The sequence below is a fragment of the Stenotrophomonas sp. TWI809 genome, assembly GCF_039673205.1.
Lineage (GTDB): Bacteria > Pseudomonadota > Gammaproteobacteria > Xanthomonadales > Xanthomonadaceae > Stenotrophomonas.
On sequence record NZ_JBDJLE010000019.1, the window covers coordinates 1 to 56951 of the forward strand.

Annotated in this window: 50 protein-coding genes and 1 pseudogene (1 of these 51 running past the window's edge); 22 read left to right on the forward strand and 29 right to left on the reverse strand. The window is 63.9% G+C overall.

Features of this window, described 5'->3' with window-relative positions:
- Positions 1-168: 168 nt before the first annotated feature.
- The 5 genes from ABE472_RS13875 to ABE472_RS13895 form a co-directional block, all read right to left on the reverse strand.
- Positions 169-723 carry a queuosine precursor transporter gene (locus tag ABE472_RS13875; protein WP_259261656.1) on the reverse strand — a complete coding sequence of 185 codons (555 nt, stop codon included), beginning with the start codon at positions 721-723 and terminating at the stop codon, positions 169-171.
- Positions 724-798: 75 nt separating this feature from the next.
- On the reverse strand, positions 799-1326 hold the full coding sequence (locus ABE472_RS13880; RefSeq protein WP_346466473.1) for a hypothetical protein: 528 nt from the start codon (positions 1324-1326) through the stop codon (positions 799-801).
- Positions 1327-1360: 34 nt separating this feature from the next.
- On the reverse strand, positions 1361-1882 hold the full coding sequence (locus ABE472_RS13885) for a hypothetical protein (RefSeq protein ID WP_313220103.1): 522 nt from the start codon (positions 1880-1882) through the stop codon (positions 1361-1363).
- A gap of 67 nt (positions 1883-1949) precedes the next feature.
- Complete coding sequence (locus ABE472_RS13890) at positions 1950-2813, reverse strand: DUF2145 domain-containing protein (RefSeq protein ID WP_313211648.1); 864 nt, start codon at positions 2811-2813, stop codon at positions 1950-1952.
- A 57-nt stretch (positions 2814-2870) separates the two neighbouring features.
- Positions 2871-3842: a mitochondrial fission ELM1 family protein gene (locus ABE472_RS13895; protein ID WP_313211647.1), complete on the reverse strand. Its 972-nt coding sequence runs from the start codon at positions 3840-3842 to the stop codon at positions 2871-2873.
- A gap of 129 nt (positions 3843-3971) precedes the next feature.
- Here ABE472_RS13895 and ABE472_RS13900 point away from each other — a divergent pair, with 129 nt between their 5' ends.
- Together ABE472_RS13900 and ABE472_RS13905 are read left to right on the forward strand one after the other, a co-directional pair.
- A complete protein-coding gene (locus tag ABE472_RS13900) occupies positions 3972-4562 on the forward strand; it encodes a malonic semialdehyde reductase (protein WP_088434587.1) in 591 nt (196 codons plus the stop codon).
- Positions 4563-4647: 85 nt separating this feature from the next.
- Positions 4648-5349, forward strand: coding sequence for a YceI family protein (locus ABE472_RS13905; RefSeq protein ID WP_121042323.1), 702 nt, complete (start codon positions 4648-4650; stop codon positions 5347-5349).
- A gap of 199 nt (positions 5350-5548) precedes the next feature.
- Here ABE472_RS13905 and ABE472_RS13910 read toward each other — a convergent pair whose 3' ends face one another.
- The 3 genes from ABE472_RS13910 to ABE472_RS13920 form a co-directional block, all read right to left on the reverse strand.
- Positions 5549-5986 (reverse strand): hypothetical protein, encoded by a 438-nt coding sequence (locus tag ABE472_RS13910; protein WP_346466474.1) that lies wholly within the window; start codon positions 5984-5986, stop codon positions 5549-5551.
- 57 nt (positions 5987-6043) lie between these two features.
- Entirely contained in the window at positions 6044-6841 is a 798-nt protein-coding gene (locus tag ABE472_RS13915) for a siderophore-interacting protein (protein WP_313211645.1), read from the reverse strand.
- Between the two features lie 90 nt (positions 6842-6931).
- Complete coding sequence (locus ABE472_RS13920; RefSeq protein WP_176990507.1) at positions 6932-7435, reverse strand: PadR family transcriptional regulator; 504 nt, start codon at positions 7433-7435, stop codon at positions 6932-6934.
- A 469-nt stretch (positions 7436-7904) separates the two neighbouring features.
- Here ABE472_RS13920 and aceE point away from each other — a divergent pair, with 469 nt between their 5' ends.
- The 3 genes from aceE (at position 7905) to ABE472_RS13935 (ending at position 12432) form a co-directional block, all read left to right on the forward strand.
- A complete protein-coding gene (gene aceE, locus ABE472_RS13925) occupies positions 7905-10592 on the forward strand; it encodes a pyruvate dehydrogenase (acetyl-transferring), homodimeric type (RefSeq protein ID WP_346466475.1) in 2688 nt (895 codons plus the stop codon).
- A gap of 74 nt (positions 10593-10666) precedes the next feature.
- Positions 10667-11824, forward strand: coding sequence for an ATP-binding protein (locus ABE472_RS13930; protein WP_346466476.1), 1158 nt, complete (start codon positions 10667-10669; stop codon positions 11822-11824).
- Entirely contained in the window at positions 11821-12432 is a 612-nt protein-coding gene (locus ABE472_RS13935) for an HNH endonuclease (protein WP_346466477.1), read from the forward strand. Before ABE472_RS13930 ends, ABE472_RS13935 begins: the two co-directional genes overlap by 4 nt.
- A 181-nt stretch (positions 12433-12613) precedes the next feature.
- Here ABE472_RS13935 and ABE472_RS13940 read toward each other — a convergent pair whose 3' ends face one another.
- The 8 genes from ABE472_RS13940 to dcm all read right to left on the reverse strand — a co-directional run bounded on the left by ABE472_RS13940 (position 12614) and on the right by dcm (position 25307).
- Entirely contained in the window at positions 12614-13120 is a 507-nt protein-coding gene (locus ABE472_RS13940) for a HEPN domain-containing protein (RefSeq protein WP_346466478.1), read from the reverse strand.
- Positions 13120-14196, reverse strand: a complete 1077-nt coding sequence (locus ABE472_RS13945) for a DUF262 domain-containing protein (protein ID WP_346466479.1) — start codon at positions 14194-14196, stop codon at positions 13120-13122. Before ABE472_RS13945 ends, ABE472_RS13940 begins: the two co-directional genes overlap by 1 nt.
- A gap of 83 nt (positions 14197-14279) precedes the next feature.
- On the reverse strand, positions 14280-16088 hold the full coding sequence (locus ABE472_RS13950) for an AIPR family protein (RefSeq protein ID WP_319624232.1): 1809 nt from the start codon (positions 16086-16088) through the stop codon (positions 14280-14282).
- On the reverse strand, positions 16079-17107 hold the full coding sequence (locus tag ABE472_RS13955) for a PD-(D/E)XK motif protein (RefSeq protein ID WP_346466480.1): 1029 nt from the start codon (positions 17105-17107) through the stop codon (positions 16079-16081). Before ABE472_RS13955 ends, ABE472_RS13950 begins: the two co-directional genes overlap by 10 nt.
- Positions 17088-20057 carry a Z1 domain-containing protein gene (locus tag ABE472_RS13960; protein ID WP_346466481.1) on the reverse strand — a complete coding sequence of 990 codons (2970 nt, stop codon included), beginning with the start codon at positions 20055-20057 and terminating at the stop codon, positions 17088-17090. Before ABE472_RS13960 ends, ABE472_RS13955 begins: the two co-directional genes overlap by 20 nt.
- 10 nt (positions 20058-20067) lie before the next feature.
- Positions 20068-21525, reverse strand: coding sequence for an ATP-binding protein (locus tag ABE472_RS13965; protein WP_346466482.1), 1458 nt, complete (start codon positions 21523-21525; stop codon positions 20068-20070).
- A 43-nt stretch (positions 21526-21568) separates the two neighbouring features.
- Positions 21569-23689 carry a sigma-70 family RNA polymerase sigma factor gene (locus ABE472_RS13970; RefSeq protein WP_346466483.1) on the reverse strand — a complete coding sequence of 707 codons (2121 nt, stop codon included), beginning with the start codon at positions 23687-23689 and terminating at the stop codon, positions 21569-21571.
- A gap of 40 nt (positions 23690-23729) precedes the next feature.
- Entirely contained in the window at positions 23730-25307 is a 1578-nt protein-coding gene (gene dcm, locus ABE472_RS13975) for a DNA (cytosine-5-)-methyltransferase (protein WP_102788942.1), read from the reverse strand.
- Between the two features lie 29 nt (positions 25308-25336).
- Between dcm and ABE472_RS13980 the strand changes: the two genes are divergently transcribed.
- Entirely contained in the window at positions 25337-25810 is a 474-nt protein-coding gene (locus tag ABE472_RS13980) for a very short patch repair endonuclease (protein WP_302476391.1), read from the forward strand.
- Between the two features lie 266 nt (positions 25811-26076).
- On the opposite strand, the pseudogene ABE472_RS13985 reads toward ABE472_RS13980, so the two are convergent.
- Positions 26077-26228: pseudogene (locus ABE472_RS13985) on the reverse strand (transposase); the annotation flags it as partial.
- 399 nt (positions 26229-26627) lie between these two features.
- On the opposite strand from ABE472_RS13985, the gene ABE472_RS13990 reads away from it, so the two are divergent.
- A complete protein-coding gene (locus ABE472_RS13990) occupies positions 26628-27767 on the forward strand; it encodes a YncE family protein (RefSeq protein ID WP_346466484.1) in 1140 nt (379 codons plus the stop codon).
- A gap of 130 nt (positions 27768-27897) precedes the next feature.
- Here the strand turns inward: ABE472_RS13990 and ABE472_RS13995 are convergent, their stop codons facing one another.
- The 3 genes from ABE472_RS13995 to ABE472_RS14005 all read right to left on the reverse strand — a co-directional run bounded on the left by ABE472_RS13995 (position 27898) and on the right by ABE472_RS14005 (position 31580).
- Positions 27898-29475 (reverse strand): serine hydrolase domain-containing protein, encoded by a 1578-nt coding sequence (locus tag ABE472_RS13995; protein WP_346466485.1) that lies wholly within the window; start codon positions 29473-29475, stop codon positions 27898-27900.
- Positions 29476-29631: 156 nt separating this feature from the next.
- Positions 29632-31188: an ankyrin repeat domain-containing protein gene (locus tag ABE472_RS14000; RefSeq protein ID WP_346466486.1), complete on the reverse strand. Its 1557-nt coding sequence runs from the start codon at positions 31186-31188 to the stop codon at positions 29632-29634.
- Positions 31185-31580, reverse strand: a complete 396-nt coding sequence (locus tag ABE472_RS14005) for a BlaI/MecI/CopY family transcriptional regulator (RefSeq protein WP_259261678.1) — start codon at positions 31578-31580, stop codon at positions 31185-31187. Before ABE472_RS14005 ends, ABE472_RS14000 begins: the two co-directional genes overlap by 4 nt.
- A 571-nt stretch (positions 31581-32151) precedes the next feature.
- Here ABE472_RS14005 and ABE472_RS14010 point away from each other — a divergent pair.
- Together ABE472_RS14010 and ABE472_RS14015 are read left to right on the forward strand one after the other, a co-directional pair.
- Positions 32152-32964, forward strand: coding sequence for an alpha/beta hydrolase (locus ABE472_RS14010; RefSeq protein WP_346466487.1), 813 nt, complete (start codon positions 32152-32154; stop codon positions 32962-32964).
- Between the two features lie 111 nt (positions 32965-33075).
- Positions 33076-33252: a hypothetical protein gene (locus tag ABE472_RS14015; RefSeq protein WP_259261680.1), complete on the forward strand. Its 177-nt coding sequence runs from the start codon at positions 33076-33078 to the stop codon at positions 33250-33252.
- A 149-nt stretch (positions 33253-33401) separates the two neighbouring features.
- Here ABE472_RS14015 and ABE472_RS14020 read toward each other — a convergent pair whose 3' ends face one another.
- Positions 33402-34124 (reverse strand): hypothetical protein, encoded by a 723-nt coding sequence (locus tag ABE472_RS14020; protein WP_346466488.1) that lies wholly within the window; start codon positions 34122-34124, stop codon positions 33402-33404.
- A 200-nt stretch (positions 34125-34324) separates the two neighbouring features.
- Complete coding sequence (locus ABE472_RS14025; protein WP_346466489.1) at positions 34325-35167, reverse strand: MnmC family methyltransferase; 843 nt, start codon at positions 35165-35167, stop codon at positions 34325-34327.
- Between the two features lie 193 nt (positions 35168-35360).
- On the opposite strand from ABE472_RS14025, the gene ABE472_RS14030 reads away from it, so the two are divergent.
- Entirely contained in the window at positions 35361-35846 is a 486-nt protein-coding gene (locus ABE472_RS14030) for a transposase (protein WP_346466490.1), read from the forward strand.
- 146 nt (positions 35847-35992) lie between these two features.
- Here ABE472_RS14030 and ABE472_RS14035 read toward each other — a convergent pair whose 3' ends face one another.
- Positions 35993-36412, reverse strand: a complete 420-nt coding sequence (locus tag ABE472_RS14035; protein ID WP_346466491.1) for a hypothetical protein — start codon at positions 36410-36412, stop codon at positions 35993-35995.
- 112 nt (positions 36413-36524) lie between these two features.
- Between ABE472_RS14035 and ABE472_RS14040 the strand changes: the two genes are divergently transcribed.
- Positions 36525-36857: a hypothetical protein gene (locus tag ABE472_RS14040; RefSeq protein ID WP_346464048.1), complete on the forward strand. Its 333-nt coding sequence runs from the start codon at positions 36525-36527 to the stop codon at positions 36855-36857.
- Between the two features lie 14 nt (positions 36858-36871).
- Here the strand turns inward: ABE472_RS14040 and ABE472_RS14045 are convergent, their stop codons facing one another.
- Positions 36872-37243: a MerC domain-containing protein gene (locus ABE472_RS14045; RefSeq protein WP_121042376.1), complete on the reverse strand. Its 372-nt coding sequence runs from the start codon at positions 37241-37243 to the stop codon at positions 36872-36874.
- Positions 37244-37313: 70 nt separating this feature from the next.
- On the opposite strand from ABE472_RS14045, the gene ABE472_RS14050 reads away from it, so the two are divergent.
- Positions 37314-38645: a GTP-binding protein gene (locus tag ABE472_RS14050; RefSeq protein WP_346466492.1), complete on the forward strand. Its 1332-nt coding sequence runs from the start codon at positions 37314-37316 to the stop codon at positions 38643-38645.
- A gap of 9 nt (positions 38646-38654) precedes the next feature.
- On the opposite strand, the gene ABE472_RS14055 is transcribed toward ABE472_RS14050, so the two are convergent.
- Together ABE472_RS14055 and ABE472_RS14060 are read right to left on the reverse strand one after the other, a co-directional pair.
- A complete protein-coding gene (locus ABE472_RS14055) occupies positions 38655-40265 on the reverse strand; it encodes an ABC-F family ATP-binding cassette domain-containing protein (protein ID WP_346466493.1) in 1611 nt (536 codons plus the stop codon).
- A gap of 175 nt (positions 40266-40440) precedes the next feature.
- Positions 40441-41343: a LysR family transcriptional regulator gene (locus ABE472_RS14060; protein WP_346466495.1), complete on the reverse strand. Its 903-nt coding sequence runs from the start codon at positions 41341-41343 to the stop codon at positions 40441-40443.
- Between the two features lie 304 nt (positions 41344-41647).
- Here ABE472_RS14060 and ABE472_RS14065 point away from each other — a divergent pair, with 304 nt between their 5' ends.
- Positions 41648-42850, forward strand: a complete 1203-nt coding sequence (locus ABE472_RS14065) for an MFS transporter (RefSeq protein WP_346466496.1) — start codon at positions 41648-41650, stop codon at positions 42848-42850.
- Between the two features lie 106 nt (positions 42851-42956).
- Positions 42957-43904, forward strand: coding sequence for a polysaccharide deacetylase family protein (locus tag ABE472_RS14070; protein WP_346466507.1), 948 nt, complete (start codon positions 42957-42959; stop codon positions 43902-43904).
- A gap of 9 nt (positions 43905-43913) precedes the next feature.
- Here ABE472_RS14070 and ABE472_RS14075 read toward each other — a convergent pair whose 3' ends face one another.
- Positions 43914-45518, reverse strand: a complete 1605-nt coding sequence (locus ABE472_RS14075) for an EAL domain-containing protein (protein WP_313220078.1) — start codon at positions 45516-45518, stop codon at positions 43914-43916.
- Positions 45519-45799: 281 nt separating this feature from the next.
- On the opposite strand from ABE472_RS14075, the gene ABE472_RS14080 reads away from it, so the two are divergent.
- On the forward strand, positions 45800-46573 hold the full coding sequence (locus ABE472_RS14080; protein ID WP_070426523.1) for a lytic transglycosylase domain-containing protein: 774 nt from the start codon (positions 45800-45802) through the stop codon (positions 46571-46573).
- 9 nt (positions 46574-46582) lie between these two features.
- On the opposite strand, the gene ABE472_RS14085 is transcribed toward ABE472_RS14080, so the two are convergent.
- On the reverse strand, positions 46583-48109 hold the full coding sequence (locus ABE472_RS14085; protein ID WP_346466497.1) for a hypothetical protein: 1527 nt from the start codon (positions 48107-48109) through the stop codon (positions 46583-46585).
- Positions 48110-48248: 139 nt separating this feature from the next.
- Between ABE472_RS14085 and ABE472_RS14090 the strand changes: the two genes are divergently transcribed.
- A complete protein-coding gene (locus tag ABE472_RS14090) occupies positions 48249-50333 on the forward strand; it encodes a gluconolaconase (protein ID WP_346466498.1) in 2085 nt (694 codons plus the stop codon).
- A 6-nt stretch (positions 50334-50339) separates the two neighbouring features.
- Here the strand turns inward: ABE472_RS14090 and ABE472_RS14095 are convergent, their stop codons facing one another.
- Complete coding sequence (locus tag ABE472_RS14095; protein ID WP_313211742.1) at positions 50340-50714, reverse strand: YciI family protein; 375 nt, start codon at positions 50712-50714, stop codon at positions 50340-50342.
- Between the two features lie 189 nt (positions 50715-50903).
- Here ABE472_RS14095 and ABE472_RS14100 point away from each other — a divergent pair, with 189 nt between their 5' ends.
- The 6 genes from ABE472_RS14100 to ABE472_RS14125 form a co-directional block, all read left to right on the forward strand.
- A complete protein-coding gene (locus tag ABE472_RS14100; RefSeq protein ID WP_313211743.1) occupies positions 50904-51323 on the forward strand; it encodes a YciI family protein in 420 nt (139 codons plus the stop codon).
- Positions 51324-51349: 26 nt separating this feature from the next.
- Positions 51350-51772, forward strand: a complete 423-nt coding sequence (locus ABE472_RS14105) for a VOC family protein (RefSeq protein ID WP_346466499.1) — start codon at positions 51350-51352, stop codon at positions 51770-51772.
- A gap of 71 nt (positions 51773-51843) precedes the next feature.
- Positions 51844-53097 (forward strand): sigma-70 family RNA polymerase sigma factor, encoded by a 1254-nt coding sequence (locus ABE472_RS14110; protein ID WP_346466500.1) that lies wholly within the window; start codon positions 51844-51846, stop codon positions 53095-53097.
- A 69-nt stretch (positions 53098-53166) separates the two neighbouring features.
- Positions 53167-54816, forward strand: coding sequence for a M28 family metallopeptidase (locus ABE472_RS14115; protein ID WP_346466501.1), 1650 nt, complete (start codon positions 53167-53169; stop codon positions 54814-54816).
- 244 nt (positions 54817-55060) lie between these two features.
- Positions 55061-56320: a histidine kinase gene (locus ABE472_RS14120; RefSeq protein WP_313211748.1), complete on the forward strand. Its 1260-nt coding sequence runs from the start codon at positions 55061-55063 to the stop codon at positions 56318-56320.
- Positions 56310-56951, forward strand: the 5' portion of a protein-coding gene (locus tag ABE472_RS14125; RefSeq protein WP_313211749.1) for a LytTR family DNA-binding domain-containing protein. It continues 132 nt past the right edge of the window; 642 of the gene's 774 nt are visible here — the first part of the coding sequence; the start codon lies at positions 56310-56312; the stop codon falls past the right edge of the window. The genes ABE472_RS14120 and ABE472_RS14125 overlap by 11 nt, the downstream gene beginning before the upstream one ends.

Consider the following 56951-nt stretch of genomic DNA (forward strand, 5'->3'; position numbering starts at 1 on the left):
CCGGGTTCGCCGCGGCGCGAGGTCTCAACCCCTCTGCCCCCCCCCCCCCCCCCCCCCCCGGCCACTACCCATCGTGATGCCCGACCGATAGCGATGCCCGGCCGATAGCGATGCCCGACCCAGGGTGATGCCCGACCGCCAGCGCTACACCGGGCGATCGGCGCGATGTCACACCGCGCGCGGCGCCATCTTCCACAGCAACGCGCGGAACGGCGCCAGCAGGAACACGCCGATGGTCAGCTTCACCGCCAGATCGCCCAGCGCCCAGCTCACCCACGGCAGGCTGGAACCGGCGAACGCGATGCTCCAGAAAATCGTCGTATCCAGCGTCGCGCTGCAGGTGGTCGCCACCATCGGCGCGCGCCACCAATGCCCACGGCGCAGCCGGTCGAACACGGTGATGTCCAGCAGCTGCGCAGCGATGAAGGCCAGGCACGAGGCCACCGCGATCCGCGGCGTGGCGATCCAGATCGACAGCAGCACCGCCAATGCAAACCCGGCCCAGGCCACCCGCCGTGCCGCCTCCGGCCCAAAGCGGCGGTTGATCAGATTGCTGACCAGGAACGCCACCGGGTAGCTGAAAGCGCCCCAGGTGAGCCAGTCGTTGATCGGGTACTGCACCAGCACGTTCGAGCCCAGCACCACCGCGCCCATGGCCAGCACCGCCAGCAACAGCGAGCGCGGGGTCAATGGGGCAAAGGCAATGGCAGGACGCGCGGACATGGCGAGCCGGAAGAGTCAGGGGAACGGCGGATTATCCGGGCTTGGCCGACCGAGGGCCAGCCCGGGCCGGTTCAGTCAGAAGCGTTCGCTCATGCTGGTGGCCGCCGCGTCCTGGGTCGGCAGGAACGCCAGCGCAGCGCCTTCGGCATTGGCCACCATCCAGCCCGCACCGGCCGGCGTCGGGGTGAACGCCAGCACATCGCCCACCTTCACGCCTGCCGCCGGATTGTCGGCACGCGCCGGCCATGCCACCACGGCCGGTGCCTCGGGGGCCTGCGGGTTCTTCAGCACCACCTGGTAGCTGCCGTCCGGTTGCTGCGCCACGCGCTCCACGGTAAGTGGCGGCATCGGCGCGGCCTTCTGTCGCTTTGCGGCCCGGGCGGCGCGGTTGTGCGGCATGGCGGCGTCATGCAGTTCGCTCACGCCCAACGCGCTGAGCCAGACCGGGGCGGTGATCACCGCCAGGCTCACCACCGAGGTGGTGAGGACGCTGCTGGTGACCGGTGAGGCATTGCTGAGGTTCTGGGCGTTGACCGGCAGGCTGGTCGCGAGCAAGGTCAGCGCCAGCAGTGGCGCAACGGCAGGACGGAATATCCGGTTCATTCACCAGCTCCACGAGACAGCGGACAGCGAGGGGTCACCAACGTGCACTCGGCTGCGCCGCCGCCGCATCGATGGGCAGGAAGGCCAAGGCCGTGCCCTCGGCCGTGGTCACCGTCCAGCCGGCGCCGCCCTGGGTGGGTGTCAGCGCCAGTACGTCGCCCACCGCCACCGCGGCTGCCGGGTTGTCCTCGCGCGCAGGCCAGGCAATCACGGCCGGCTCATCCGGTGCCTGCGGGTTCTGCAGGGCCATTTCGAGGCCGCCGTCGGGCGTGCGTTCCACCTTCTCCACGGTAAGCGGCGGCAGCGGACCGGCTTTGCCACGGGCGTCCTTGGCCGCGCGGCTGCGTCGGGCCGAAGCATCGCTGGCCTTGCTCAGGCCGGCCGAGACCAGCCACACCGGTGCGGTCACCACGACCACGCTCACCACCGAGGTGACGATGACGCTGCTGGTCACCGGGTGATTGATGCCCACCACCTGCGCGGGCGCGGGCAGGCTGGCCGCGCCTACGGCAATGGCCAGCAGCGGTGCAACGACTGCGCGCGAAACACGTGTCATCGAAGATCCTTCTGATGTCTCAACATAGGTCCGCAGTATGCCCGCTGGCGTGCTGCCCGCCGCTGACTCACGGTTTGGGGGCGGTAATGCCCTTCACCGGCACATGCGGCACGGCCAGCTCCTGCTGCAGGCTGCTGCGCAGTTGCAGGAAATCAAAGATCGATTCCACCGTCACCACCGAGTAATTGCCGGAAATGCGCTCGCTGGCCGGGTGGTCGGTAACGGCGGCATTGGGCACGAAGAAGCGCGCGCCCAGCCGCTTGGCCACGCCGATGTGCAGCGTGCTGGGGGTATACATGTGCCGCTGCAGCCATTGCTGGGCCTGGGTACGGTTGACGATCAGGGTGCGTTCTTCCACCTGCGCCATCGCCGCGCCCAGCACTTCCAGCACCCATTGGTTGGAATTCTGGTACTCGGTGCGGAACGGATAGGCCACCACGCTGTAGCGCGCCTCGTGCAGCGCCTTGGCCTGGATCGCCGGCTGGGTGAGCATCGCCTTGAGTGCATCGCGCAGCGCAGGCGTCGGCACGCCGATGCGCAGGTCGGTATGGCTGGAGGTTTCGCCGATGAAGGTGGCGACCCCTTCGCGGAACAGGTGCGACTCGGCGGTCTTGCACGGATTGAGCAGGTGCACCGCGCGCCACTGGCCGTCGTCTTCGCGCAGCAGGAAGGCCAGATGGCTGTGGCGCAGGCCGTACTTGCTCAGGTCCTGGCCACCGCGGGCGATCAGCACCACATCCACGCCCTCGAGTGCATCCAGCGCGTCGGTGGTGGCCAAGGCCACATCGAACATGGAGGCCAACGCGGCCGGCGTGGGATAGCGTTCGGTGCACTGCGGTTCGGCGTGTGCGGTCAGCGTAGCGCCCAGCAATACAGCACACAGCAGGGCGGGATGCAGGCGCTTGATCAGCGCAGCGCAGGGTACGTCCATGTCACACGGTCTCCGGCGGCACCGGCCGCGGCCGCATCATAACGCTGCGCGATGCCGTCAGGCCTGAATCCCCAACCGCGCACGTACTTCATCGGCAACGCGCGTGGTCTCGCGCAGCGGCTCGATGCGGCCCTGCGTCTGCCAGTCCAGCCAGCGCGTCTGCAACCGGCCACGTTCGCGCAGCGCGTGCTGGAAGTGTGCGAGTCGCCCTTGCGCCTGGTCGGCCAGGGCCACGGCGACCGGCATGCGCGTGGCGCACGCTTCAGAAAGCAGGTTCACCGAATCCGGCGAGACCACCACGCGGTTGGCCCAGCCCAGCAGCCCGGCATACGGGTTCACGCCGTCGCCGCCATCGCCCCAGATCACATTCGGTACCTCGGCAAACGCACTGCGCAGCGCCCCGACCAGGGCCGGTGGGGTACGCCGCGAGGTCGTGGCCAGCAGGCTGCCGCCTTCCTCGCGCAGCTGGGACGCGAGCTGCTGGAACACCTGCACCATGTCCGGCTCGTGCCAGGGCGCATGCGGGGTCGGCCCACCGACCAGCAGCGCGGTGCGCGGGCCGGGCAGGGCGCTGAACGCGGCGAATGCCGCACGGCCGCAGGCCAGCCAGTCATCGTTGACCGGATTGAGGCTGCCCAGCAGGGTGAGCACGTTGCTGCCGCGCAGGCGGTCGTGTTCGGGCACGACCAGCAGGTCCCAATGGCGCGGGCTGAGGCGAGGGTCGAGGATCTGGACGACCCTGGTGCCACGGCGGCGCAGTTCGCGCAGCGCGCCGGCGGCCTGGCGGCCACACCCAATGGCCAGTTCGGGTACCTCGGTGGCAAGCGTGGCGAAGGCCTCGCCGTAGCCGTTGGCGGCACCCGGCAACCAGCGCGGGGCCAGCCAGCGCCAAGGCGCGCGCGGGGTGAGCACCAGCGGACGATGCGCCCCCAGCTTCAATGCCGTGGCCAGGGCCACCGCCTGCCGCACATTGCCGGCACGGCCGTCAGTGATCGTCCAGGGCGGACTCCATCGTTTCACGTATGGCATTAATTCGTTTCAGTCAGGCTGGGTGTTGCAACTGTCGCGACACTCTACACTGCCAGCCTTCGCCGATCGCGCGGTCGCCCTGCCACGGTAGCCGATGCGCGAACGTTTCCCCTTGTTTCCGGAGGCTTCATGTCCCACGTCCTTGACGATGCTGCGCTCGATCAGTTGTTCCGTACCGCCCGCACCCAGAACGCCTTCCTTGATAAGCCGGTCGACGACAGCCAGCTGAAGGCGCTGTACGAGCTGCTCAAGTGGGGCCCGACCGCCGCCAACGGCAGCCCGGCACGCTTCGTGTTCGTGAAATCCCCGGAAGCCAAGGCCAAGCTTGCCCCGGCCCTGTCCGAAGGCAACCACGACAAGACCCTGGCCGCCCCGGTCACGGTGATCGTCGCCTTCGACGAAGACTTCCACGAGAAGCTGCCGTTCCTGTTCCCGCACACCGATGCCAAGGCGTGGTTCGATGGCCCGCGTGAAGGCCGCACCGAAGGCGCGTTCCGCAATGGCAGCCTGCAGGGCGCCTACCTGATCCTGGCCGCGCGCGCGCTGGGTCTGGATGCCGGCCCGATGTCCGGCTTCGACAACGCCAAGGTCGACGAAGCCTTCTTCAAGGGCACCGCGATCAAGTCGAATTTCCTCGTCAACCTGGGGTACGGTGACGCCTCGGGCCTGTTCCCGCGGCTGCCTCGCCTGTCCTTCGACGAAGCGGCCCGCATCGCATAAGCGTTACCGCCGGATCGTGGCCCGTCCGTGCGGATGGGCTGCATGAATTTTTTTCTTTTCCCTTCGATTACGAGAGAGACCTGACATGACCGTGACCCGCAAACTGCTGCTGCCGCTCGCCCTGACCCTGGCCATCGCCGCCTGCTCCAAGCCGGCCGACGAAGCCGCTGCTCCGGCCGCTGACGCGCCGGCCGCCACCGAAACCGCCGCCCCGGCGGCAGACGCTGCGGCTGCCGCCCCGGCTGCCGAGGCCATCCAGATCGCCTCGGGCACCTACAAGCTCGACCCGACCCACACCGACGTGCTGGTCCAGTGGAGCCACTTCGGCTTCTCGCACCCGACCGCCCACTTCGGCAGCGCCGAAGGCACCCTGGTGTATGACGCCGCTGACGTGACCAAGTCCACCGTGGAAGTGAAGCTGCCGCTGACCGGCCTGAACAGCTTCACCGCCAAGTTCGACGAGCACCTGAAGAGCGCCGATTTCTTCGACGCCGCCAAGTTCCCGGCCGCCACCTTCAAGAGCACCAAGGTTGAGGCCAACGGCACCAACAAGCTGACCGTCACCGGCGACCTGACCATCAAGGACATCACCAAGCCGGTGACCCTGGATGTCACCATCAACGGCGGCGGCGAGCACCCGATGGCCAAGGTGCCGGCGGCAGGCTTCGATGCCACCACCACCATCAAGCGCAGCGATTTCGGCGTCGGCGCGTATGCCCCGAACGTCAGCGATGAAGTGAACATCCGCATCACCACCGAGGCCACTGGCGAAAAGCCGGCTGCCTGAGTTTCTCCTCACTCGTCGTGAGAAGGCAGAAAGCCCGCCAATTGGCGGGCTTTCTTTTTTGTGCGACCGCCGATCGACACACGGTAGTGCCGGCCGCTGGCCGGCAACCAGGAATCCGCCGCAGCGCAGCCACGCATGGCGTGGCTCTACCGTTGACGGGACCGGGGTAGATCCACGCTATGCGTGGATATCAGCGCGATCAAGCCGCCGCCACCTGCGCGCTCACCTTGCCCAGCCACAGCGTGGTGAAATCGGTCGGCGTGCGCCGTGCGGGCGCGGTCAAGCCGCTTTCACGCAGGAACGCATGGGTGGCCTGCGCAAACGCCTGGCGGGCCAGCAGCGCGGCCTGTTTCACCGAGGCCTGCTGCTTGCGCAGCTGCACGATCTGCAGGCTCGGCTTACCCGGCATCGCGTACTTCTGGTAGCGGCGCAGCTCATCGGCGACCAGGTCGATATCGATGTTCGCCTGCACCAGCGCCGCCTGCGCACGGGCCAATGGCACCAGGGCGGTGCGCAGCTGGGCGATGTGCTCGCCCACGGAAGGCGCCAGCGCCGCCAGGGCGGCATCCAGCGCGGGATCGGCCCGCTCGGCGCGGTCGATCAGATCGGTCAGTGCCGAAAGAGGAGAGGCTTGCATGAAAGGCACCGGCACAAAACGCGATTGTCGCATTCGCGGCCGGTGCCCGTCGCGGGCTCAGTCGTCGTGGTGCTCGCTGCCGTGCGCCTTCCAGTAGCCGGTCGAGCGGATCCAGTCCTTGGGCACGCCCAGGTGGCCCTCGATGTACTTGCGCATCATCCGGGCCCGGCGCGATTCGGCGGCGATCCAATAGAAGGTGTCGCCGTCCGGTTCCTCGAAATCGGTCAGCACGTCCTCCAGCAGGGTGCTGCTGGCGGCGTCGAAGCCGTTGCGCTCCAGCCACGAGATGCGGATGCGGTCGTCCTCCGGCAGCTCCTGGCGATCGCCGGATTCGGGGATCTCGATGTAGACATCGGCATTGGCGCCGTCCGGCAGCGTCTCCAGCCAGCGGCCGATCGCCGGCAGCGCGGTCTCATCGCCGATCAGCACGTAGGTGTCGAAGTCATCGGCGGTCATGTGCGAGCCACGCGGGCCGCCCACGGCGATCGCATCGCCCGGCTGCGCGTTGGCGGCCCAGGTCGAGGCCAGGCCGTCGCCGTGCATGACGAAGTCCAGCGCCAGCTCGTGGGTCTCCAGGTCCCACCAGCGCGGGGTGTAGTCGCGCGAGGGGGAGGGCGTCTGCCCGTCCGGGTAGCGCGGGCCTTCCGGGGTCATCGTCGGGACCACGAACTGGCCCTCGGCGTTGGGGAAGAACAGCTTGACGTGGTCATCCGGCGAGGGCGAATCGAAGCCTTCCAGCGCCTCGCCACCGACGATCACCCGGCGCATGCACGGGCTGATCTCTTCGGTGCGCAGTACCTGCAGCGGGCGGAACTTCACGGTATGACGGAGCAGTCGGTTTTCATGCAGAGCCATGGGAATACCTGGATCAGTGCCGCAGCGCGGCGTTGAGAAAGAAGGACCTGGCGGGCGGTGGCTGGCTGGGTCTGAAACGAAGAGGGAAGGTCAGCGGCCCTGCGCACGGATGTGCGCGGCGGCCTCGCGCAGCGCTTCGGCCACGGCGGCGGCGTTGTCGTCCTGCCAGCGGCCGTGGCACAGCCCCAGCGCGTGCTTGAGCTCGCGCAGTGCATCGCGCACGGACGGCGGCAGGTTGGCCTTGGTGATCGTGCGCGCGCTGTCGCGCACCCGGTGCACCGCGGCATCGACCTCATCGCGCTGTGCCTCCAGCTCGGCCTGGCCCAACGCGCTGAGCGCGTACCGCTTGCGCCCACCGTCCTCGACCGCGCCAACCCAGCCGGCGGCCTCGAACTGCGCCAGCACCGGGTAGATCGAGCCGGCGCTGGGCGTGTAGACCCGCACGAACATGTCACTGATCAGCTGGATCAGCTCATAGCCGTGGCGCGGCTGGTCGGCGAGCAGGGACAGCACCAGCAGGCGCAGGTCGCCGCGGCTGAGCGGCCGGGCGGTCAGCGGGCGGGCAGGGCGGTCGAGGTCGCGCGGAGAAGTCATTTCGATATATCGAATGCAGTGGCGGAACGATATATCGAAAACTCCGGTTCGGCCAGCCGTGGCGCACGCATGGCAGGGATGCGTTCAGGTGAATCCAGGGTGCGACGGTGCGTGCTTGTGATGGAACACTGCACTCGGTTGCCGCCTCCCAACGGTACCGATGATCCACGCCGATGCGCGCTCAAACGCCCCGTCGCCGCGCACGATCCACGCCAATCGCCTGCGCCGCAGCGCCTGCGCTGTCCATCGGTGTCCTGCTGACGCGCCGGTGTCATCGCCGCCGGGCAGGCTGAAATGCAGCGTGGAACCTTCCGGCGCGGCCCTCGCGCTGTCGCCCGCTGTCCTTCCGGACACGCCGGGATGGTTCCATACGCAACCGTAGCGAAGTAAGCAAACCCCTTGGTGCGCTACACTTTGCGGCTAGAAATCTAAAACAGTCGCGCGCGTGCGTGCGGTCATGGGAGCGCAAATGAACTGGTTGAACGAGGTGCTGAACAACGACCCGAATCCTGTGGAAACCCAGGAATGGATCGAGTCGCTGAAGGCCGTTATTGATGTCGAGGGCCCCGAGCGCGCGCATCAGCTGTTGGAAGGCATGGTGGAACTGACCCGTCGTTCGGGTGCTTACCTGCCGTTCTCTCCCACCACCGAGTACGTGAACACCATCGCGCCGACCCTGGAGGCCAAGAGCCCGGGCAACGCCGAACTGGAATGGCGCATTCGTTCCATCATCCGCTGGAACGCGATGGCGACCGTCGTGCGCGCCAATCGCAAGCCGGGCGACCTGGGCGGCCACATCGCCTCCTTCGCCTCCGGCGCCACGCTGTATGACGTGGGCTTCAACCACTTCTGGCGCGCCCCGAGCGAAGACCACCCGGGCGACCTGCTCTTCATCCAGGGCCACAGCGCCCCGGGCATCTATGCGCGTTCCTTCCTGGAAGGCCGCATCGACGAAGCCCAGCTGGACAAGTTCCGCATGGAAGTGGACGGCGGTGGCCTCTCCAGCTACCCGCACCCGTGGCTGATGCCCGATTACTGGCAGACCCCGACCGTGTCGATGGGCCTGGGCCCGCTCGCCGCCATCTACCAGGCGCAGTTCCTGCGTTACCTGGAAAACCGTGGCCTGATCGAGAAGTCCGACCGCAAGGTGTGGTGCTTCATCGGCGACGGCGAGAGCGATGAGCCGGAAACCCTCGGCGCGATCGCGCTGGCCGGCCGCGAAGGCCTGGACAACCTGATCTTCGTGGTCAACTGCAACCTGCAGCGCCTCGACGGCCCGGTGCGTGGCAACGGCAAGATCATCCAGGAACTGGAAGGCGTCTTCCGCGGCGGCGGCTGGAATGTCATCAAGCTGCTGTGGGGCGGTTACTGGGATGCCCTGCTGGCCAAGGACACCAACGGCGTCCTGCGCAAGCTGATGATGGAAACCGTCGACGGCGAATACCAGAACTGCAAGGCCTTCGGTGGCGCGTATACGCGCGAGCATTTCTTCGGCAAGTACCCGGAAACCGCTGCGATGGTCGCCGGCCTGTCCGACGACGATATCTGGCGCCTCAACCGTGGTGGCCACGATCCGCACAAGGTCTACGCCGCCTACCACCAGGCCGTGAACACCAAGGGCATGCCGACCGTGATCCTGGCCAAGACGGTCAAGGGCTACGGCATGGGCAGCGCGGGTGAAGCACTCAACCCGACCCACCAGACCAAGAAGCTGGACGACGACGCCGTCCGCCACTTCCGCGACCGCTTCAACATCCCGGTGACCGACGCCCAGCTGGCCGACGGCCAGGTGCCGTTCTACCACCCGGGCCCGGATTCGCCGGAAGTGAAGTACCTGCAGGAACGCCGCGCCGCCCTGGGGGGTTACCTGCCGCAGCGCCGCCGCAAGGCCGAAAAGAGCTTCAACGCACCGAAGCTGGAAAGCTACGAGCGCCTGCTGAAGTCCAGCGGCGAGCGCAGCTACTCCACCACCATGGCCTTCGTGCAGAGCCTGAACATCACCCTGCGCGACAAGGAACTGGGCCCGCACATCGTGCCGATCGTGGCCGACGAAGCCCGTACGTTCGGTATGGAAGGTCTATTCCGCCAGATCGGCATCTACGCGCCGTTCGGCCAGAAGTACAAGCCGGTCGATGCTGACCAGCTCATGTTCTACCGCGAAGACCAGAGCGGCCAGGTGCTGCAGCAGGGCATCAGCGAGCCGGGCGCCATCGCCTCGTGGATGGCCGCCGGTACCAGCTACTCGGTCAGCAACGTGCCGATGCTGCCGTTCTACATCTACTACAGCATGTTCGGCTTCCAGCGCGTGGGCGACCTTGCCTGGCAGGCTGCCGACATGCGTACCCGTGGCTTCCTGCTGGGCGGCACCGCCGGCCGCACCACGCTGAACGGTGAAGGCCTGCAGCACGAAGATGGCTTCAGCCATATCGTCGCCGGTGGCATCCCGAACGTGCGCAGCTATGACCCGACCTTCGGCTTCGAAGTGACGGTGATCCTGCAGCACGGCACCAAGGCCATGATGGAAGATCAGATTGATGAGTACTACTACATCACCCTGATGAACGAAAACTACACCCACCCGGAAATGCCGGAAGGCGCGGCCGACGGCATCGTCAAGGGCATGTACCTGCTCACCGACGCCGGCAAGCCGAAGAAGGGCGAGCTGCGCGTGCAGCTGCTGGGTTCGGGCACCATCCTGCGTGAAGCCATTGCCGCGGCCGAGCTGCTGGACAAGGACTTCGGCGTGACCGCCGACATCTGGAGCTGCCCGAGCTTCAACGAACTGCGCCGCGACGGCTTCGACGTGGAGCGCTACAACCGCTTCCACCCGGAAGGCGAGCAGCGCAAGGCGTTCGTGACCGAGCTGCTGGAAGGCCGCCAGGGCCCGGCGATTGCCGCCACCGACTACGTGCGTGCGTACGCGGACCAGATCCGCTCGTTCGTGCCGATGTCGTACACGGTGCTGGGTACGGATGGCTTTGGTCGTTCGGATACGCGTGCGAACCTGCGTCGCTTCTTCGAGGTTGACCGGTACTACATCGCGCATGCCGCGATTGCGGCGCTGGCGAAGGAAGGGAAGATGACGGGTAAGGATGTGGCCCGGGCGATCAAGCAGTACAAGATTGATCCGGAGAAGGCTAATCCTGTTGGGGTTTAACGGTTAGCTGTGTTGTTCTAAAGGGGTGGCCGTAAGGTCACCCTTTTTTTTGTGTAACAGCCCAAGAGCAAGCCATGGACGCAATTGCCACGAACTACTACGCACTCTGGAACGCAGGGTGGAAGCCCGTCGCGGACATCACAATCGTCGCCGGAGAGAATGGATCTGGGAAAAGCTCGCTCTTAAGAACAATCGCGCAAAACACGCTTAAGGCAAGGCGATCGGTATTGGCGTTGTCTGGAACCAGTCACGACAAGTTTCGGGGGCTGCGTCTTGGAAGCGCGCTTCTATCTCCAATGCAGAAGAGCTCGCAACCAGAACAGGTGATGAAGCGCACCATTTCGCACTTTGTTGAAAAAGATAGCGTTCAGCTCCGTGTTGTCTCGAGAGTGCTGCGCCACTGCGGATACGCCCCAACGGTCGGGATCGAAGTGTTGATGCCGAGCGAAAGGAAAGCTATACCGTCGAGCATACTTTCTGACTTTGAAGCAAAAATGGCGGGTGAGGGCGAAAACATCCTGGCCCTTATTCTCATGCTACAAAGTAAGCGATGGGACCAGATCCAGTGGATGGACTTCGACGACTACCGCTTCGATCATTCAGTGAACAGTAACTTGGTTGGGATCGTTCGCTGGGAGCACATCCTAAAAAAACTGGGGGTCATCACTGGGATACGCCTGCATCTTCAAGGAAAGCGGGGAATCCTTCGCTTAGACAAGGCAAGCTCGGGGGAGCTCACGCTGATAACAATGCTTTCCTTTGTTGCAGCCATGTCAAAAGAAAAAGACATTATTCTGATAGACGAACCAGAAAATAGCCTGCATCCGAGATGGCAACGGGAGTATCTGGAGCTCCTGATGGGATCTGTAGGGTACTCTGAGGCAAAGATCGTGATTGCCAGTCATTCGCCCATTCTGGTGATGGCTGCAAGTGAGCTAAATATCAACGTCCAGACGCTGGTACTCTCCGATGTTTTCAATAGCCAAATTGAACTGAATGCTGCAGGTCTAGAAGAGGTCATGGCAGAGGTCTTTCATACTTACACGCCTCGGAACCACTACCTGAGCAAAACCTTGGTTCGTTTGATGGACCGAGTTGAGAAAGGGGATCTCACCGCAGCTCAGGCTACAAGTCAGATTGCGGAAATAGAGAGATCCGGAGTCGATTCGCGGCAATCGGGAGCATTGGCTGCTGTCTCGGCGATAGTTGAGAAAATGGAAGAGATCAAGTGAGCTATCTCGATCTTCAGTTCTCAGTCGATGAGGCTCGACTAATAGAACTAGCTTGGAATAATGGCGTGCTTAACTGGAGCAGTCCTGATCTGCTGCCTGTTCGAATGAAAGTTCGAAATCATCATCGCCTGATTCAGCATGACAAGTGCTGTTACTGTAGAAAATCATTCCTACAGGGTCATCCGCTGGAAGTGGATGTAGAGCACATTCTTCCCCGGGTGAAGTATCAAGCACTAGCAGTTGCTCTCGTAAATCTAACTATCGCCTGCAAGAGATGTAACATGCAGGTAAAGAAAGAGCGGAATGACTTTATCGTTGGGTCGCTCGAGTTTTATGACGATTGTGACGTTTCAGACAGTTCAAGATACAAAATAATTCATCCAAATTTGGACGTTTATTCAGAGCATATAAATGCCATATTTGTAGATGTGGATAATATAGTTTTTCGCCGTTATATGATCCTTGGCGGTTCAAGTAAAGGTCAGGCTACAGTTGAGTACTTCCTCCTGCGCCACCTTGAGGAGGATACTTTGGACGAAATTCAGGGCCTGGGCGAATCCACGGGAGCTGAGCGCGCGGGTGGAATTCGTGCTCTGCTGGGACTGTGATGCTGCCAGTTTTTTGCTTGCTGAACTAGTTTGGCCTTTGATGCGGGGGTAATAGGGGGGGTAATAAGGCAAGGCGGCTAGACCTGGTCGCCGTCCTTAATTGCCGCTAGCTGTAGCGACCTCTTGAAAAGTCTATCGCTGCTTGGCCTGAGGTGTATTCTACATTAATGCAAACCACGAGTTACCGTCTCATGCTGTCAGCGAGGCACTCTATGACCTTCTTTCCATCATTATATGCGCGCGCCGCTTCAGCGAATGTTGACTTAGCGCGGATGCGGCCCTCATGTGCGAAATCATTGCGCCAAGTAATAAGGTTATCATATGAGGACGTGATCTCTCTTTGATTGGTTTGGAGGTAGAGTGTTCCTGTTCTTTTAAGGTTATTGTTGAACTTTTTAAGATACTTTTCTCCAAATTTTCTAACATAATCGTTTCTAATTGCTTCAATCTTTATTCTCCCATTTATTCTGTTGAAGTGAGATTCTGTAAAGGCGCCTAGCACTTTGTGTTTCGACTGGGCGAAAGAAATAAAGATGCTCTTTACTGCCAGCTCGTATGTTGTCACGGCGGCAACTGTAAGAAATCCAGTATATCTGGCCTCAAGTAATGGATTCTTCGCGCCGGTAACTAACGGCGTAAGATGTTCAATAATTTCATCTGCATGCTGAAAGTGCCGGGCGTAATCCATTATTTTTCCAGGAGGGTCTTCTGGACAAGAGATAGCCTGTCATGAACAGTCTTGACATCAGTAGTATTGATCTTTGTCAAGGTCATGAAGTCGTGATTTTTTACCAGCCTCTTGTACGCGGTGCTTAGGTCGATTCTATTTAGCTTTGAGGAATTATCGACAAGTGCGCACATTATTGATTCTAGCGCCGCGACATTGATGGGGCCTCTAAGGCGGAACGGTTTCTCGCCAAGCTCAGACGCCGCCTTCTTTGTTGCTGCAGGAAAGCTCTTCAAGAAGTTCTTTACCTTCTGGCTAGTCCCATTTCTATGTTCCTTCATGGAGACGTTCATGAACTCTCTGAGTGGCTTTTCGTAGTTCTCAACGCCTCCTTTCGAGAGCGAGAATATTCTAAGAATCAGCTCGACGTCCTTCTGGTGCCTGTCAACATGATTCTTTCCTAGCAGTTTTCTCCAATTCTCATCTCGATTCAGCTCTCGGAGCTTTTTGGAGAACTCGCCGATGAATACAGAATTTCGTATTTCCTGAGGCTTTAATGGAGTTCCTCCCGTATTGAGTCGCTCAAATATATGATAGGCGCTCGTGCTCTCGCCTTTTGGGTTGAGCTGTTTTATGTTTATCGCGCGTAGTATTGACTGCTTTAGCTTTCGTTGATCTGCCTCGGTTAGGTCGACAAATCTTTTGTTGAAGTATGGGCTGTTCTTGGCGAGTCCAGACAATCTGAACACTTGCCGGTTCCCCAGGTGATTCTCTTTGCCGAAGTATCCATCTATGTAGAAGACGATTGTCAATATTCTCTGCTGGCCATCTATGACGATGCTTCGGTTGTTCTCGTCGACATACAGGAAGACATTGGGGACCGGCAGTCCGCATAGGAAAGAGTCAATGAGGAGAGACGACTGCTTGATCGTCCACACAAATTCTCTTTGGTAGTCTGGAATTTTGATGTCGCCATCTTTCCATAGCTGTGAAATTCCAGACAACGTGAGGTCGGACGGGTAAGAAGCTATGTCATAAGACATAGAGACAGAGTCATCGTCGATTTCCTCATCGATCTCAATCTCATCTTCAATCATACTGGTTGCTCCTCGATCAGTTCCTATGGGGCACCGATGCATACTCTGCATAAGAGACTTGTAGGCTAGTTCTATTATCTAAATCAACTAACTTGAGATGCTCTAATCTCTGTAATCGAGCTCTGAATTGGGCTTAGTGCTAGCTTCCGCAGCGAAATCCAGCAATCCTCCTTCTTTGCCCACTCGCTGATCATCTTGCCCTTGGCTGAAGAGTGGAGGGCCAAGTTAACCTCTTTAGCCCATACCCGGATCTGATCCTTGAAGCCATCAGAGAGACCCTGTTGCTCCCACACTCGCATCAGATCGATGTTTGATCCGTGCTGATGGGACAACAATGCGACCAAGTAGATGGCAACATTGCCTTGGAATGCAGGAAATAGAGGACGTACGAGCGACTGAACTTGCTTAAATATGATGACTTTGGCAATCATCTGCTTGAACCCAGTTGCATCCGGGACCACAGATTCTCCACGTTCTTCCCGTTCCTTCACGTCGTCCATGAATCGGGCGAAGTTCTTCTGACCGCCGAGACTGGCTTGGTCTGGTCGCCCCTCCCAACAGTTCAGGAACTTGGCGAGGTCTGTCTTGACCAAGCGCCGGGCCGGAGGAATAACTGTGGTCTTGAGGGCTCGGTACTTGGCGGGCGTACTGCCTTCGCGTGCGAGCTTAGTGTTGTAACTGCCTGAGGCACGTTCATAGAACCAGCGGCCGACACCATCTGGGAGGTAGACGGTATCAGACAATTTCTCTAGTTCAACGTGGAACGGTGAGTTTGCAGACAGATCCGACTGCTTGACGGTGTTCTGACTGTTCGCGAACCGCGAGATGTCGCTGATAAGCGCTTCTTCCGCAGCAGAGTTTTCCGTCTTGAGGATTACTACCTTCGCCGGAACCTGTACCTTGGACAGGTCGGTGTCTGCAAACTTCTTCTTGGTGAAGTAGATGGATGCGGTCGTCTGGCCACCGTTGACGATTTGCATTCCCTTGAGCCATGCAATGCCTGGTCCACCATCGCTGGTCTTCCCAAGGCTGACCTCGTCGGCGACCACCACGATGCCATTGTTGTAGGCGACAAATTTCTCTGGCTCTGAGCGCAGCGTGGCCTGGATGCCTTTGTTGACCTTTCCGGTTGCACTCAGGAATGACCGCACATTTGCCTCAAGAAGTCGGGCGCCGTACTTGTCATACAGATGGCGAAGGACGTCGGCCGGGAATACGGTCATCGCGTAGTCATAGCTGTCCTCCTCGCCCCGGATGTAGACGCACGGGAGCGGGGTGCCTGCCACTTCCGTAAAATTGACTACCAGTTCGTCCCTCGGCTTTCCCTCTGACAGGTGGCGGTTGAGCCTCTCGATGTCCATCACCTCAAGTCGTACGGTCCGGCCTCCAACCTCCTGCGACTTGAAGTTCTTGGTCTTCACCTGGCCATCGGTCAGCACGTAGATCCGGATCTCCTCGAAGTCCCGATAGCCACGTTCAATATGCACCGCGAGTTCGTAAGCATCGTTCGATGGATCGAGCGTCTTCGTCATCTTTCCCTGGGCAGATTGCGAAAGAAATCGGAAGCAGTACTCCGCGGCTTGCTTTGCTTCAGAGTCCGGAACGGCCTGGACCTTGTCCGAATCCTTGTAGGACGTCACGAACAGGTCAAGGCGTTCCCCGTCCTCAGAGATGGAGTATCCGCTTAGCCTTATGTTTCCGACATGGACGCGCGTATCAACGTGGCAGACCTGTGGCTCATACGTCATGCCCACTTCTTCCATGTGGCGCATCGTAATCTCGGCGAAAACCAGCTCCGGATAGGGATACGCGGCCCCCGAAACGGACATGCGATCCTCTATTTCATCCTGTACTTCCGCGCGAATCTGCGAAAGGAAATCGGTCAATTCCATTGATTCTTCACTCCAAGACTAGTCGAAATATCAGCGTAAGTAGACGCCGCAATCGGAAATGCATCCAGATCGAGCGAGTAACGTGCCTCATGGATTGCTGCGGGCACGCTGGAACGAGTGAGGCGAGGCGATTCAGCGCATACGATTCGATATGTGAGCTCACTGGACCGGAAACGCCTTGTGTACTCGGCTCGAGTCATGTCCATGTAGCCAGCCGAAACGAGCCGACTGTTCAGCAAGGCAGATGCGCCAGGATCGTGGATTCTTCCAGCCACTTGGTCAATCAAGTCGGGAAGGGTTGATCCCACACTCAGGTGAGTTAGACGAACCGCCGCAACAAAGAGGGGCTGGTGCAGGCTGTCATCCAACTGATCAAGGTTGGAAATCCTTGCGATAAATCCTGCCGGTGCCAGCGTTGTCTTCACTTCGATTGCACCATCACCAAGCAGGAAGTCGTGTAGCCCGTCGTCAGGCCCGGCCCAGCTGTCGAGAGCGTCGAATTCTGAAACTCCATCGTCCAGAAGGTTTTGAAGAACCAAGAGTTCTCCAAAGAGCCCGATCTCTTCCTCCGTGGAAAGAACGCCATCACTGTCGCGCTTCATGAAGGCTTGCCAGGCACGGATCCTGGAAATCATTGCACTATGAATCCGTAGCCCGTCCTGAGCGGACGTGCTCTCCATCAGGTTCACCAGATCTACCGCCACTTTGGTAAAGAGCTCAAGCGATCCCGACTCCTGTCGAACCAGGGCAAACCACGAATGGCCTGCAGGGTGGCCCTGAAGCTCTGTGCTTATGAGGCTGAACCCCTGGCCGCGTGGCAGCTGAAATGGTTGGGATGGCACGTTTCCCTTGACGCCGACCAAGACGCTCTCTTCATTCCGCGCACCACGACGGCCTGCCATGACGCAGCAGTTGCCGATGCTGAAAAGCTCGATAACCTTCCAGCCATCCCCTGTGGCAAGGCCGCTCAAGGCGCGCCACGCGGCGACCAGCTCTGTGTCACTGCTGGAGCTGAGCATTCATATCCTCCCAGCCGATGTTGTCGATGACGTACTCGGGGATGTCGGAATACTCGCTCTCCCAACCGACGTTGTTCACCTTGTAGGGAACCTTGATATCCGAGCTGCTTCCAGGGAAGCTCACGGCAAATGCCAAGACGGGTGGGGCGCCTGCAAGGTTCTTCGGGCGCTCCCAATCTGCCCCTATCTTGGCGCCCGCACGAGCTGGATCAAGAACATACAGAATCAGCAGGCCCTTCTCTGGCTCCGCCGTCACGGTCGAAGTTCCCTTGCCTCTAACTCGGCGCAGCGCCACGCCACTGGGGGTGTCCGGAGCCGAAGCACTTTTCTTCTCCTCCTTCTTCTCCCAAGTGGACACGGTGAGCGCGAGCGCGGCGTCCCATTGATCCTGGCTCACGTCAATTGACTCGTCGGTCGGATCAAGGAGGACGCCAATCGAGTACCGGCTCCCCTCCATCGAATCCGCCTTTCTGCGCGCCATGCCAACACTTATCCCTGGAGCAAGCTCATAGGGCTCACCCGATTGAGTCCCCAGAACAGCCACGGTCCACTCCGTGAGCTCGTTTGTTTCCGCCATCTTGCGGATGAACTGAGCAAGCACGTTGCTGTTCACCCGGTGGGCGGCTGACAGTGTGCTGTAGCTGTCAAGGAAGTCGACTACGATTGTGAAGTCGACACCTCGCCAGAGATGCCCCTGCCATTCCTTGGAGCCCCCTTGGAATGCCGCCTTTATGGGGTTGCTCTCGTCAGGCTTTCCCATTTGCACGGCAAGCCGATTACCTGCATCCAGGTTTCGATTCAGAGTCGGTTGATCAGTCGGGAAGCTGACTGTCTGAACAAGCTCTCCACTGTACGAAAGGTGCAGTGTCTTCGCGCTCCGCATCTTGATCTGCGACGTAACCATCATCTCGGGATGCGACTGGACCTTCAGCCCAAACTCCCTCGGCGTGGCCCCAGAATTCGCCATGAGATCGAACTCTTCTCTCAGCTCTGCTGATGCATCAGAGATATGCTTGAACCAGCGGATGAGGTCCGGGGATGTATAGAGACGGCAGAGATCAAGGTAGCCCGGACGGTATCCGAACCACCGACCCATCTGCATCAGCGTGTCGTACATCTTTGATGCGCGCAGGAAGTAGCTGGTGCAGAGGCCTTCCAGCGTAAGGCCGCGTGCAAGCTTGTCGCCACCGATAGCGATGACTTTGAGGCCTCGATCCTTGTTCTGCTCGTAATCCAAGGCATCCTTGGCAGTTCCGTTGATCATTCGCACTTCGATGTCATCGAGTACTCCCGGCAGCGCAGACGCGACGTCCTGCCAGGTAGCATCTGCACTGGGAAGGTCACCCAACCCAAGCTCACGAACCGCGGCAGAAGCAGGAAGGAAGTCACGATTCCACAGCTCCTGCAGACTGGATAGAACGTCGGCGTGGTCGATCCCGCGCCCAATCGCCTGTCGGGCATGCTTGACGTAATCGTCAATGTCAGCCTTTACAACCTTCTGGACGTTGTTGAATCGTGTGACGTGAACGAGCATCGAGCTATGCTTCTTTCCTTGGCCACGGAGCTTCCTGACAGTGCATGCCAGGATAAAGGAGTCGACTGCCTCTCTTAGACTTGGTGGCAGCGCGTGCTCATTGCTCCACACCGGAACATGATCGATCTTGTGGCCCGTCGGCATCCATCCCGTTGTCTTGTCGTCTGACTGGTAGTCACCCACCGGTTGGGTCAGAGGAAGCTGTCCCTTGCGACCCTCCGGGGACGCGCGCCCAAACATCGTCGTAGGGCCAACGTAATTGTCCGGTGCCGCCAGGTTCTGGATGAAGGCGGATGGGAAGAGATCAGGACCTTCGTTGCGTGTCTCACCGCGTTCATGAATGAAGATGTTTGCGAAAGGCGTGGCGGTGTAGCCCACGTACGCTGAGCGCGAGAATGAATTCAGTATGCGCCGGATCAGTTTGTTGATCGCTGTTGGATCATGTTCCTCATCGGGCTTTCCTTCTTCGTCGACTACCTCTTCACCAGTGTCAACTGAGGCATTGTCAGCTTCGTCATCAATGATGAGCAATGGGAACTTGGTCGCCCTTCTGGCCACGATGGGGAGCTCTTTCGTGTTCGAGGAGGCGGGCTCCGCGCCTGGAACAGGAGCGTCCGCGACGTGCGTCTGAATCCACCTGAGAAGCCTGGCAAGTACCGATTTGTTCTTCTTGACGACAAACAGCCAAGGCCGCTGTTCGGGGCTGATCGAAAACTGCTTTCCAGCTGACTCACCAAAATCACCGTTGTCAGCTCGTGTTGTAGTGCAATTGGGCTTGATGGACAGGTCACTGTCGATCAAGCCGACGCCCACGCGCTTGAGCACATCATGCGTAGAGTTGGTCTCATACCCGAGGAAGCCTTCCTCTAGGCGTATCTGGGTCTGGGATCGCAGGTTTTTATGTAGGCCGGCGAGGACGATGATTATCTTGTACTGCGCATCCGCCGCCTTGCATACAAGGCCGGTGTAGCTCGCTGTCTTGCCTGACTGCACGTGCCCGACAACAAGCCCCCGGCGACTCCACTGGCCTTCACGCAGAGGATCCTCAAGCATCCCTAGAATCTTGTCAGTTGATTTGTCCAGGTTGTCAGCGATATCCCAGGACAAGTCCTTCTCGATCATCTCCCGATACCGCTGCCAGTAGCGCCAGTCCTCTTTCCTGGAGGAGTCGAGCCAGGGTTCATGGCCACGATCGTCGGAGAGACTGATGTCATCACCGATCCATACACTGAATCGCCGGATGAGCTCGTCCGTAACAGCGTCACGATCAAGATCGGCTGCCCACTTTCGATTCATCATCAGCACCAGGCTGATCTTCTCGTCAATCAACGTGGGAGTGATAGGTCCTGAATCCTTCTCGCCAGCCAGAAGCTCCTGGACAATCTTGATAACGCTGCTTTCGCTTGAGTCACTCATGGTTCTCTCTTCAGTCCTTGGAGATGTTGTCCGGCAAATTTTTGACCAGCTCTGAGTGGAGATCGAAGGGTTCGGTTCTTAGAAGCTGCCGCTTTGCCATGCTCGGCGACATGCCCTTCTTCTCCACCAGGCTCCGGTAGATCACATTGAGAACCTCTCGAACTGAGTCGTCGGGCTCCCCTGTGAATCCCCCCTTTGCATGCTCTCCGCCTTCCGCAGCTTCAAGCCAGATTCTCTGCACGGGGATAGTTTCTTCGAGGACACGCAGCATCGCTTCAACCTTGGTGCCGTACGCTGCGTCATCCAGCAGTTCTTTCACCGCTGCATGCGTACGGTCGACACGGTAGCGTCGCCCTGTCACCGTATCTCTCGACTGCCACACGGGTACAACCTCGTCGCGGCGGCCCAGCGATGAATTCGAATGCGCCCGATGCAGGAATACCTTGCGCGCCCTGTCGCGCGCGTCTTCGGCCAAGCGGTAGAGCTGATCCCGCAGTGCAGCGGGAGGATGAGCGGATGACTTGCGGATGTCGATCTTCCATTGCGCATCAAGATCGTTGGGCAGGTCCAGCCGGATGCGTGCGAGCCTGTGAGCCTCGTCCTTGGACCAGGAGCGTCCACGTCCCAGGCCGAGCCAGCTGCCTGCAACCAAAAGTCTCCGTCCACGATAGATGTAGAAGCCTTGCTGACTCGACCATCCCTCGATTCCGCCCGCTTCAGCGTAGGCCTTGTCGTTGAGGCGGTCCTTGTGGGGCAGCACGAAGGCCTGGCTGGTGATTCTCAGACCACCTTCGCCAACGCTCGACTCGGGGGACCTCCAGGTTGCCGGATTTGACGACAGGAATGGGTCCCATGGTCTAACTGCCTTCCCGTTGAGCCGCAGCTCAATGCCGGGGCCGCTGCCGTCAAGATAGCGGTGGAAGATCATTGCGAGGTGGCGCTCCACGTCGTCAATGAGGTCAAGGAAATGCCTGCTTGTGAAGCCTTCAGTGACAATCCGATCGAGTTGTTCCCACAGGACTACTGTCCCTGATGACTGGGCAGTGTGCGTTACCAGGCGTGGCTCTGAGGATGACTCGGGTCCATCAAGAAGGTGCCACTCGCCATCAGGATCTGAAGCAAGGACATCCAGATCCCAGCGCAGGCAGCTCGATTGACCATCCTTGATGCTCAGAACGGTCAGCCTTCTGGCTTGTGAAAAGGATGCTGTCTTCAATCCCAGGCCAAAGCGACCCAAGTCCGATGCCCCCCGTGCGTCCAATGGGTTGCGGTCGCCGAGGCGCATCGCGCTGAAGAGCTCAGCATCGTTCATGCCTCTACCGTCATCGGCAATGGATATCCAGCTGTCTACTCCATACCAATTGAACCCGATCTCCACTTGGCTGGCGCCAGCAGAGATGCTGTTGTCCACCAAGTCTGCTAGTGCCGTGGCCGTCGTGTAGCCCAGGCCTCGCAGGGCCTCAACCATGGCGTCAGCCCTGGGGGGAGCATTTCGGCCTTGCGGCCTACCTTTACTGTTCTGCTGCATCGTCAGCCTCCGGCTTTCCATTGACCAACTCCCTGAGGCGTCGCGATGGGTGGCGCATCAGTCTCAGCGCCTTGGACTCAATCTGACGTATCCGCTCTCGAGTCACGCCAAAGATCTGGCCGACTTCCTCCAATGTCTTGTCGTTGCCGTCGATCAATCCAAACCGATGTCGGATGACTTCAGCTTCTCTTGAACCAAGCGCACCTAGGCAGTCATCGATCGCTCGCCTACGCAGATATCCATCAGTGACTTCCTCAGGCGGCTGAAAGGTATCTGGAGTGGCGAGGACCAAATCTGCTGTCTCATCCTGCTGGTCCCAAGAGACCGCGTCGTGCGCCACATTCAGCAACTTTGCTACATCTCCAACTGATAGATCGCAGACCTTGGCGATGTCCTCGGCGCGCACGTCATCGAATGAGTCTTCACGAAGGACTCTGACTGCCTTCGAAACCTTGTTGACCTTTTCCATGACGTGTATGGGCAACCTTATGACACGCGCTGTGTCTCCGATGGCCCGTCCAACGGACTGTTTCAACCACCACATTGCATACGTAGAAAATTTGTTGCCCCTTGCGTAATCGAATCTGTCGATAGCCTTGAGCAGGCCTATCAGGCACTCCTGAATGCGATCCATGCGTGGCAGCGTGCTCCACGCGTGGCTGTCTGCCACGTGCACTGCGAGTCGAACGTTTGCATGGAACATCTCGAGCTCGAGGCGCGACAGACGCTGCACCGCTCTACGCAGTAGTACGCTTGTGCACCCAGCTGCCCTGAACTCCTTGTCAAACCGTTTAACGGTCGATGAGGTCAGCTCCAGCGCAGATACTGCGGTCAATGCATCCCTAGCAAGACCTTGGTTGTCTGGATTTTCCTGGAAGGCGAAACATCCGCAGCGTGCGCTTTCCAGCATGTCGCTCAGGTTGAGTCCACTGACGGGCCGGGCCGGGGCTGGATCATCATCGGCGTCATCCGAGGCGTCGAGAAGATCGCTGGCGCGCTCATCGTCTTCGCTGCTGATGTGGCTGATTTGGCCGACTGAGACGCGACCCCGCTCAAAGTCTGTGGCTAGGCCTGCTATCGACGCGACAGCATGGGGGCTCTCTGCGATGGCGCGATACGCATCCTTGAGGGACAAGTCCAGCAGAAGCCCCATTCGTTCTTCGCCCGTACGGTCAAGCAGGACAGACGACTGGGCAATCTTTGCGAAGTGGAAGTAGGGATCGTTCGTCATGGACGCGAGATCCTGCATGAACTGCTCCGATTCACCGATATCGCTGTCTGATGTTGGTTCGCTCTCCTGTTCTAGATGCAGAGGAGGTAGCCACTCATCATCGACTTCCGGTACGGCGTCAATCTGGCCCATAAGGACAGTGAGCTGGCGAAGTACATCGCCCCTCTCATCGCCTTCAATCTCACGGGAGATGACCTCAAGGTCAAGAGGATTGAAGTTGCCCTCCATCTGGGCGCGATGAACTAGCGCTTCGAAGAGTCCATGTGTCGAGCTGTGATTGAGCTCCCGCACCAGTGAAATTTCGGCGTGACTTGGGAGTAGCTTCGCGAGGTCATTCCAGTCCTCATCGTTATCGACAATTACGTGCTTGGAAATGACCTCCTGCACGACCTGTATTGTCGATCGAAGCGAGGGATCCTCCAGCGGCGCTTCGGTCGCGACTTCTTCCTCCCAAGTGGCAAAGAACTCGGATTCGAATTCAGCACCGTCGGGAGAGGAGTTCTGTCTGGAATCAGTGGCTCGCGTTTGAGCAGATTCCTCGGCCTCACCATCACCTTCATTGCTCCAGAGGCCGTCCAGCGTGGCTGGTGAATCGTCAGCCTTCTGGACTGCAAGCCGCTGAACTTCGAGAGCATGCTCCGAAATCAGGCGGCAGAGATCCAGATGCCCTTTGGAGGCGGCAAGCATATGTAGTGTCCGCCCCTGCTGGTCGCGTGCTTCTACGTCACCCCCGAGTTGAAGGTAGCGCAGAACATGCTCCGCATCGCCGCGAAGCGCGGCGAGTCGAAGGAGCGGCTTCAGCGATGATTGCCGCTTGTCCCCGGCGCTGGCTTCACTGCCAGCCCGGGTACCTGTAGAGCCCAGGGACTCCATTTCCCCTTGATTCATTGGTTCCCCCTGTTGAACCCTTCGCCTAGCTGAGTATCGACCACACGACTCGGGCGATCTGTCTGGCAATCAAAGGCGGAACTGCATTTCCGACCTGTACAAATTGTTGAGTCCTATTGCCGAGGAAAACATAGTCGTCCGGGAACGACTGTAGCCGGGCAGCCTCTCTGACCGTGAGACTTCGGCACTGGCGAGGATCCCAATGGATGAACGCGTGACCATCTCTCGAAAGGTGGCTGGTCACCGTATTTGAAGGCTTGCCCTTGAGCTGAACGCGGAAGCGATCCGAGAACGAACCACTTTCCCAGTTCAAGTGATCAGGCGCGAGCTTCTTTGGGAAGTCACGGCTGGTCGGTGATCTGTCGTGCTCGCGCGCGAATGCCGCGCAGAAGAGGTAGCGCCCGAGGTCGGATTTCATGTGCCCCCGAGTCTCATGGTTGAGCACGGAGTGCTGCGAGTCGCTCTTGAGCTGCTTGACGTAAGGGTTGCTGTCCTGGGTGTACTTGATCGAGCCGCGCGGAAGCCCGCCGGATGGAACAATCGAGCTGAGCTTCTCGATCAGCTCTGGATGGGATTTGCCCAGAATCCGGACCAAGCGATCCCTCTCCGATTCCATGGCCTTCCGCCATTCTTCGGGATCGTCCTGTTTGCGGCTCAGTCCGCTTCTCAGCCTGGGAAGCCCCTCGAGGGCTTTCTTTACACTGACCGGCTCTGCGGCATTGAGGCCGGGCAAGTCCTCGATTCCATCGGGAAGAAGATCTTCCCGGACACCCATGATAATGACCCGGTGTCTCGCCTGTGGAATTCCGTGGTTCTCACACTTGATGATGAATGCAGACGGATCCTCCGCGACAAGTTCGCTGGTCCGCTTCTGATTCTCCTCAACGTGGATAGGAAGAAGCACATAGCGATACCCGTTCTTTCCCCCCTTCTTTTCCCTTTTCAGGGCTGTAGCAGGATCGGAGAGATCGCGCATGATTGCAGCGAACATCTCCTTGTTGCCAACCTTGGAAGTCAGGATTCCCTTGACGTTCTCCATGATGAAGACAGCGGGTGAGAACTCGTCAAGAAGACCCAGGTATTGCTTGTAGAGGAAATGCTTCTTGTCGCCCTTTGAGGAGAACCCCTCCACATGCCGCTGGCGAGCCCGGCCTACGACGGAGTAAGCCTGGCACGGGGGGCCTCCGATGAGGATCATCTTCTCGTACTGATCCTTGACCTCGTTGATCCGTGAATAGAGGGCCTGATTGTCCCGCTCTTCTCCCAGGGTGAGGTTGAGCGCTTCTCGCTCGGCTTCAGCCCACAGGTCGCTCCATCGACCGTGTCCGAAGTGTGTTGCCGGAGGAAGGGCGTCGCCCTTCGCAGTTTCATCCAGATAGTCGTAGTACTCTTGCGGGACCTGGCCTTCCTGCCGGATGAGAAGGCGATAGAAGGCCCTGAGACGGAGAGTCGAATGCGCAGACTTCTCCATTTCAGCGGATACCGCGAGTTCGAAGGGGTACTTGGCACCTTCTTCGGGCTTGAAGCTGCTGAACCCTTCGCCCAGGCCACCGGGGCCGGCAAAGATATCAATTACACCGATGGGCTTACGTACTGCGGTCAAGACGGAGTCTCTGCTAGATGGTTGATGTGATGAGCCCGGCTGTTCGGTCAGCACTGATGTCGAGAATCAGGGCTAGGAACACTAAGCCGGAGGTCACTGTCCGAAGGCAACTTTGGGCGCGTGGGTTCCGCTTTCGACTTCATGCGAAGGGCCTCGCAGGAAAGCCTGACCTTGTGCTTCCAAAATGGAAGGCCGCGGTGTTCGTACACGGATGCTTCTGGCATCGCCATGAGGGTTGCCCTCTCTTCAGACTGCCGAAGACACGAGCAGACTTCTGGGATGCAAAACTCTCCGCCAATCGACAGCGCGACCTGGCGGTAGTCAGGTCGCTTCTGGACATGAGCTGGCGCGTGGCAGTTGTATGGGAGTGCGCTATCCGACTCGACTCCAGTGCCGCGAGTGATTGCCTTTCTGAATGGATATCCAGTGGCCGAAAGGGAATAGAGATCCGGGCCAGCGACGGCACAGTAATCTGTGGAGACTTGGATGGTGGTCAATCGTGAAAAATCCATCTGTCTACGATCATTCCCTTGTTCATTTTCGCGTTCAAAAAGGGCGCCGCTCCTGATCCAGGATGTCGGCCCCAATCTGTCTGCGGCAGGGTTCAGTGCTCCACTCTGAATGCCTGAGCCGCGCCCCCCGACGCATGACGGGATCATACCAGGGTAGAAGCCCCTGTCGCTGATTCTTTAGTCGCGCCGGGTGCCCATAGGAGCAATTGCCTAATGCCTGAGCCGCTGGAGTCAGCCGCTGAGCCGCTTGGCGTCGACACACTCATGCCGCCGAACTTGCTGCGCCACAGATAGTACGAAGCCTCGCTGAAGCCTTGCTGGCGGCACAGGACTTGATGGCCATGCGCGCCTCAACTTCGCGCAGGAAGCCGATGATCTGTTCCTCGGAAAGGCGTTCTTCACGTCCAATCTCCCTGTCATTGAGGATTGGACTCCAAATTGTTGCGCTACTCAAACTCGGGCGCGTCGGCCCTTGCAATCATCGTGGCCGGTAGCACTAGCAGCGGCAGCAGTGCTTACCGGTTCCCTCTTCACTGGCATCAGCGTAATAGCAGTAGTCAGCGTCGGCGATCCTGCCTTCTTCCCGAAGCACAAGCGCTCTTCCGCTGACACCAGCTTCATGCTGCATGGCAGCCGCGGCCCCGTCCTGGCGACTACATGGCCTGTGGCTGCACCCACCCTCCCGCCCTGCTACCATTCCCCCGCAAACCCAGCCAGCCCACCCAGCGCAGACAGATGCGGGGCCGGCCGTCAAATGTACGGCCCAGCGAGCCAGGACACCCTCCCGTGCCCCTTCAAGGAAGCTCGCATGTACCGCAATTCCGTAATCCGCTCGGCCGCTCTGGCCTTCGCCATCTCCCTGAGCCTTGGCGCGCCGTCCGCGTTCGCCGCTGATCAGACCACCGCATCCGCCAGCACCACCGCCGTCCAGCGCAAGGCCGTCGCCCAAGGCCTCTATGAGCTGGCCTTCAGCCCCAAGCAGAACGCCGTGTTCGTCGCCTCCTCGGGCGGCTTCGGCGACGCCGCCGGTCCGTCCCAGGTGCTGCGCCTGAACCCGGAAACCCTGGCCGTCGAAACCGCCATCCCGCTTGAGCGCAAGGCGTTCGGCGTAGTGCTGGACGATGCCAACGACCGGCTGTACGTCGGCAACACCGTCGATACCTCGATCACCGTGGTCGACACTGCCACCAACAAACCGGTCGGCATCGTGCAGTTGATGGAAAAAAAGGTCGGCAAGGATGGCAAGGCCGCCTACACCCACGATCTGCGCGAGCTGGTCGTCGATGGCGCCAACAACCGCCTGTACGTCACCGGTCATTCGGGTGAGGGCAGCGTGCTGTTCGTGGTGGATACGCAGTCGCTGAAGGTCATCAACACCATTCCGGGCCTGGGCAACGCCAAGGCACCGGGCCTGGCGCTGGATGCCAAGGCCAAGCGCGTTTACACTTCCAACCTGCTGGCCGAGGTCGTCACCGTCGGTACCGACACCGGCAAGGTTGAGCAGCGCTTCAAGGTCAGTGCCGAGCAGCCGATGAACATTGCGCTGGATCCGGCCGGCAAGCGCCTGTTCGTGACCGACCAGGGCTCGGAGATGATCCGCAAGTACCAGGCCAGCAGCTCGGGCTTCGAATCCAAGCACCCGGGCCAGCGCGTGCTGGTGCTGGACCGCACCACCGGCAAGGAACTGGCCAGCATCCCGACCGACGCCGGCCCGCTGGGCATCCTGCTGGACGCACCGCGCAAGCGCCTGTACGTGACCAACCGCGATGGTGGCACCGTCACCGCATACAACAGCGACACCTACAAGCAGGTGGCCACATACGCGGTGCCGACGCACCCGAACAGCCTGGCGCTGGATGCGAAGAAGAACGTGCTGTACGTGACCGTCAAGAACGGTGACAGCGAGCCGAAGGGCAGCGAAGAATCTGTTGCGCGGATTGCGCTGTAACGCGTTGTAGCTGGACCAAGGGCCGGCCGCCTCGCGCGGCCGGTCCTGTATTCGCTGCGTCGGAAGCTCTATTCCCGCGCGCCGTGATGCGAGACTGGCGCAAAGCCCTCGGCGTCGGCCCCAATCGTCATCAAATATCCCGCTTCCGCCGCACGTAATATCCCCGCCCCTCCCCAAACACCACACTCAACGCTTCCACCTTCCCGAACGCATCCCGATGGAACTCTATCTCCAGCCCATCGATATCTGGTGACACAAACCGATTCGGCGACACTGGCAGCACGCGCCCATCGCGTTTCGTTCCAGCCACACCCACGCGCACCTCCCCACCAGCCACCTTCACCTCCAACGCCGGGATGTCGAAGATGTCGGCCAACGCACCGCGCTGCGCCATCGGCACGCGCTCGTCCTGCTCGAACACCCCGGCATAGTCCGCATACCGCGGCTCACGAAGGTCCAGCGCAACCGTGCGCACGGCAGGATTCACGCCACGCCCGATCGCATCCGACAGTGCATTGCGGATCTCCGTCGCCAGCGCGGCGCCATTCTCACCATTGGTAAGAATCACAAAGCCATCGCCCGTCTCCAGATACCCCTCGATCCACGCCCGGTAACTGTCGTTGGAGCCGCCATGGTGGAAGATCCGGGTCTGCCCGGCACCGTCCAGACGCGGGCCAAGGCCGTGCCAGCTTGGCGACACCTCGGTCATCATGTCGGTCGCAATGGGCCGCGGCAGGAAGTCGCCCTGGCCACGGTAGCTGGCCGTGAGGGCAACAACGAACGCGGCCAGGTCGTTGGCGCTGGTCCACAGGCCCGAGGCGCCCTGTTCGGGGAAGGACTGCCAGCCGCGCGGCAGGGCGGTGGGCTTGCCGTCGCCGTCATGCGCTTTGGCAATGTTGTCGGTGTTGGTGGGCGGATCGGTGAAACGACTGCGCTGCATATGCAGTGGCTCGAAGACCTGCCTGCGTGCGAGCGTGTCCAGCGGCTGGCCGGTCACGTCTTCGAGCACAAGCTGTTCCACCATCACGCCGCCGCCAGAGTAATCGCCCCGTTCGCCGGGTGTATGGATCAGACGTACGGGTTTGTTCTTGGCCGGGGCGATGCCGTCCAGTGTCTGCAGCAAGGTGGGCAGCGGCTCGCCGGGCAGGTAGTCGGCGAAACCATGGACGCCGAGCCCGGCGGTGTGCGACATCAACATGCGCAGGGTCAGCTGCGGTGCCGGCACCGACGGGGTAGCCGGGACTTTCCAGCTGCGCAGGTAGGTGGCGATGTCCCGGTCCAGCGCGAGGGTGCCGTCGGCGACCAATCGCAGTGAGGTGGCGGCCGTAACCACCTTGCTGACCGAGCCGACCGAGAACAGCGTGTCGGCATTCACGGCAGCCTGCGTGCCCGCCTCGCGCGTACCGTAGCCGGCGCTGTGCACGAGCTTGCCGTCGCGCAGAACGGCGATCGCAACGCCCGGGACATGGTGCTGGGTCATGCGTTCCTGCAGCGACCAGTGCGGCAGCCCGGTATCGGCCGGCACCACGGTGGGGCGCAGGCCGGAGGCGAGCGCCGTGCGAATCGTCGCGTCTTCGGGGTCCGCCGCCGCGCCGGGGCCGGCAAGCAGCAGTAGCAGCGCGGCACACAATGACGCGCGCAGCAGGCCGTACTGAGCGCGGTGGAATCGCAATGGTGTGGATGCCTGCGGAGTGGATGCGTAAGCCATGCGATACCTCATGAGGGGCGATGCGCGAAAGACAGGCGTGCGCGTGCACGCCGCAGTGAGGGGCGATACGGTGCAGCGAAAGAGGGGATGGCGTGGCGGGCGATGGCGGCGGAGGCCATCGCACCGATCAGCGTCACCCGTGGGGAGTGCGGCCGGTCAGCGTCTGCCGGCGACCGCACCACGCTGGATGAGGTAGTCACGGACGCGATCGTTGCGTGCCTGGTTCAGCGGCGAGCGCCACTGCCCGAAATCGGCCACCACGCCGAGGTTGACGTCGGCACCGTGCTCGACCAGATAGGCCACGGTGTCGACGTCACCGGAGCGGGCGGCATTGATCAGCGGGGTTTCGTCGTAGGCGACGATGCGGTTGACGTCGGCCCCGGCGCCGACCAGACGCTCCACTACCGGCAGATGACCGCGACGTGCCGCCGCGATCAGTGGATTGCCATCGCCGCGCGAGGCCAGGTCGGGCTGCGCGCCGAGCACGAGCAGGGCGTCGACCATCGCCAGTTCGCCTTGCTTGGCGGCGATGATCAGCGCGGTGCCGTCGCCACTGACCTGCGTGTCCACGGCAACCCCCGTCTTGACCAGCTGCTGCACGCGGGAGATGTCGCCGTTGCTGGCCGCGCTGAGCAGCTGCTCGGCGTGCGGCGAGACGGTACGCGACGTAGTGGCGGTTTCGTTCTCTGCAACGATGATCGCTTTGCCCAACCGCGGCGTAGCGGCCACGGTGACACCAACATGCGCGACCAGCGCAACCGCACACAGTGCGCCCCAGCCGAAGCGCGTTGTCCAGCGGGTTGAGCGCGTGTCCAGGCGCAGCAGCCCATCGATGCGCTGGCTCAAGCCACTGCGGGTGGCGGACATGCCGACGGCCAGTGGCGCGCTGTGCCCGCGCTGCGTCATCAGTCCGGCGATACCGGCCAGCAGGGAATCGGCATAGCCGCGGCCACTGCCGGTGCGCAGGGCCGCCTGCTCATCGCAAGCCATCTCGCGGGCGAGATCCAGCCGACGGCCCAGCAGGTGCAGGAACGGGCTCCACCAGTACACGGCGAGCAGTGCACGCTGGGCAGCGGTGATCCACAGATCATGCCGACGGATATGCGCGGCTTCATGCAGCAGCAGATCACGCAGCGCGGCCGGGGGCAGGGTGGATGCCATCGTGGTCGGCACCAGAATGCGCGGCGACCACAGGCCAACCACCATCGGCCCCGGGGCGATATCGGACAGTGCAACGCTGGCACCCGCAGGCAGTTCTCCACCCAGCAGCGCTTCGTGCTGGGGCGAATGCCGCGCGCTGCGATGCAGGCGACGCGCTTGCCATGCGCCTTGGCCCAGGCGGGTCAGGCCCCAGAGCGTGCCGAGCAACCAGATCAGTACGGCGCCGTGCAGCAGGGTCGGCGTGGTGGAGGCGGGGATCGTGTTGGTGATGCCGTCCACTTTCTGCGCGACAACCGGCACTGGAGCCTCAGTCGCTAAGGGCAGTACGGCCTGCTGCGCGACCTCAACAGTCGTCGGCGCCGCGCGAGGCAGCAGGACCAACAGCGGTGATGCCGCAGCCAGCACAAAGGCCAGGCAGAGTGCCCAGGAGCGAGCTTCTGCATTGATCCGGCTGCGCCCCACTACAAGGGCAGCCAGCGCGAACAACAAGGCGCTCTGCCAGAGGTGTTGCACGGCCATCGTTGCCAGGGCTTGGGTCCAATGCACGGTCATTTGGGCGTCCTCGAAGGAGATGCGTCGTCCACGCGCTGCTGCAGCGCTTTGAGCTCGTCAGCGTCCATGTCGTGCTCATCGATCAGGTGCTGGGCCAGCACACTGGGCGAATCGTTGAAGAAGGACTTGAGCAGATTCTCCAGCGCCTGCTTGCGCGCGTCGCTGCGGGTGATCGCGGCGCTGTAGATGAAGGCGCGACCCTCGCTGCGATGGTGGACCAGGCCCTTCTTGTCCAGCACCTTGAACATGGTCAGCACGGTCGTATAGGCGACCGGCTTCTTCCTGGACAGCTCATCGGTGACCTCACGCACGGACGCCTCCTTCTTCTTCCAGAGCACCTCCAGAATGCGGCGTTCGGCGTCGGTCAGGGCAGGCGATACGGGGCGGGCCATGGCTATCTACTGGTTCGTTAGTTGATGCCCGCATCGTGCGCCCGACGGATCGGGCATGTCAACTATGTAATTAGTAATGGCTGGCCTGCGCGGCGAACCATGGCTCCGCCGGCCACGTCGCCGGCAAGCATCTATGGGGTGTCATGGCCACGCAACAGCGCGCAGCTGGCACAGCACTCGCTCTCCGGCCTCTGCCGCAGAGCAGCGCGCAATGCCGCATGGGCTGCAGGATGCGCACCCAGGCCATGCAACAACAACGTAAGTGCCAGCCCACAGCATGCGTTTCCGGACGCGCTGGGTTCCACACGATGCGCAGCCTCCGGCGTGATCTCATGACAATCCATGTACCGGCTCCCAGCGTCGACGATGCCCCATGGCAACTATCGTCCGCTGCCGTCTCAGATGCTGAGATCGTGGCCGAGTGATGCCAGCATCGCGCCCCTGAACGCCCCGGCAGGTATCAGTCAGCCCTGTGCACGGCACGTCAGCGACATCGCGCTTTCTTTCACGGCTCACCCAACCTCCTCTCCCTAGGATCGAACTTCATTCCCCATCGCTCCAAGGAGTTCCCATGGCTGCTTCCCGCGTTCGCCTGCACGTTGAAGATTCCGGTGGTACTGGCCGTCCGGTGGTGCTGATCCACGGCTGGCCGCTGTCGGCCGAATCGTGGAAGGCCCAGGTCCCCGCGCTGCGCGAGGCGGGCTACCGCGTGGTGGCCTACGACCGCCGTGGCTTCGGGCGTTCGGACAAGCCGGCCGACGGCTATGAGTACGACACGCTCGCCGATGATCTGGCCGGTGTGCTTGAGGATCTGGATCTGAAGGACGCCACCCTGGTCGGCTTCTCCATGGGCGGTGGTGAAGTGGCGCGCTATCTCGCCAAGCACGGCGAATCGCGCCTGCACAGCGTGGTGTTCGCCTCGGCGGTGCCGCCCTACATGCTCAAGACCAGCGACAACCCCGAGGGCCCGCTGACCCAGGAAAAGGCCGATGAAATGCGCGAAGGCCTGGAGAAGGACCGTGACACCTTCTTCGATGGCTTCACCAAGGATTTCTTCAGCGCCAACGGCGAGCTCAAGGTCAGCGAGGAAGAGCGCCAGGCGGCCATCAAGCTGTGCCAGCAGTCCGATCAGACCGCGGCGCTGGGCTGCATGAAGGCCTTCGGCACGACCGATTTCCGCGGCGACCTCAAGAAGGTCACGGTGCCGACCCTGGTGCTGCATGGTGACAGCGATGGCACGGTCCCGTTCGAGGGCTCGGGCAAGCGCACCCATGCGGCCATCGCGGGCAGTGAGGTGGTGGTGCTAAAGGACGCGCCGCACGGCTGCAATGCCAGCCATGCCGATGCGTTCAACAACGCACTGTTGGACTTCCTGAAGAAGTAAGTTACAGCTCGTTCGCAGATCGCGCCCGGCACGTTGCGATGACGTGTCGGGCGTTCTTGTACGCTGTATCGGCCAAGCGAGAATGCAGCGCTACGCCACACGAGACCACCCATGCGCCAGTCCCAGATACCGCCCTGGAAGAAGCCCAGTCCCAACGGGAAGAAGAAGTCGCAGCCGCTCTCCGAGGCGCAGAAGGATGCGGCCCGTCAGCGCGCCGAGGAAAACGGGCGGCGCTATCCCAATCTGGTCGACAACATGTGGGCGGCCAAACTGCCACGCGGCAGTTGATGGCTCTCGCCTCTGCTGCCGCTACTATGACGATGGATAGCTTCACACGATCATTGAGCGGCACGCCGGCCATGCTATCTGCGCCAATCGTCAGTGTTGGAGAATGTTGTGTCGAGCACGTCTGCCCATTCTCGTTGTGATAGAGCTGACTAATAGGCGACGACCCGTCCCCGGTCGGTGGCGCATCCCCAAGGTATACACCCAACTGCCTCTGTGGGAACAGTAGTGGGGACATGAATGATGCAATTCACCCAAGGTGCGAAGCTTCCGGTCGTACCCGCCGAGTAATATCGAGAGACTCTGTAGACGCAACGCCTGTTGTCGACGCCAATCAGGGCCTCCGCGTTGCCGGCGCGGGTTGTACGAAAACGAACACTACCGTGCGCGCGGAAGTTCTCACCCACTCCCACGTTCCCAGAAGGCGCGTAGGCGAACACGTAGTCAGCTGAGCGGTCGCCATGCAAGAGCGTTCCCACCGACGATGATTTCGACCCTGGATCCTGCTCCAGTCGGGGCACGGGTAGATCTCCGTCGCCCTCTTGTTCGCATGACCAACCTCCAATCGCATCGGGGCCGCTTAATATGCCTTCGCCTTGGCCCGCCGTCATTCCATCCTGCTCACATAGTGCGTGGTGATACAGCTGGGTTGCGAGCGACTGTTCTGAGAAGAAATAGGAGAGCGAGTCATCCGGGTTGGGCCGAAGTTTCTGCTCGACCAGGAGTAAACCTCCATCCAAATCAGACCATTGTGCGGTGCGCACGATGCGCTTGGTGCCGTCGCGCTCTTGGGTGTGTTCATCACGATAGGCGGCGGGCGGGGGCGTGACCGGCATCGCGGCTGCTGCGGAGAGTAGAAGAATGAACATGGGCATCGGCGTTCTCTGGTGAACGAGCTCAGCTCGGTCGGATCATGCTGCCCACTATCATTTTCTTGAACTGTGCGCTGCTCTACGCATCAGCCAGACGCAACGCACTAAGACCTATCTATTGTTTCTGTTGTAAAGAGAATCCCAATCTGGTCGACAACATGTGGGCGGCCAAACTGCCACGCGGCAGTTGACCGGCCGCTTGCTCAGCGCTTGACCGCGAGCACCCCATCCATCGCCAGCTCGGCCTTGAAGCCTGCCTTTTCCAGACGCTTGGCGACCTCGCGCGGCACATCGCGCCCGCTGGTCAGTTTGTTCGGCGAACCGGTGTAATGGAACACCCGGCCGCCCTTGCGGATGACGCGCGCGAGCTGGTCATAGAACACCTGTGAATACAGTTCGCCGGCGATGCCGAAACGCGGCGGATCGTGCAGGATCGCGTCGACCGAGGCGGTCTCAAGCGTTTCGATCTCCTGCGACACATCCCCCTGGCTCAGCGCCAGCCGACCGGCGCTGCTTTCCGCGTCCGGATCGGGCGACCACGGATTGAGCGTGCGCAGCCACAGCACATCCGGATTCTTCTCGAACGAGCGGATACGGGTCACCCCACCTTCCAGGCAGCACGCCGCGAAGTAGCCCAGGCCGCCACAGGTATCCAGAACGGTCTTGCCGGCCGGTGCGATCAACGCGACCTTGCGGCGGGCATCCTCGAACGGGGAGACCTGCGCGCTGGGCAGCATCTTGATGCCGTCGATCTCGAAGGTCGGCGCGTCCCAGTCGGTCGGCACCAGCTTGATCAGCGCCGAGCCGAAGCGCGAGATCGCCAGGAATTCCTCGCCGTCCCAGTAGTACAGGGTGCGGTCCTTGGTCTTGCCGGGATAGGCGTAGGTCTCACCCTTCCACTGCCAGTGGTCGGCCGCCAGCGTGGCGGTGCCGGTGGAGCGGCCGAGGTCGAGCGAGCCGGTCCATTCCCCGGTGCCGGCATCGCGGGCGCGGGTCAGGCTCTCGGCGAGCGGGCGGGTCAGCAGGGGGCCGGTGTAATGGGGCACGGGATCTCAGGCCGCGGCGCGAGCGCCAGACGGTATGGCAGTCAGGGGTGGGCATCGTACCTGAGAAGCCACTGGCCGGCCGTCATGCGGCCCGTTCATGACGGGAGCCCGACCCTTGGATGCGCTGCGCTCCGAGGTGCTCACAGGGAGTGCACTGATCGTGGCTCGGCCTGGCGCTTTGGATACTTGGGCCATGTCCTACGACCACATCCTCTGGCCGACCGGCACCGCCTACTTCTTCAGCGCGCACCTGCGCGATCGCAGCAGCAGCCTGCTGGTGGAACAGGCGCAGACCCTGCGATTGGCGTTCCGGGTGGCGCAGCAGGCGCGGCCGTTCCGGATCAACGCGATCGTGGTGCTGCCGGACCATCTGCACGGGGTGTGGACGCTGCCGGAGGGCGATGAGGAAGGCCATCGGCGCTGGGCGCAGATCCAGGCGATCTTTGACCGCCAGTTGCCGATGGCCGAGCCGCGGCTGCAGCTCCGGCGTGATCGCAGCCTGCGGCCGCTCTGGCACAACGGCTTTCGCGAGCATCGGATCGTCGACGCCGAAGACCTGCAGCGGCATGTGGCGTATGTGCACCACAACCCGGTCAAGCACGGGCATGTGCGTGATGCGACGCAATGGCCATACAGCTCGATCCATCGCGGCCGCCGCGAGCCGGAAGAGGGCGGCTGACGGTTGGGAGTGGGGGTTTGCCCGCGGAAGTGTGCGGCAGGCGATATCGGGGGATGAGGGTGGCGGACCGGGCTACTGGTGCGGGCATGCGGTGGGCCGCAGCCAACATCAGTGGCCCGGTAGGCGGTCGCGACGCACGTTGGCGATCAGGGGCACTTCACCGCGAACACCGGCCCGGCGCCGATCAGGACCAGCGCCATGTAGTCGCTGTCCTTGGCTTTGCCCTTGAGCGTGGCCCCCGGGTTGAACTTGAAGATGCCGAAGCCGCCACCGGGGCGCACCAGGGCCTTGTTGATCTGGTCGGCATCGTCGCGGAAGAACTGGGCGATCTCTGCGCGGCTGGATTCCTGCAGCGGCGTGGCGTCGCGCTGCCATTGCTCATCGCGGTTGAAGGACACGTAGTACTGGCCCTGCTGCTGCTCGATACGGAACTCGGCGGGCTTGCGTGCGTGGGTGGAGAAGCAGCCGAGCATCGGATCGGAGGAGAACACGCCGGCGCTGTTGTCCTTGCCGCAGCCGGTCAGCAGGAGCGGGGACAGGAGGAGAAGGCTGGGCAACAGGCGCATGGCGGATCCTGGCGACGGGTGTTTCAGCATTGTCCAACACCGCATGAAAAGATGCCGTCTGTGTGCGTCGCGGGCGATGGTGTACGGTGATGCGATTCTCAGGAGACACCCCGTGCCGCCCGATTCTCCGCAAGTGCCGCGCTCACCGTCGACGGTGCCGATCTCGGCTCAGCGACTGCCGCTGCTCGGCCTGGTCAGCTTCCTGGGCCTCCCCGTCGGGGCCGCCGCCGCCCACATCGCCACCGCCGCCAACCACGGTGTCACCGCCGGCGCCAGCACCACAGGCGTCTCCATCGGCGTCCTCGCGTCAGCGGCCGTGGGCCTGATTGCCACGGTGGGCTCGCGCGTGCGTCAGGAACGCTGGCCGTGGCTGGGCATCATCGGCGCGGTACTCAGCGCCGCGCCGCTGGTGCTGTTCCTGGTCGGGATGATGTTCAAGCACTGAGCCGAGCCGGCCGCTCAATGCCGGTGCCGCCGCCAGGCGTTCCACACATGCGTGCTGGCCAACAGCAGGCTGCCGACCACCGTCATCGGGGTCTCGGCCTCATGGCTCGGCCAGCCCATGGCGCCGGCCAGCAGCAACAGCAGCCCGACCAGCGCGGCGGCCATCGCCAGCACGGGCAGGCGATGCTGGCGGTGCGCGCGCCACAGCGCGAAGCCGGTCACCGGCGCGGCAATCGCCACGAACAGGGCATGCACCCACTCGGCCTCGGCCCACACGCCCATCAGCGGGAGCATCGCCGCGAGCAGCGGCAGGGCCAGGCAGTGCAGCAGGCATAGGCCGGACAGCGCGATGGCGCCGGCATCCAACAGGGCAGAGGATCGCTTCATGGGGCGTGGGGGTCTTGGTCTGTGAATGTTATATAGTAACATTTCAATTCCACTTCTGACCTGCTCCGCCATGACTGCCTCTGCTGCCCTTCGTGATTCCCGTCTGCCGGTGACGGTGCTGTCCGGCTTCCTCGGTGCCGGCAAGACCACCGTGCTCAATCAGCTGCTGCGCAATCGCGAGGGTCGCCGGGTGGCGGTGATCGTCAATGACATGAGTGAGATCAACGTCGATGCGCAGCTGGTCCGCGAGGGTGGCGCCGCACTCAGCCGCACCGAGGAGACGCTGGTGGAGTTCAGCAACGGCTGCATCTGCTGCACGCTGCGCGATGACCTGCTGCTCGAGGTGCGGCGGCTTGCGGCGGAGGGACGCTATGACTATCTGTTGATCGAATCGACCGGGATCGCCGAGCCGATGCCGGTCGCGGCGACCTTCTCGGTGCGCGATGAGGCCGGCTTCAGCCTCAGCGACATCGCGCGGCTGGATACGCTGGTGACGGTGGTCGATGGCGCGCAGTTCCTGCACGACTTCGGCTCCAGCGATCGCTTGATCGATCGTGGCCAGCAGGCGGGTGAGGAGGACGACCGTGGCGTGGTGAACCTGCTTGCCGAGCAGATCGAGTTCGCCAATGTGATCGTGGTGAGCAAGTGCGATCTGATCGATGACGACACGCTGCAGTCCACGCTGGCCGTGCTGCGCGCGATGAACCGCGATGCGCGGCTGGTGCTGTCCGAACACGGCAACGTGCCGCTGCATGAGGTGCTCGATACCGGCCGCTACGATTTCGTCAAAGCGCAGTTGGCACCGGGCTGGATGCAGGCGCTGCGTGGTCAGCACATGCCGGAGACCGAGGAATACGGCATCACCAGTTTCGTCTACCGCTCGCGCCGACCGTTCCATCCGCAGCGCTTTGCACGCTTGCTGGAAACCGGGCTGGGCAGCGTGATCCGCAGCAAGGGCTTCTTCTGGCTGGCCAACCGCATGGACTCGGTGGGCGAGCTCTCCAGTGTCGGTGCGGCCACGCAGACCTCGGTCGCGGGGGTCTGGTACGCCTCGCGCGAGCGCCTGGAGGCGGGCTTGGAGAACACCGTGCCCGAGCTGTCACCCACGCGCGTGCCCTACACGGATATCGGCTGGGCCCGCCAACAGACGGCGTGCTGGACCGCGCCGCTGCCCAGCGTGGAGCAGGTCGGCGATGCCGGTGAGTACCAGGCGATGCGCAGGCTGTGGCATCCCTGGTGGGGCGACCGCCGCCAGGAGCTGGCGGTGATCGGGGTGGCGATGGACGAGCACGCGGTGCGTGCCGAGCTGGATGCCTGCCTGCTCAATGATGAGGAACTGCGCGCTGGGCCGCTGTTGTGGCAGTTGCTGCCGGACGCTTTCCCGGCGTGGGCGCGCGCGTAGCCGCCGGCGCTACACCGGCGTCAGCTGCCAGCCCTGATCAGATGCGCGCAGGGTATGGCTCAAGCCGACCGCCTCCAGCAGCGCGTCATCGTGCGAGACGATCACCAGCGTGCCGCTGTACTGGCTGAGCATCTGCTCCAGCGCGGTCAGCGAGGGCAGGTCGAGGTGATTGGCGGGTTCGTCGAGCAGCAGCAGTTGCGGCGGCGTCTGTGCGTACAGCACCGATGCCAGCGCCGCCTTCAAGCGTTCGCCACCGCTGAGCGTGGCCAACGGCCGCAGGCTGCGCTCGGCATCCAGGCCGAGCAGGGCCAACTGCGTGCGCAGCGTGCCTTCGTCGGCCACCGGATGCGCGCGCTGCAGTAGTGACAGCGCTGATGCGTCATCGGGCAGCATCGTAAGGGACTGATCGAGCAGGGCGACGCTGGCCGAGACCTCGACATGCCCCAACACCGGCACCAACGTGCCGGCCAGCAGCCGCAGCAACGTGGATTTGCCGCTGCCGTTGCGGCCCTGCACGCCGATCCGCTGGCCGCGCTGCACGGTGAGATCCAGCGTGTTCCCGGGCGCCTGCACCCACGGCAGTTCGGCGGCGATGAGCTCGGCCACGCGCTGGGGCCCTGGCTGACGGATCACCGGGGCGAGCAGGGCGATTTCGATGTCCTGCTCCACCTCCCCGGCAGCCTCGCGCACGCGCGCATCCAGTTCGGTACGTCGCTCGCTCTGCTGTGTTTGCCAGCGGCCGGCGCTGTGCTCGCTGCGGTTCTTCATGCCACCGAGCAGGATCGGTGCCTGGTTGGCGGTGCGTGCATCGCGTGTGGCGCGCGCCTGCCGATGCTCCATGCGCTCACGCTGATCGCGCAGCTCGGTCTGCTGCTGGCGACGCTCGCGCTTGCGCAGGGCCAGCTCGGCCTCGGCACTGCGCCGCTCGTCCTGCTTCTGTTCGGCGTAGAGATCGTAGTTGCCGCCGTACTGGCGCAGCCCGCTTGGCGACAGTTCGACGATGCGCGTCATGTGCCGCAGCAGCGTGCGGTCGTGGCTGATCACGATCAGGCCGCCGTGCCAGCGCTGCAGCGCCTCGATCAAGCGTGCGCGGTGGGCGGCGTCGAGGTGGTTGCTGGGTTCATCCAGGATCAGCCCCTCGGCACCGGACAGGAACGCACCGGCCAGCGCGACCTGCATCGCCTGGCCACCACTGAGCGTGGCCGCCGGGCGTAGGGGATCCAGCGCGGGCAGCCCGAGCAGCTGCCACTGCGCCTGCAGCTGCTCGCGGAGGTCCCAGCGCTCACCCACGCGGGTGAAGTCGTCCGGATCCACGCTGCCGGCTTCGATACGGTGCAGGGCGTCGAGCACCGCGCCGACGCCGGCCAGATCGGCGATGCGGCCTTCAGGCACGCCGCTGTTCTGCGTGAGCAGGTGCACCGGCCCGCTGCGCAGGATGCGGCCGGCGGTGGGCGTCAGATCGCCGCTAAGCAGGTGCGCGAGCAGGCTTTTGCCCACGCCGTTGCGCCCGACCAGGCCGGTCGGGGTGCCGTCGAACGCGGCGGACAGTTCGGAAAACAGGACCCGGCCGTCGGGCAGGGTATGCGTCACGCGGTCGAGCGTGAGAGCGAATGCGGTCATGCGACCTCCATTGGATGCCAAGGACTCCCCTCCTGCGGAACAGGTGGGTGGAGACGGGCCGTCAGACGACGGCGGCATCAATGGCGCATGTAGGCCTACCTCGGCAACAAAGGCGGCTGGCTGCCGCGTGGCCAGTATAAAACCGCCCGGCGGCAGGGCGATGAACGCCGCCTGCTCAGCAGCTGACCCCGGTCAGCCGGGCGCTGATGAAATCGATGAAGACCCGCAGCTTGGGCAGCACATGGCGGCCGGAGGGCCACAGCAGGTAGAAGGTGCCGCAGGCATGGATGCGGTCGGCCATGACCCGTTGCAGGCGGCCGTCGGCCAGGGCCTCGCGCACCGAGTGCTCGGGGATATAGGCGATGCCGCGCCCGGCCAGCGCGAAGGCCAGCCGCGCTTCGATCGTATTGCTGACCATCGAGACCGGCAGTGCCAGCGGCGCGGCGCCCGGCGTCTGCGGCAGCGGCCACGGTTCCAGCTTGCCGCTGCTGGGGAAGCGGTAGTGCAGGCAGTCGTGGTGCTCCAGGTCCTCGGGCACACGTGGCGTGCCGCGCCGCGCCAGGTAATCAGGGGAGGCGACCAGATAGCGCGGGAACACGCCGAGCTGTCGCGCGCTCAGGCGCGAGTCGGTCGGCGCGCTGACCCGCAGCACGGCGTCGAAGCCTTCCTCGATCACATCCACCAGGCGGTCATCGAAATCCAGCTCCAGGCGGATGCCGGGATAAGCGGCCATGAACTCGGTGAGCAGCGGCAGCGAGATGTCGCCGACCAGCGGCAGGCTGACCCGCAGCACCCCCGTGGGCGCCTCGGTCTGCTGGACCAGCTCATCGCGGGCGGCGTCACGCTCATCGAGGATGCGCCGGCACCGGACCAGGAAGCGCTCGCCCTCGGCGGTGAGAGTGACGCTGCGGGTGCTGCGATGGAACAGCCGCACGCCGAGTGCCTGCTCCAGCCGCGATACCGTCTTGCCGGCCGCCGAGGCGGAGATGCCGAGCATGCGGCCGGTCTCGACGAAGCTGCGGGTGTCGGCGACCTGCACGAAGGTCTGCAGGTTGCCGAGGTTGTCCAAGGCTGACATGGGCGGTTGCACGGGGTGAAAGAGGCACTGTAACGGCCGGCAGGGCCTGCGGGGCGGGCGCCGGCGGCATTGGCCCGCAACACTGCGGTGCGCGGGTGACTGGTGCCGGCCGAAGACCTTGCGGGGAGGGCGCTTCACCGATTGCGGCCTCGCCGGTCCGGAATGTGCGGAGCGCCACCCGGCTGTTTCCCTGGCGGCTCACCGCCTACCGTGGCGCTCCCCCTTCTGCTGGTGCCCCCATGTCTTCCCTCCCGGACCTCCGCGAGCCCACGTCCTTCGATGCGGCACCCACCCAGGCGCGCCCATGAGCGGGCACGCGGTCGATTCCACCGCCCTCCCCCTGCCCAACGCCGCCAGCCGGTTGCCGTTCGGCGGGCTGCTGGCGCTGGCCTGCGCGGGCTTCATCACCATCCTCACCGAGGCGCTTCCGGCCGGCCTGCTCTCCCCGATGAGCGCCGATCTCGGCGTCAGCCGCGCGCTGGTCGGGCAGCTGGTCACGATCTACGCCCTGGGCTCGCTCGTCGCCGCATTGCCGATGACCGCGCTGACCCGCCGCTGGCCGCGCCGCCCGCTGCTGCTCACTGCGATCGCCGGCTTCGTGGTGGTCAACACCATCACCGCGATGACGCACCACTACGGCCTGATGCTGGTCGCGCGCTTCTGCGCGGGCATCAGCGCGGGCCTGCTGTGGTCGCTGGTGGCCGGCTATGCCAGCCGCATGGTGGTGCCGCAGCTGCAGGGCCGCGCGATCGCGGTGGCGATGGTCGGCACGCCGCTGGCACTGTCGCTCGGCATTCCGGCCGGCACCCTGCTCGGCCAGACCATTGGATGGCGCTGGGCGTTCGGGTTGATGTCGCTGCTCAGCGTCGGCCTGCTGGTGTGGGCGCGGCTGGTGCTGCCGCCCTTGCCGGCCCCGGGCGCGGCGGCGCAGCAGCCGCTGGGCAACGTACTGCGGCTGCGCGGCATGCGCACTGCGCTGCTGACGATGTTCCTGTACGTGCTGGCGCACAACGTGCTCTACACCTACATCGAACCGTTCGCGGCGCTGTCCGGCGCGGCGGCCTGGCTGGATCGCCTGCTGCTGGTGTTCGGCGTGGCCGCGCTGGTCGGCATCTGGATCACCGGGCTGCTGGTGGACCGCTGGCTGCGCGAACTGGTCATCGCCAGCACGCTGGCGTTTGCGTTGTCGGCCGTGGCGTTCGGGCTGTGGCCGGGCACACCGTGGGTGCTGCTGATCGGCACGGTGGTGTGGGGGGTGTCGTTCGGGGGCGTTGCCACCCAGTTCCAGACCGCGGTGGCACGTCGCGCCGATGAGGCCGGTGACATCGCGCAGTCGTTCGTGGTGACCGGCTGGAACCTGGCGATCGCGCTGGCCGGCATCGTCGGCGGGGTGATGCTGGAGACCGTGGGCGAGCGCTGGTTGCCGGCGGTCCTGCTGGTGCTGCTGTTGGCCACGTTGGTGGTGGTGCTGCGCCAGCCGCGTGCGTGGGCCCCGATCGCGCACTGAGCCGAGCCGCCGCACACGGCAAGGTGAGCCGCGATACCCGGCGCTATGCTGGGGCCGGGTATCGCGATGGGAGTGGCAGGTGCGTAACGGAGTCCTTAGAACTGGCCTGCTGGCGCTGCTGTGCCTGGCCGGGGTCACACAGGCGGCTGAGCCGGATCGGCGCATCGCGCTGACGATCGATGATCTGCCCTGGCAGCGCCTGGACGAACGCGCCGAGCCCGAGCTTGCCGCCCGTCATGCACAGTTGATCGCAGCCCTGAAGCGGGCCGACGTGCCGGTGGTGGGGTTCGTCAACGAGGTCAAGCTGGCGGTGGACGGACAGGTGCAGCCGACGCGGGTACAGATGCTGCGCGACTGGCGCGATGCCGGTGTCGAACTGGGCAACCACACCTACGGCCATGTCGATCTGCACGCGATCGGCCTGGCCGCGTATGAGCAGGACATCCTGCGCGGTGAAGCCACCTTGCGCCCACTGCTGGCCGAAACCGGGCAGGCACCGCGCTGGTTCCGGCATCCGTATCTGCGTGCCGGACGGTCACCGCAGGAACGCGCTGCGCTCGGCGCGTTCCTGCAGCAACATGGTTATCAGGTCGCGCCGGTCACGGTCGACAACAGCGAATGGATCTGGGCCTTCGCCTACGATCACGTGCGCGATACCGAGCCCGATCCGGTCGCGCGAGAGGCTCGCCTGCGCCAGCTGCGTCGCGGCTATGTGCCCTACATGCTCAACAAGCTGGACTACTACGAGCAGCAGGGGCAGCAGCTGCTGGGCCGGTTGCCTGCACAGGTGTGGTTGATCCACGCCAATGCGCTCAGCGCGGACTGTGTGGAAGAACTGGTCGCCGCCACGCGCCGGCGCGGCTATCGCTTCATCTCGCTGGAGGCGGCACTGCAGGATCCGGCCTACCAGCATGCCGATGGCTACAACGGCGCCGGGGGCATCAGCTGGATCCAGCGCTGGGCGATGGCCGAGGGCAGACCGAAGGCGTTCTATGCTGGCGAGCCGCAGGTCCCGGCGTGGGTGATGACGCTGGCCGGCCTCGAGGCGGAATGACGCAACGGCTCAGGCCGGCGTGTCGCCGTTGGGGTTCTGCATGTCCTCCGGTGCCGGCCCGTACTGCTGCTGGCGCTGCTGGTGGAACGCCATGAACTCGGCCGGCGGCAGTGCCTTCGAGAACAGCCACCCCTGCCCGAACTCCACCTGGCGCGCCTGGAGATAGGCGAGCTGGGCCGGGGTTTCCACGCCCTCCGCCACGGTGAACAGCCCGAGCGTCTTGGCCATGTCGATGATGTGCGAGGTCACCGGGCTGGTGGCACTGTCGGTGCCGATCGCATCGATGAACGACTTGTCGATTTTCAGTGCATCCAGCGGCAGCTGCTGCAGGTACTGCAGGCTGGAATAGCCGACACCGAAGTCATCGATCGCCACGCAGTGGCCCATGCGCCGCGCATTGGCCAGGCTGGTGCGCGCGCGGCGGAAATCGATGAAGCCGCGCTCGGTTGCCTCCAGCCAGATCTGCTGGGGGTGGATGCCGGTGCCGTGCAGCTTGCTCGACAGCACCTTCAACGCCCGGCCACTGCTGACATCCTCGGCGGCCAGGTTGATCGCGATGTGCGCGGTGCGGTCCTGTATCAGCAGCGTGCGCATGTCGGCGATCACATGGTCGATGACCTGATCGGTCAGCGCCTCGATCAGCCCGGCTTCCTCGGCCAGCGGAATGAACAGATCCGGCCGCACCAGCGTGCCATCGGGCCGACGCCAGCGCACCAGCGATTCGGCGCCCACGCAGATGCCGGTGTCCAGCTCGATGATCGGCTGGTAGTGCATGAAGAACTCGCGCCTGCGCACCGCCGTGGCCAGTTCGCCCCGCAGCGACAGCCGCCGCCGCGACAGCCACACCACACCCCCGATCGCCGCCAGCGCGCCGAGCACGCCCAGCGGAATGAACTGCCCGATCTGGTGGCGGAACGCGGCGACCAGATCGGTGCGCGGGGCGGTCGCAACGGCCAACCACTCCTGGTCCTGCGCGGTGGCGTAGAGCGTCTGGCCTTCCATGCCGCTGGCCGGCTCGCGCAGCAACCGCTGCAGCAGCTCCTGGTCCTGGATGTCCTGCTGCGCGATCAGGCGCCCGTCCGGGCTGGCTACCGCCAGCCGCACGTTGGGGTCGGCGATCACATCGACCAGCCGCGCCGGGTCCATCAGGATGTCGTACTGCCCGTAGCTGAGCGCCATCAACGGCTGCTCCAGATTGCCGGCCAGCGGCCGGACGCCGAGGGTGATGCCGGCGCCTTCGGCGGTCACGTACCCGGGCGTGGGCTGCGGGATCTCGGCCGTCACCGGCCCCCACGAATTGCAGACCAGCCGGCCCTGTTCGAAGTAGCCCACCTGCTCGGCCGAATGGGTACGCATGGCCAGGCTGCGCATCAGCTGCAGGTGCTCGGGTGAGCAGGGCACCAGTGTGCTCTGGTTGAGCTCGTGCAGGGTGGTCAGTGCCATCTCGTAGGCACGATGCGCGCGCTGCAGGGTGCGCTCGGCCGTGGTCTGCAGCCGCACCTGCTCGGATTCGCTGGCGCGGCTCCAGGTGAAATAGAACACCGTGGCGATCGGCACCAGGGCGCCCAGCAGGGCGAGCACTACAGTGACGGCAATGATCCTGGCGCGGTTCAAACAGACCTCGATGCCTAGTCGAAAAGGGGTTCCATGGCAGCCCGACGGGCCAGGGCACTCACTGCCCCGAGCCGCTATATGACCATCAGTCCGCGGGGATTGAAACACTGCCGCGCGCCGGGACGGGCGGGAGTGGAGACGGGACGCTCCATGAGGGGTTGAATCCGTCAGCCCTGGGCAGGGCGCCAGCGCGTGCCCAGCGGCAGCCCGGTATTCACCTTCGGTTCGCGCCCCCGGCCGGATCATCGCGCCGCACCCTTCCGTGCCCCGATCCGAGCCCGATGAATCCGACCCTGCCTGCCGCGTTGGCCCTGTTGTCGTTGCTGCTGCCTGGCCTAGCATCGGCGCGCACGGTCTATCGCTGCGTGCAGAGCAACACGGTCAGCCTGGCCACCGCGCCGGAGCCGGGCTCCAGATGCACCCCGCAGCAGATCGACGACAACGCCGTGCAGACCCCCAACCTGTGGGGCAACATGGGCGTCTTCAGCGGCACCCTGTATGAGCGTGAGCAGGACGGTGCGCTGGTCTACTCCACCCGCAACCTGCCCGGCTCGCGCGTGTTCCTGAAGTTCACCGTGGCCACGCCCCCGGGCGAGCCGGCGCACGAAGGGCTGGGCAAGGTCGGTACGCCGCAGTTGAACCGGCATGCCAAGCAGTTCAAGGCGGCAGCCAAGGCCACCGGCGTGGACGATGCCTGGCTGCGCGCGATCGCGCATGCAGAGAGTGGCTTCGATGCCGGCGCGATCTCACCCAAGGGCGCGCAGGGCGTGATGCAGCTGATGCCCGATACGGCCACCGAATACGGCGTGGCCGATCCCCTCTCGGCCGAGCAGTCGATCAGCGGTGGCGCGCGTTACATGAAGGCGTTGCTGCGGCGTTACAAAGGCGACCGCGTACTGGCTGCGGCCGCGTACAACGCCGGGATCGGTGCGGTGACGCGCTACAAGGGCGTGCCCCCGTATGCCGAGACGCTGGCCTATGTGGAGAAGGTCAGCGCGTTGTACGTGCGCTACCGCGAAGCGATGGGGTTCAAGGTGGAGACGCCGGCGAAGTAGGGGCCGGGCTCAGCGCGAGGAGCCGCGTGCGACGATCGCGTACGCGTCACTGCGGCCGACGGCGTTCAACGCCGCTTGGACATCGCGGCGCGCCACCACCTGCCACCAGCGGCGATCGCGCTCCGCATCGCCGGGCAGCGAGGGCACCGTGACAAAGCGCTGGACCGACAGCAGGGTATCGCTGCGGTGCTGGGTGGATTGCAGTCTGCCGATCAGATGCGCGGCCGCGGCGTCCAAGGCGTTGTCCTCCAGCAGGGCCTCCATGAAATAGCCTGCGGCAACATCGTCATGCGCCTGGAGCCATGCCTTTGCCTGTTCGGCACGGGCCAGATCGCCAAGCTGGCGGTAGGCCGCAAAGCGCACCCACTGCTGCACCGCTTCACCGTACGGGCTGAGGTTGTCGCCGATGCCGTTGGCGGTCTCCAGTGCCTGGCGGGGCTGCAGGATGCCGGTCTGCCACACGGCCAGATTCAGGCGCTGGCTGACATTGCTGCCGCCGCCCTCCGAGAAGCGGCCCGCGAGCGTCATGGTGGCCATCGCCGTCTCGATGTCGCCCAGCCGTCGCTGGGCGATGGCACGACTGTTGAGCAGCCACGCGAGGTCGCCGGACCCCTCGAAGGTGTCCGGAATGCCCGGACCGGCAGCCACCTTGGCCGCCCGGTCCGTCATCGCGAGGACGTCCTCGTTCTTTCCCATCAGCAGCATCGCCTCGCTCATCGCAGAGAGCGCGGTCACGTTCTCCGGCGCCAGCAGCGTGTCCAGCCGCAGCGTGTCCAGATGGCGCTGGGCAGACTGTTGTGGATCGAAACGAGGGCTGTCGCGATCGATGAAGCGATCAAAGCGCTTGTCCGCGCGCAGGGCGATGACTTCCATCGGGGTATCAATGCGCGCAAGGGTGGCCGCGACCCGTTCGGACTGCTCGGCATTGATCTGAAGCAGCGCGAGCGTACGCCAGAAATCAGTCGGCTCCACGCCATCGGGCTTCCACTGGCGCTCGAACAGCACCTCGAGGAACGCGCGCAACACATCCTCCTCGCCCTGCAACCGCTGGATGAACTGCGCGGCCATGTTGATGCTGACATCGCCCGCGAATGAAGGCGCCAGCTGCACTGCACGGGTGATGTTCCGGATGCCGTCGAGCGGATTGCCCTCCTGGGTATCCAGTGCCCCGAGCAGATACAGCACACGCGGTTCATCCGGCGACAGCTGGCGTGCGCTCTGCAGGTATGTTCGTGCGAACCCCGTCTGACCGGTCTGCAGCGCGGTCCACGCCGCCTGGCTGTAGGCCTCGAGACGGTCGGCCTGCGACAGCGTGGGCAGGGCAGGGCTCGCCAGCAGGCGTTCAAAGGCAATCAGTGCACCCAACGTGTCGCCCTGTGCGGCTTGATCGGCCGCATCGGCGACGGCGTCGCGCAGGACCTGCGCCTGTGGCGCTGTTGTGCCATCGCCGGTGTCGACACGGGCGTGGACGGGACTGCTGCCTGCGATCGCCAGCGCAAGCACCAGGGCACTACGATGACGTTGCAGGCGCCGCATGACGGTGTCCTTCCATGGAATGAACCCCGATTGAAACCGGAACGTGGCGTCCGCACAAGTCGCGTTCGTCGTGCAGGGTTTGCAGGCGCGCTGCGAGCGGCTAAGGTCGTGTCCCGAACAGCAGCAGGCAAGGACGGCGATGACGCGCGGACGATGGACGATGGTGGTGCTGATCGCCACCCTGATGGCAGCAGCGCTGGTCTGGACCTTCCTGCGCGAACCGGCGGCGCCGGCACCGCCACCGGGCCCGGGGGCGACGGCCCTGGGTTGGACGCCGCAGATCAGCGTGCTGGCCGGCGACGGCGTCGGCGGCAGCACGGAAGGCCCCGCCGCCCAGGCGCGCTTTGCCGATCCGTACGGCGTGGCCGTGGATGCACACGGCGTCGTGTACATCGCCGATGCCGGCGACAACAACCGTATCCGCCGCGTCCATCCCGACGGCCGCGTGGACACCCTGGCCGGGCAGGGCGAGGGCTGGCGCGATGGCGCTGCCTTGCAGGCGCAGTTCAACACGCCCTCCGGGATCGCGGTGGATGCCAGCGGCAACGTCTTCGTCGCCGATACCGGCAACCACGTGATCCGCCGCATCGCGGTGGACGGCACCGTGAGCACGCTGGCCGGTGATGGCCAGCGGGGCTTCGTCGACGGGCCGGCCGCGCAGGCGCGTTTCGATGGGCCGATGGGCGTGGCGGTGGACGCCGGCGGCCGCGTGTACGTGGCCGATACCTACAACGACCGTATCCGCATCATCGAACCCGATGGACGGGTGCATACCGTCGCGGGCGGCGAACGCCCGGGCATGCTCGATGGCTTGGGCACGGTCACCCGCCTGGATACGCCGGTGGCGCTGGCACTGGATCCGCACGGCAATCTGCTGATCGCCGACCTGTTCAACAACGCGATCCGCCAGCTTGCACCGGATGGCACGCTGAGCACCCGCGTCGCCGATGGGGGCCTGCTCAGTGGTCCGCTGTCGTTGGCGGTGACCCACGACGGGGTGATCTATGCCAGCGACATCAACGGCAAGGTGGTGCAGATCTCGGCGCAGGGGCATCAGCTGGCGTTGGCGGGGGTGCCGCCGCAACCGCGCTTCGCCCGTCCCACCGCGATCGCGCTCGATGCCGAGGGTGGTCTGTACCTGGCCGATGCCGCGTCCTACCGTGTGCACCGGCTGCGTGCGCTGGCGGCAGGAGAAGCCGCCCCGCCGGCGCTGATCGGCCCGGCGCCGGACGCGCCGCTGCCGCAGACCGCCGGCCGGTGGCCGCTGGCCCCGCAGGACGGGTGGCATGAAGTGGTCGGCACGCTGGGTGAAGTGCGCGGCGACTTCAAGGGCGAAAGTCGCCACCACCTGCACGGTGGCTTCGACATCCGCGGCGATGTCGGCCAGCCGGTGCTGGCGATTGCCGACGGCAAGGTGGATACGCCGTTCGCGGCGTGGTCAGTGGGTGGCCAGGCCGAGGGCCTGTCACTGGGCCGGCTCAAGTACATCCACATGAAGGTCGGCCGCGACCCGCGCGATCGTCCGTTCGATGCGCGCTGGCAGCCACTGTTCGGTGAGGACGGCACGTTGGCGCGCATCCGCGTGCGCCGTGGCACGCGCTTCGCTGCGGGTGAGGCGCTGGGCAGCATCAACCGCATGGCGCATGTACACCTGAGCGTGGGTGCCAGCGGCTTCGAGCGCAATGCGGTGGCGCTGGGCTTCATCGATTATGCCGACACCTTCGCGCCGCGCATCACCGAGGTGGCGGTGCTGGACGATCTGGATCAGCCGATCCAGGCCGGCGCCGATGGCCGCATTGCAGTTCCGAGGCAAGGCCCGGGCGTGCAGATCGTGGTGGAGGCGTGGGACCAGGTGGACCGCAACCTGCCGCGGCGGCGGCTGGGGCTGTACCAGGTCGGCTACCAGGTGCTGGATGCGCAGGGCCAGCCGTTGGCCGGCTACGAGCAGCCGCGTTTCAACATCGTCTTCAACCGGATGCCGCGCGAAGACAGCGCCACCCGCGTGGCCTACGCGCCGGACAGTGGCATTACCGTGCACGGCAGCGCGGTCACCCGGTTCCGCTACCTGGTCACCAACACCGTGCGCGATGGGCTGGTCGAGACCGGGCGCTGGCAGCCCGACGCGTTGCCCGCCGGCGACTACATCCTGCGTGGCAGTGCGCGTGACTACAGCGGCAATGAGGCCATCGGCCCGCGCGATCTGAAGATCACGCTGTTGCCCTGAGCCATGTCAGGCGCCGACGCGCACGCGTTCGGCGTCCATGTCGGCCAGCGGGCGCACCTCGATGCTGCCGAAACGTGACCACGGGAACTGCTGGGCGATGCGCATCGCCTCAGCGTGGTCCGGCGCGTTGATCAGATTGAAGCCGGCCAACAATTCGTGGGTTTCGGCGAACGGGCCATCGGTGATGCGGGTCTGGCCCTGGCGCACGCGCAGCGTACGCGCGCTGTCGACCGGTTCCAGCTTCTGCGCGAGCACCAGCGTGCCCTCGGCCTGCAGGCGGTCGGCATGCTGCAGGCAGTCGTGCATCAGGCGGTCGTACTCGTCGCCGGGCAGGGCCTGCAACAGGCCTTCGTCGATGTAGATCAGCAACAGGAATTGCATGGCCGGACCGGGGTGAGCGGGGGAAACGGCATGATGCCCCAGCCCGCGCCCGGGACGTGTTGCAGCGCCGCAGCGGTGCCCCGTTCAGGGGCGGAAAAATAAACCCGTGCGGCGTGTCGATTTCCGCCCCGCGGGCACGTTGTATCCAGTGAACGGCCCGGGTGACGGGCTGGCACACAGGAGCATCCCGTGAAAGTCATGGTACTGGTCAAGGCAACGGCGGCCACCGAGGCCGGTCAACTGCCCACCGAGCAGGAAATACGCGCCATGGGCGCTTACAACGAACAGCTGGTCCAGGCCGGGATCATGCTGGCCGGCGAGGGCCTGCACCCGACCGCGCGCGCCCGCCGGGTGGCGTTCGGCAGTGAACCGCCGCGTGTCATCGATGGGCCCTTCGCTGAAACCCGCGAGCTGGTCTGCGGGTTCTGGCTCTGGCAGGTGCGCTCGCTGGACGAGGCCACCGAATGGCTCAAGCGCGCCCCGTTCGCTGCCGGGGATGTGGTCGAGCTGCGGCCGATCCTCAGTGCCGAGGATTTCGGCGCGGCCTTCACTCCTGAATTACAGGCGCAGGAACAGCGTCTGCGCGACCAGATCGGCACCGCCGATTGATCCCCCCGCATCCATGGAGCATTCCCATGAAACTGATTCCGTTCCTCGGCTTCAACGGCAAGACCCATGACGCCATGGCCTTCTACGCGCAGGCGCTCGGCGGTAAGGTCACCTCTGAAATGAAGTACCGCGACATGCCTCCCATGGAAAGCCAGGGGGGCTGTGGCGAGATGCCGCCGGAGACACTGGACCACGTTGCCCACAGCCTGCTGGAGGTTGGCTCGGCGGTCCTGATGGCCGCCGATGGCCCGTCGTCGGACGGGCAGGGCAGCACCACGATCAACATCGAGGTCGACTCGGTCGACGAAGCCGAGCGTGTGTTCAAGGCGCTGGCCGACGGGGGTGAGATCAAGATGCCGATCACCGAGACCTTCTGGGCCCATCGCTGGGGCTTTCTGATCGACCGCTACGGCAAGCCGTGGATGGTCAACTGCATGAAGCAGCCCTGAGCCCGGACCGGCGCGATGGCACGCCGCGGTGCGGCTTGTGCCCCGGCCGCGCTGGTGCTCTGATCGGCCGCATGGACAGGGCACTGACGCAACGACTGGAGACGATCTGGCGCATGGAGTCGCCAGTGTTGACCGCCCGCCTGACCCGTCTGCTTGGCGGCGATGTCGGCCGTGCCGAAGAGCTGGTCCAGGACACCTGGCTGGCCGCGCTGGAGCGCTGGCCCCGCCAGGGGGTACCGGACAATCCCGGAGCGTGGCTGATGACCACCGCGCGCAACCGCGCCATCGATGTGCTGCGCCAGCACCGCCGCGTCGCCGGCCAGCATGCGCAGTACGGCAGTGAGCTGGAGCCGCTGCCGTTGCCGGCGCCCGATGACAGCGGTGCGCTGGAAGACGACATCGGCGATGACCTGCTGCGGTTGATGTTCGTCGCCTGCCATCCAGTGCTGGCGGCCGATGCGCGCGTGGCGTTGACGCTGCGGCTGCTTGGCGGGCTGACCACCGAGGAGATCGCGCGCGCCTTCCTCGCCCCGGAGCCGACCATCGCCCAGCGCATCGTGCGCGCCAAACGCACACTGGCGCAGAAGCAGGTGCCGTTCGAAGTGCCACGCCAGGCGGCGCTGCCGGAGCGGTTGGCCTCGGTGCTGGAGGTGGTCTACCTGATCTTCAACGAAGGCTATGCCGCCAGTGCCGGCGATGACTGGATGCGCCCGGCATTGTGCGATGAAGCGCTGCGGCTGGGCCGCGTGCTGGCCGGCCGGCTGCCGACCTGGCCGCAGGTGCAGGGTCTGCTCGCGTTGATGGAACTGCAGGCATCGCGCACCGCCGCGCGTACGGATGCGACCGGCACACCGATCCTGCTGCCCGACCAGGACCGCACGCGCTGGGACTGGCTGCAGATCGCCCGTGGCCAGGCGGCCCTGCAGCAAGCGATTGCATTGGGCGGTGGCGACGACGCCTATGCACTGCAGGCGGCCATCGCCGAGTGCCATGCGCGCGCACGCCGCGCCGAAGACACCGACTGGGCGCGGATGACCGTGTTGTACGCGCGGCTGGCCCAGCGCCAGCCCTCGCCGGTGATCGCGCTGAACCACGCGGTCGCCTTGTCGCGGGCACAGGGTGCGGCCGCCGCATGGCCCCTGGTCGATGCGCTCGGGGACGATGCGCGGTTGCGCGACTACGCGCCGCTGGCCGCGGTGCAGGGTGATCTGTTGGCCCAGCTGGGCCGGCACGACGAAGCGCGCGCGGCCTTCGCGCGTGCAGCCGCACTGACCGCCAACGCACGTGAGAAGGCGCTGCTGCTGGCTCGCGCGGCCGCTGTGTAGACCGGCACTGCACCGCACGGCAGCTCTGGCCTACACTCGGGCGATTGTCGGTCAGTCATGAGGTGCAGCGTGAAGCGTGTGGTAATCAGCCTGTTGGCGTTGTCGGTGTCGTCGGCCTTGATGGCCGCCACCCCCAAATTCGATGGCGCGCGGATCTCCGCCGACGTCAAGGAACTGGCGTCGGATGCCTATGAAGGCCGCTCGCCGGCCACGGCCGGTGAAGAGAAGACCATTGCGTTCCTGAGCAAGCAGTTCGCAGCGGCGGGCCTGCAGCCGGGCGGCGACCTCAAGGATGGCAAGCGCCTGTGGACCCAGGCCGTGCCGCTGCTCAAGGGCGATATCGTCGGCACCCCGAGCCTCTCGCTGAGCAGCAAAGGCACGCCGCAGACGCTGAGCCAGGGCAAGGAAATCGCCGTGCGTGCCGCCATGAACGGTGCCAGCGAAGTGGACATCAAGAACGCGCCGCTGGTCTTCCTCGGCTACGGCGTCAAGGCCGGCGAGCGCAACTGGGACGATTTCAAGGGCGTGGACCTGAAGGGCAAGATCGCGGTCGTGCTGATCAACGATCCGGACTTCGAAACCGGCCAGGGCGATTTCGACGGCAAGGGCATGACCTACTACGGCCGTTGGACCTACAAGTACGAAGAAGGCGCGCGCCAGGGCGCCCTCGGCGTGCTGATCGTGCACGAGACCGCACCGGCCTCGTATGGCTGGGCCACCGTGGCCGGTTCCAACACCAACACCATGTTCGACGTGGTCCGCGACAATCCGGCCGACGCGCATCCGCTGCTGGAAGGCTGGATCCAGCGCGATCTGGCGGTGGAACTGTTCAAGCGCTCCGGCCTGGATTTCGAGGCGCTCAAGAAGCAGGCGCAGACCCGTGACTTCAAGCCGGTCGAGCTGAAGGGCGAGACCTTCTCGGCCAAGTACGCGGTCAAGACCGAGGTGATCACCTCGCACAACGTGGCCGCGCGCCTGGAAGGCAGCACGCATCCGGATGAGACCGTGATCTACAGCGCGCACTGGGATCACATCGGGGTGGGCAAGCCGGACGCGAACGGTGACACCATCTTCAACGGTGCGCTGGACAACGCCAGCGGCACCGCCTCGCTGGTCGAACTGGCCCGCGGCTTTGCCAAGGCCAAGCGCCCGGAGCGTTCGGTGCTGTTCCTGGCCGTCACCGCCGAGGAAAAGGGCCTGCTCGGCTCGGAGTACTACGCCACCCACCCGCTGTATCCGCTGGGCAAGACCGTGGCGCTGATCAACATGGATGGCATGGCGCCCTTCAGTCCCTCGCGTGACTTCGGCATCTACGGCTCGGCCAAGCTGGAACTGCTGGACCAGCTCAAGGACGTCGCCAAGGGCTGGGACATCCGCTATACGGCGGATCCCAAGCCGGAAGCCGGCCTGTTCTTCCGCTCCGATCACTTCCCGTTCGCCAAGCGTGGCGTGCCGGCGGTGTCGTACTCGGCGGGCCAGGATTGGGTGGAAGGCGGCGTCGCCGCTGGCAAGGCGGCGTCGGATGACTACACCGCCAAGCGCTATCACCAGCAGGGGGACGAATGGCAGCCGGACTGGACCTTCGCCGGTGCCTCGCGCGATCTGGAAGTGCTGTACACGCTGGGCAACCAGCTGGCCAATTCGCGCGCCTGGCCGAACTGGAGTGAAGATTCCCAGTTCCGCGCCCCGCGTGATGCCAGCGCCGCCGAGCGAAAATAAGACCGCGTCCGGCCGGCACGCCGGCCGGACCCCGCTGTAGAGCCACGCCATGCGTGGCTTCGCGGTCCCGAACCCAGACGTAGAGCCACGCCATGCGTGGCTTCGCGGTCCCGGAAGAAAGCCAGCCACCCATGGGGTGGCTCTACACCGCTTCGTCCCACCATTCCCCGCCTTCGTCGCATGCCGCTTGTTCCCCGTGGCGGCAGGGCTATGCTCGCCTCACTCCCTATGTGATGACGCCGCCGTGTTCGCCAGCCTCTCCCTGATTCTCCGCATTCTGTTGGCCTGGGCCGCCGCCATCGTGGTGGCGGGGTTCGTCTGGAGTGGCTTCTTCCACGGCATGGACGAAGGTCCCGGCTGGGTGTTCGGCTTGCTGGCCCTGTTCGTGATGGTGACCGCCCTGGGCAGCTGCATTGCCCATATCCGCCGGGTCCAGCACGCGGCCGGGCGCCTGGACGCGGCCACCCTGTCCAGCCGCCAGCGGCGCCAGATCGAGGTCCCCATGGATGCGGGCCCCGCCTTCGCCTTGGTCGAAGCGGCCATCGCCGAGCTGCCGCGGGTGGAAGATATCGAAAGCGCTCCGGGCAGCCTGCAGGTCCGTGCCTACGTACGCCGCGTGGACACCTACAACGGCCGCCCACCGTCGCGCTGGAACCTGCCTGCGCGGCTGGCGATCAAGCGCAACAGCGTGCTCGCCACGGTCACGCCGGGGCAGGGCACCAGCAGCGTGACGCTGCTGTTCGAGCCCGATGCCGGCGTCTGGGCGGACCTGCTGGCGGTGGACGAAGGCAGCAACCATGAGAACGCCGAAGCGGTAAGCCGTGCGATCACCCGCCGGGTGGCCGAGCAGCGCCGCGACGAACAGGCCGCCGCCGAACAGACCGCGACCGAGAAGGAACTCTCGGTGGCCAGACTCAACCTGCTGCATGCCCAGGTCGAGCCGCACTTCCTCTACAACACCCTGGCCAACGCGCAGGTGCTGACCCGCACTGATCCGCCGCGCGCGGACCAGATGCTGGGGCACCTGATCCAGTACCTGCGCAGCTCGCTGCCCAGCGTGGATGAATCGATGTCCACCCTGGGGGTGGAGCTGGAGCGCACCCAGGCCTACCTGGAAATCCTCAAGATCCGCATGGGCGCACGCCTGGCCCTGCAGGTGGATGTGCCGCCGGCGCTGACCAGCGTGCCGCTGCCCTCGATGGCCCTGCAGACCCTGGTCGAGAATGCGATCAAACACGGGCTGGAACCCAAGCCGGGCGGTGGCACGGTATGGATCATCGCGCGCGCTTTCGAGGACCATGTCACCCTCACCGTGGCCGACGATGGCCTCGGTTTCGGGCAGGGCACCAGCGGTACCGGGATCGGCCTGAAGAACCTGCGCGAGCGCCTGCGCCTGACCTGCGGTGAGCGCGCCGGGGTGGCCATCGTGTCCAATTTCCCCAGCGGCGTGGCGGCGACGATCACCCTGCCGCGCGATGCCCGGGAGGCGATCCATGCAGCTTGATGCACTCATTGCCGAAGACGAAGACCTGCTGCGGCAGTCATTGGTCGCCCAGCTGCAGCGGCTATGGCCGGAGCTGCGGCTGGTGGCCGAATGCGAGGATGGCGCCAGCGCGCTGGAGCGCCTGGCCGAGCTGAAGCCGGATCTGGCCCTGCTCGACATCCGCATGCCGGGCATCACCGGCATCGAGGTGGCCCGCGCGCTGCCCGAGATCAGCCCGCGCACCCAGGTGGTGTTCGTCACCGCCTACGACCAGTACGCCATCGATGCCTTCGAACAGGGCGCGATCGACTACCTGCTCAAGCCGGTCAGCGATGAGCGTCTGCTCGCCACGCGTGAGCGCATTCTGGCGCGCATGCAGCTGGGCCGGCCGGACAGCGGCATGCTGGAACAACTGCTGCAGCGCCTGGGCCAGCAGCCCGCCGCCGCCTCAAGCGCGCCGCCGTTGGCCTGGATCACGGCCAGCAACGGGCGTGACACCCAGCTGATCATGCTCGAAGACGTGATCTACTTCCGTGCCGACAGCAAATACACCACCGTGGTCACCGAGCAGGGTGAAAGCCTGCTGCGCACCTCGCTGCGCGAACTGCTCGACGCGCTCGATCCGCAACGTTTCCGCCAGATCCACCGTTCC

What these genes read in the sequence shown, in the direction of transcription:
- ABE472_RS13875 (WP_259261656.1), bottom strand. Translation starts at nt 723, where the DNA reads ATGTCCGCGCGTCCTGCCATTGCCTTTGCCCCATTGACCCCGCGCTCG.
- ABE472_RS13880 (WP_346466473.1), bottom strand. Translation starts at nt 1,326, where the DNA reads ATGAACCGGATATTCCGTCCTGCCGTTGCGCCACTGCTGGCGCTGACC.
- ABE472_RS13885 (WP_313220103.1), bottom strand. Translation starts at nt 1,882, where the DNA reads ATGACACGTGTTTCGCGCGCAGTCGTTGCACCGCTGCTGGCCATTGCC.
- ABE472_RS13890 (WP_313211648.1), bottom strand. Translation starts at nt 2,813, where the DNA reads ATGGACGTACCCTGCGCTGCGCTGATCAAGCGCCTGCATCCCGCCCTG.
- ABE472_RS13895 (WP_313211647.1), bottom strand. Translation starts at nt 3,842, where the DNA reads ATGCCATACGTGAAACGATGGAGTCCGCCCTGGACGATCACTGACGGC.
- ABE472_RS13900 (WP_088434587.1), top strand. Translation starts at nt 3,972, where the DNA reads ATGTCCCACGTCCTTGACGATGCTGCGCTCGATCAGTTGTTCCGTACC.
- ABE472_RS13905 (WP_121042323.1), top strand. Translation starts at nt 4,648, where the DNA reads ATGACCGTGACCCGCAAACTGCTGCTGCCGCTCGCCCTGACCCTGGCC.
- ABE472_RS13910 (WP_346466474.1), bottom strand. Translation starts at nt 5,986, where the DNA reads ATGCAAGCCTCTCCTCTTTCGGCACTGACCGATCTGATCGACCGCGCC.
- ABE472_RS13915 (WP_313211645.1), bottom strand. Translation starts at nt 6,841, where the DNA reads ATGGCTCTGCATGAAAACCGACTGCTCCGTCATACCGTGAAGTTCCGC.
- ABE472_RS13920 (WP_176990507.1), bottom strand. Translation starts at nt 7,435, where the DNA reads ATGACTTCTCCGCGCGACCTCGACCGCCCTGCCCGCCCGCTGACCGCC.
- aceE (WP_346466475.1), top strand. Translation starts at nt 7,905, where the DNA reads ATGAACTGGTTGAACGAGGTGCTGAACAACGACCCGAATCCTGTGGAA.
- ABE472_RS13930 (WP_346466476.1), top strand. Translation starts at nt 10,667, where the DNA reads ATGGACGCAATTGCCACGAACTACTACGCACTCTGGAACGCAGGGTGG.
- ABE472_RS13940 (WP_346466478.1), bottom strand. Translation starts at nt 13,120, where the DNA reads ATGGATTACGCCCGGCACTTTCAGCATGCAGATGAAATTATTGAACAT.
- ABE472_RS13945 (WP_346466479.1), bottom strand. Translation starts at nt 14,196, where the DNA reads ATGATTGAAGATGAGATTGAGATCGATGAGGAAATCGACGATGACTCT.
- ABE472_RS13950 (WP_319624232.1), bottom strand. Translation starts at nt 16,088, where the DNA reads ATGGAATTGACCGATTTCCTTTCGCAGATTCGCGCGGAAGTACAGGAT.
- ABE472_RS13955 (WP_346466480.1), bottom strand. Translation starts at nt 17,107, where the DNA reads ATGCTCAGCTCCAGCAGTGACACAGAGCTGGTCGCCGCGTGGCGCGCC.
- ABE472_RS13960 (WP_346466481.1), bottom strand. Translation starts at nt 20,057, where the DNA reads ATGAGTGACTCAAGCGAAAGCAGCGTTATCAAGATTGTCCAGGAGCTT.
- ABE472_RS13965 (WP_346466482.1), bottom strand. Translation starts at nt 21,525, where the DNA reads ATGGTTGAGGCCCTGCGAGGCCTGGGCTACACGACGGCCACGGCACTA.
- ABE472_RS13970 (WP_346466483.1), bottom strand. Translation starts at nt 23,689, where the DNA reads ATGGAGTCCCTGGGCTCTACAGGTACCCGGGCTGGCAGTGAAGCCAGC.
- ABE472_RS13980 (WP_302476391.1), top strand. Translation starts at nt 25,337, where the DNA reads ATGAGCCCGGCTGTTCGGTCAGCACTGATGTCGAGAATCAGGGCTAGG.
- ABE472_RS13990 (WP_346466484.1), top strand. Translation starts at nt 26,628, where the DNA reads ATGTACCGCAATTCCGTAATCCGCTCGGCCGCTCTGGCCTTCGCCATC.
- ABE472_RS13995 (WP_346466485.1), bottom strand. Translation starts at nt 29,475, where the DNA reads ATGGCTTACGCATCCACTCCGCAGGCATCCACACCATTGCGATTCCAC.
- ABE472_RS14000 (WP_346466486.1), bottom strand. Translation starts at nt 31,188, where the DNA reads ATGACCGTGCATTGGACCCAAGCCCTGGCAACGATGGCCGTGCAACAC.
- ABE472_RS14005 (WP_259261678.1), bottom strand. Translation starts at nt 31,580, where the DNA reads ATGGCCCGCCCCGTATCGCCTGCCCTGACCGACGCCGAACGCCGCATT.
- ABE472_RS14010 (WP_346466487.1), top strand. Translation starts at nt 32,152, where the DNA reads ATGGCTGCTTCCCGCGTTCGCCTGCACGTTGAAGATTCCGGTGGTACT.
- ABE472_RS14015 (WP_259261680.1), top strand. Translation starts at nt 33,076, where the DNA reads ATGCGCCAGTCCCAGATACCGCCCTGGAAGAAGCCCAGTCCCAACGGG.
- ABE472_RS14020 (WP_346466488.1), bottom strand. Translation starts at nt 34,124, where the DNA reads ATGCCCATGTTCATTCTTCTACTCTCCGCAGCAGCCGCGATGCCGGTC.
- ABE472_RS14030 (WP_346466490.1), top strand. Translation starts at nt 35,361, where the DNA reads ATGTCCTACGACCACATCCTCTGGCCGACCGGCACCGCCTACTTCTTC.
- ABE472_RS14035 (WP_346466491.1), bottom strand. Translation starts at nt 36,412, where the DNA reads ATGCGCCTGTTGCCCAGCCTTCTCCTCCTGTCCCCGCTCCTGCTGACC.
- ABE472_RS14045 (WP_121042376.1), bottom strand. Translation starts at nt 37,243, where the DNA reads ATGAAGCGATCCTCTGCCCTGTTGGATGCCGGCGCCATCGCGCTGTCC.
- ABE472_RS14050 (WP_346466492.1), top strand. Translation starts at nt 37,314, where the DNA reads ATGACTGCCTCTGCTGCCCTTCGTGATTCCCGTCTGCCGGTGACGGTG.
- ABE472_RS14055 (WP_346466493.1), bottom strand. Translation starts at nt 40,265, where the DNA reads ATGACCGCATTCGCTCTCACGCTCGACCGCGTGACGCATACCCTGCCC.
- ABE472_RS14060 (WP_346466495.1), bottom strand. Translation starts at nt 41,343, where the DNA reads ATGTCAGCCTTGGACAACCTCGGCAACCTGCAGACCTTCGTGCAGGTC.
- ABE472_RS14065 (WP_346466496.1), top strand. Translation starts at nt 41,648, where the DNA reads ATGAGCGGGCACGCGGTCGATTCCACCGCCCTCCCCCTGCCCAACGCC.
- ABE472_RS14080 (WP_070426523.1), top strand. Translation starts at nt 45,800, where the DNA reads ATGAATCCGACCCTGCCTGCCGCGTTGGCCCTGTTGTCGTTGCTGCTG.
- ABE472_RS14085 (WP_346466497.1), bottom strand. Translation starts at nt 48,109, where the DNA reads ATGCGGCGCCTGCAACGTCATCGTAGTGCCCTGGTGCTTGCGCTGGCG.
- ABE472_RS14090 (WP_346466498.1), top strand. Translation starts at nt 48,249, where the DNA reads ATGACGCGCGGACGATGGACGATGGTGGTGCTGATCGCCACCCTGATG.
- ABE472_RS14095 (WP_313211742.1), bottom strand. Translation starts at nt 50,714, where the DNA reads ATGCAATTCCTGTTGCTGATCTACATCGACGAAGGCCTGTTGCAGGCC.
- ABE472_RS14105 (WP_346466499.1), top strand. Translation starts at nt 51,350, where the DNA reads ATGAAACTGATTCCGTTCCTCGGCTTCAACGGCAAGACCCATGACGCC.
- ABE472_RS14110 (WP_346466500.1), top strand. Translation starts at nt 51,844, where the DNA reads ATGGACAGGGCACTGACGCAACGACTGGAGACGATCTGGCGCATGGAG.